Source organism: Galactobacter valiniphilus (genome assembly GCF_003575975.1).
Classification (GTDB): domain Bacteria; phylum Actinomycetota; class Actinomycetes; order Actinomycetales; family Micrococcaceae; genus Galactobacter; species Galactobacter valiniphilus.
In genome coordinates this window covers 1-55271 of the sequence record NZ_QQXK01000025.1, presented here as the reverse complement: position 1 = coordinate 55271, position 55271 = coordinate 1, and the positions used below count along the sequence as shown (strand labels likewise).

Below are 55271 nucleotides of genomic sequence, written 5' to 3'. Positions count from 1 at the left end.
CAAGCGAGACGAGGTGGTCGCCATCCTGACTCGCCGGAACCCGCAGCTCGAAAGCGCCGGGTGCCTGCTCTACGAAGTCGGCACCAACGACGATGAGCCCGATACCGTGTTCGTCGCCGAGCTGTGGACCTCAGCGGAAGCTCATCAAGCATCGTTGTCGCTCGACACCGTGCGCGAGGCCATAGCTGAGGCGATGCCGTTGCTCTCAGGACAGATGGGCGGCGATCGCTTCACGGTCGCCGGATCGCCGCTACGCGGCTGAGACGTCCCGGCGCCCGGACCCCAACTCAACCGGATCGGCCTAGGACCACACCACATTCCAAGCGCCAACGCCCACGGACAGCACCACGGCCAGCGCGGCAACCGCGCCACCCGACGCCACCAGCACAGCATCACCCCACGTGAAACGCACCGGCCGGGCCCACGAGCGCGACCGACCGCCGAAGCCCTTCGCGTCCATCGTCACCGCCAGCCGGGTGCCGCGGCGCAGGGCCTGCACCAGGAAGCCGAACGCCGTCGAGAACACGTGCGCCCCGCCCAGGCCGCGGGCCCGGCGCGCGGCCGACATCACCCGCCATTCCTCCGTCAGCACTCCCCCGAGCCGCAAGGCGCCCAGCGCCCCCAGCACGAACCGCGCCGGCAGCCGCGCGCCCACGGCGAGCGCATCCGCCAGCCGCGTCGCGTCCACCGAGCCGAACAGCACCACGGTCGGCAGCGCCATCGCCAGGCCACGCGTCGCCACCAGCAGGCCCGAGCCCAGCGACCCCGCCGACACCGTGTACGGCCCCACGGAGAAGAGCTGTGCCCCGGAATCCGGCGCGATGATCGCCGTCCCCCACACCGTCAGCAGCCCGCCGAACAGCAGCGCGCCGGCGAACAGCGCCACCCGCTGGGGCGGCACGGACGAGAAGGGCAGCGCCAGGAGCGCGGCTCCCAGCACGACGGCGGAGCTCACCGCATCCAGCGACGCCACGATGGGCACGGCCATCAGGAGCGCGGCGCCCAGCACGGCCAGCGGGTTGCGGCGGGCCAGCCACGCGCGGCGCGGCAGGGCCGGCGCCGCATCGGCCGGCATCGTCAGGGCCACGCGGGGCGCGCTCATGCCGCCACCTCCGCTTCCACAGGGCCCGACGACGCGGCCGCGCCCTCGGCGCGCGCCTCGCCTTCGCCGCTGGGAGCGTCAGCGCCGCGCACCACGGCGCGCCCACCGGCCACGTCCACGATCCGCGCATCCAACGCGCGGACGAAGTCCTCGTCGTGCGTCACGGCCAGCACGGCGGTCCCGCGCTCGAGCTCCTCGCGCAGCAGCTCCACGAGCGCGGCCCACGTCAGCGCGTCCTGCCCGAATGTCGGCTCGTCCAGCACGAGCACCCCCGGCCGCGTGGCCAGGGCCGTGCCCACGGACAGGCGGCGCTTCTGCCCGCCCGAGAGTTGATAGGGGTTGGCGTCCGCCACGTGCTCGAGGCGCAGGCGGGACAGCAGCTCCTCCACGCGTGCGGCGATCTCCTCGGCCCCAAGGCCCACGCGCTTGGGCCCAAACTCCAGCTCGGCGCGCACGGTGCGCGCCACAAATTGGTGCTCTGGATCCTGGAAGACCATGCCGATCCGGCTCACGAGCTCGCGCGCACTCCAGCGCCCGGGTTCCTCACCGCGGGCACCGGCGGCCAGCGCGGGGGACGCGACCGTGGTCCCGCTCAGCGGCGCCTGCAGCCCGGCCAGCGTGAGCGCCAGCGTCGACTTGCCGGCACCGTTGGGACCCATGAGCACGGTCGCCCGGCTGGCCTCGAGATCGAGGCTCGCGCCCGACACCACGGGCGCGATCTTCGCCTTGGCCCGGGCCGAACGCGGCACGCGCACGCGCGTCACCGACGCCGCTCGCGCCCCGAGCAGCGCCTCGCCCGCCGCGGGCGCCGACCAGTCGGCGAGCGGCGGCCGCACCCCGGGCACCCACACACCGGCCGCCGCCAACGCCCCGCGCACGACGGGATCGGCCAGCAGCTCGGCGGGAGGACCCTGCACGACGACGCGTGCCCCCTCGGACGCACGGCTCACCGACGCGGCGGTCGCCCCGGCGACCGCACCGGAGGGCACGGCGTCTACGGAACCGGCACGCGCGCCGTCGTCCTCCGCGTTCGAAGGCGAGGCAGCAACGGAACCCTCGCGCGCGCCGTCGTCCTCCGCGCCGGAAGGCGCAGCGACGGCAGAACCCGGCCGGGCGGCGTCTAGCACCACAAACCGGTCCACCCCGTCAGCCCACAGGCCCAGCCGGTGCTCCACGATGAGCACCGTGGCGCCCGCTTGGCGGGCGGCGGCCAGGACCACGTCGCGGACCTCTGCCGCACCGGCCGGGTCCAGGTTGGCGGTGGGCTCGTCCAGGAGCCAGAGCCCCGGGCGCATGGCGAGCAGCCCGGCCACGGCCAGGCGTTGCTTCTGCCCGCCGGAGAGCGCGGCGGTCGGGTGGTTGAGGGGCAGGGAGGCCAGCCCCACGGCGTCGAGCGCGTGGCGCGCGCGGCCCCAGATCTCCTGGGGATCCACGTCGAGGTTCTCGGCGCCGAAGGCGACGTCGTCGCCCACGCGGCTCATGACCACCTGCGTCTCCGGGTCCTGCTGGACCAGGCCCACGCGGCCGGCCAGGGCGCCGGGCGGGGTGGGGAACACCGCGGTGTCCCCCACCCAGAGCTGGCCCGAGAAGACGGCGCCGCCGGGGGCCGCGTCGGGCTCGGGCTCGGGCTCAGCGGACGGCGCGGCGGCGGACTCGTCCACCGCCTCGTCTCCCAGCAGGCCGGCGAGCGCGTGCAGAAGGGTGGACTTGCCCACGCCGGAGGGGCCGGCGAGCAGCACCACCTCCCCCGGCGCGATCTCCAGCTCCAGCCCTTCGAGCACCGGCCGGGCTGCGCCCCCAAGGCGCAGCCCGAACCCGGTGGCACGCACCGCCAGCGGCTGCATCAGCCCAGCCATCCCTCGCGGTTGGCGCCGCGCGAGCGCAGCGAGGCGAGGACACCCGTGGCGGCGAGGCCGCGGGTCAGGAACCACATCACCACGCCGGTGATCAGGCCGGAGAGCGTCACGAAGCCCACGTAGGCCCACAGCCAGGAGGCCGGGTACTCGGGGTAGAACTGCATGAGGAAGGTGTCGTTGATGCCGCACGCGAAGCCGGTCAGCGCGCCGGCGGCGAGCGCCACGGGCAGGCCGAAGCGGCGGTAGCGTCCCAGCAGAGCCGAGCCGAGCTCGGCGCCCAGACCCTGCAGGGCGCCGGAGACCAGCACGGTCAGGCCGAAGCTGGAGCCGAAGAGCGCGGAGATCACGGCGGCCACGAGCTCGGCGAACAGGCCGGCGCCGGGGCGGCGGATCACGAGGGCCGCGAGGATGCCGGGGAAGAGCCACACGCCGGTCTGCAGGCCGGAGGACGGCGGGAACGCCGCCCACAGCGGATCCAGGACCTTGTAGGTCTGGTTGTACACGGCGAAGATGATGCCGCCGGCCACCGCGATCACGGCGGTGAGAACGATGTCCACGGTGCGCCAACGGGCGGCCGAGGTGGACGGTGCGAGCTGGGTGCTCGACATGAGATGCCTCCTTGAGATGCAAGGAGGGGAGGCGCCGCGCCGGTTCGCTTGGAAAGCGAGGGCACACGCGCCCGAGAACTCGACTCCCTTCGCCGGTACTAACCGGAGCAGGTTCGAGGGTCTGCGGCCTGGTGCCGCACTCTCAGCACCATGGCGTTGCCGCCCGGGTGCTCCCCTGTCGTCGTCTGACAGCCACCAAGCATAGCCCCGAGCGGCCCCGCGTGACGCCGACCACCCTTGTGGTCTGCTCACAGGCGTCCACGGCGGCTAGGCTGGCGCGTGCGGCGGCCCGTTCCGGCCGCCCGCAACAACGGCTCCACCAGCCAGCTCATCTAAGGAGTGCACCGATCGTGAAGCCCCTGGCGAAGATCCTGTCCACCGTCGTTTCCCTCGTGGCCGGCCTGATCGGCTCCAAGGTCGTCTCCCGCGTCTGGACGCAGGTCACGGGCGACGACGCCCCCTCCAAGAAGAACAAGGAGGCGCAGGCCGACCAGTCGGTCGCCCGCGTCGTCACCTTCGCCGCGATCTCCGCCGGCGTCGCGGCGCTCGCGAACGCCGCCGCCCAGCGCGGCGCCCAGCGCATCGTGGCCCGCGCGACGTCGAACCCCGAAGAGGTCTAGGGGCTCTCGCCGACGGCGCCCACCACCCAAAATCGGAGTGCCAAATGTCGTGTTTTCGGGCGAAAACACGACATTTGGCACTCCGATTTTGTAGAGGGGAAGGGCGCTGAGCGCTCGCGCGCTTAACCGCGGTGCTCGACGTCGCTCTCTGCCGGCGCGTCGTCGGACCGCCTGGCATCCTCCAACGCCTGGGCGCCCTTGACCACCTGGGCCAGGTCGTCGGCCACGAGCGTGGCCTCCTTGAGGTGCTTGGAGCGGTAGGCGGCGCGGCCCACCATGTGCGCGCTGACGGGCGCCGTCAGCAGCTGGAACACCCACACGAGCGCCAGCACCGGCACCCACACCCACTGCCCGGCGCTCAGCGCCACGGCGGCGAGCAGGCAGAAGAGGCCAAGCACCTGCGGCTTGGTCGCCGCGTGCATGCGCGAGAGCAGGTCGGGGAAGCGCAGCAGGCCGATGCCCGCGGCGAGCGACATGAGGCAGCCCACGATCAGCAGCACGGCGATCGCGATCTCCCGAATCTGATTCCAATCCACGCCGATCACCCCTGTTCCCTGGCGGCCACGGTCCTGGCCACCGTCACGGAGCCCAGGAATCCGGCGATCGCCATGATCAACACAAACACGATGTTGGAGAGGTCCTTCGTCATCGCTGCGTGCACCAGCAGCGCCGAGCCGACGATCACGAGCAGCACATCCGCAGCCAGCATCCGGTCAAGCAGGGACGGGCCGCGCATGATCCGCCAGATCGCCGCGGCGGCCGCCAGGGACAGCAGCGCGCCGCACACCCACACCACCACGGTCATCATCGCTGTGCCTCCTTGTTTTCCTGCCCGACGGCGCCCGGCTGGGTGGGCGCGGGGGCCTTCAGGTCCCAGCCGTCTGCCTTGCGGCGGGCCGCCACGAGCTCCTTTGCAACGCGCAGCTCCTCGTCGCGCAGCAGGTCGATCTCCTCGCACGTGCCCATGACAAAGATGAGCCGGCGCTCGATCTCGAGGACGTCGGCGCGGAAGCGGTCGGCGTCCTTGGCGTCCTTCACATTGAGCACGTGCAGGTAGAGCGTGCCGTGGCGCCGGTCCACGTCCAGGACCAGCGAGCCGGGGATAAGCGAGGCGACGTGGCCGATGGCCGTGATCATGAGGTCCTCACGAGTGCGCAGCGGCACCTCCACCACGGCGTTGTGGACCTTGGGTCCCTGGCGCACCGCCACCCAGAGGGTGATGAACGAGCCCTTGATGACCTGCCACACGAACCACAGCAGGAAGGACAGGGCCCGCGGGACGTCGAAGCGGCCCGAGAGCCGCACGGGCGGGAGCCTGAACGTCCTCACGATCACCACGGACAGGATGAGCCCGAAGACGAGGTTGGCCGGGGAGAAGTCCTCCCAGAGCGCGCCCCAGACCAGCACGAGCCAGACCATGAGCGGCAGCTCGATCCACGCGCGCCGCAGGGCGCGCCTCCACCGGGTCGTCACTTGGCCTCACCTCCCCGCTCGGGGGCGATCTCGTGGTGCTCGCCGAGCACCGACTCGATGTAGGGCGTGCGCTCGCGCAGGTTCTGCGCCGCGCGGTCGGAGAAGGAGAAGAGCGGCCCGGCGAACACGGTCAGGGCCAGGCCCACCGCCACGAGCGCGCCCGTGCACCACACCATGACGGGCGGGAGCACCTTCACGTCGCCGCGGTCCGAGTAGCGCGACTCCGGGAAGTCGGCCACTGCCTCGTAGGTGCGCACCGTGACGCCCTCGTTGGCGGCGGCCAGCAGCATGGGGTCGGCCTGCTCGGCGTCCTCGGCGCGGCGCCAGAAGCCGCGGTTCCACACGCGGGCCACGGCCAGCAGCGTCAGCAGGCTCGTCACCATGGAGGCGGCGACCAGCACCCAGGCCAGCCACCCGCCGTCGGCCACGCCCGCCTCCAGCAAGCCAAGCTTGCCGAGGAAGCCGGAGAATGGCGGGATGCCGGCCAGGTTCATGGCCGGGATGAAGTAGAGCACCGCCAGGACCGGCGCGAGCTTGGCGAGCGAGCCCAGCGAATCCAGGTTGGAGGAGCCGGCGCGGCGCTCGATCAGGCCCACCACGAGGAAGAGCGAGGTCTGAACCACGATGTGGTGCGCCACGTAGAAGATCGTGGCGGAGAGGCCCAGCTGCGAGTTGAGCGCGAGGCCAAAGACCATGAAGCCGATGTGGCTCGTGAGCGTGAAGGAGAGCATGCGCTTGATGTCGCTCTGCGCCACGGCGCCCAGGATGCCGACGATCATCGTCAGCAGCGCCACCCACATGAGGAGGTTGTCCAGGTCGTTGGCCGGGAAGAGCAGCGTCTCCGTGCGGACCATGGCGTAGACGCCCACCTTGGTCAGCAGGCCCGCGAACACCGCGGTGACGGGCGCCGGCGCCGTGGGGTAGGAATCGGGCAACCAGAAGGAGAGCGGGAAGACCGCGGCCTTGATGCCGAAGGCGGTGAGCAGCATGAGGTGCAGGACCGTCTGCGTGCCCTGCGGCAGCTCGCCGAGCTTGAGCGCGAGGTCGGCCAGGTTCACGGTGCCCGTGGCGCCGTAGATCATGGCGATCGCGATGAGGAAGAGCAGCGAGGAGAGCACCGAGACCACCACGTAGGTGGTGCCGGCGCGGATGCGCTCCGGGGAGCCGCCCAGCGTGAGCAGCACATAGGAGGCGGTCAGCAGGATCTCGAAGCCCACGTAGAGGTTGAAGAGGTCCCCGGCCAGGAAGGCGTTGGAGACACCTGCCACCAGGATCAGGTAGGTCGGGAAGAACACCGAGACCGGGCCGTCGGCGTCGCCGTCCGCCGTGCCCTGCGCCGTGGCGTAGATGAGCACGATGAGCGAGACGACCGAGGAGACCGCGAGCATCAGGGCGCTGAACTCGTCGACCACGAGCGAGATGCCCCACGGCGGGGCCCAGCCGCCCAGCAGTACAGCGGAGGCGCCGTGGTTCCAGACCCAGGCCAGCATGAGGGACTCGAGCGCCAGCACCACGGAGAGCGTGGTGATGGAGATGATGCGTTGCGCGCGGGCGTGCCTGCGCATCACAAACGTCAGGGCCGCCGCGAGGAACGGCAGCATCACGGCCAGGGGGGCCAGCGAGGTCAGATCGGGGATCACTTGGCTCCTCCTTCCGTGCGGTTCTTCTTGATGCCTGGGCGTTCCTCGGCCTCCGGGTCGCCGGTGTCGGCCGCCCGGGCCCGGATCGCCTGGGCGAGCGCGGAGGCGTGGGCGTCGACGGCGCGGCGGCCGGCCGCGCGCTTGGCCGCGGCCTGCGCCGGGGTGGCGCAGTCCGGGTCCACGCCGAGGCCGCCGTCGTCGTCGCTGGCGACCTCGTCCTCCGTGGCGAACTCCGTGGTCTCCTGCGGCAGCTCGGCGTCGTCCTCGGCGTCGTACGCGAGGTTCTCCGCCACGCGGCGGTCCTCGGTGTCGTCCTGGACCAGGTCCTGACGGGAGAGCCACCAGGAGCGGTAGATGATGCCGAGCATGAACGCCGTGACGGCGAAGGTGATGACGATGGCCGTCAGGATGAGGGCCTGCGGGAGCGGATCGGAGTAGTCCTCCGCCGGCGTGCCGCTCGTGACGAGCGGCGGCTTGCCCGGGCGGCCGGCGGTGGCCAGCAGCAACAGGTTGGCGCCGTTGCCGATGAGGACGATCCCGAGCAGCACGCGGGTCAGCGAGCGCTCGGTGAGCTGGTAGATGCCGGCGGCAAAGAGCACGGCCATGACCACGAGGAGCGTGACGTTGACGGTCATCCCATCGCCTCCTTGTTCAGCTCACGGACGGCTCTCGGGGCGGCGTCCCACCGCCGATCCAGTTCCGCGCCGAGGGAGGTGAGCACGTCGAGGACGAGGCCCACCACCACGAGGTACACGCCGATGTCGAAGATCGTGGACGTGACGAACTTGTGCCAGCCGAGGAACCAGAACTCCACCACGGCGGTCTGGAAGACCTGGCCGCCGAAGAAGAGCGGTGCCAGGCCGGAGAGCGCGGCGATCGCGAGGCCGGAGCCGAGCAGCGTACCGGGGCCCAGGCGGATGGACTCGAAGAGTTCAACGCGCCCGCCGGCCAGGTAGCGCAGCGTGAGCGCCATGCCCGCGAGCAGGCCGCCCGCGAAGCCGCCGCCCGGCGTGTTGTGACCGGCCAGCAGGAGGTAGATGGAGAGCAACACAAAGGTGTGGAAGAGCAGGCGCGTGACGACCTCGATGATGATCGAGCGCCGCTCCGGAGCGAGCGTGCGGCCCGCCACGAGCCAGTTGTTCTGCGGGGCTCCCTTGGCCACCTCGGTGAACACCTTTGCCACGCGCTGGCTGGCCCCGCCGGCCACGCCGCGGTCCAGGCTGCCCGCCGCAATCTGCGCCGAGCCGTCCCGCGTGGTCCGGCGCAGGCGGTCGCCGCGGCCCACCACAAAGATGAGCGAGGCGACGCCCGTCGCGGCCGCCGCGAGCACCGTGATCTCGCCGAAGGTGTCCCACGCGCGGATGTCCACGAGCGTCACGTTGACGATGTTCCTGCCGTGGCCGCCCTCGTAGGCCAGCTGCGGGAAGTTCAGGGAGACGGGCTCGGCCGTGCGCGAGGCCATGGCGATCGCTGCAATCGCGGCCATGGCCACGCCGAAGCCGATCGCCACGATGGCGCGGACCAGGCGGCGCTTGCGTCCGGTGGAAGACGGGAGCGAACTGGGCAGCACGCGCAGCGCCAGGACAAAGGCGACGAGCACGATGGTCTCGACGAGCACCTGGGTCAGCGCGAGGTCCGGGGCGCCCTGGAGCGCGAAGATCGCCGCCATACCGTAGCCCGTGATGGAAACCATGAGGATCGCCTGGAAGCGGCGGCCGGCGCGCAGCGCGCCGATCGCGCCCACGATCATGGCCACGCCGATGATCGCCTGCACGGGCGAGTCCGCCCAGACGATCTGCTCCCACGTGGGCCACGGCGTGCTCATGACCACGGCCGCGATGGTGGGCACCGCGAGCGCCGTGATGAGGATGACCATGAGGTAGTAGGAGAGCTGACCGCGCTGGATCAGGCCGGTCAGGCGCACGGCCAGCCAGTCGATCCCGGCCATGGTGTGGCGGTAGCCGCGCTCGGCGTCGAAGACGGGGAAGAGCTTGTCCTGCGCGGCGGAGACCCGCTCGCGGCCCAGGAAGAGCAGCAGGCCCACCGCGATGGTCACGCCCGTGAGCGCGAGCGGCAGGTTGAAGCCGTGCCAGAGCGCGAGGTACTCGAGGTGATCGGCACCGGGAAGCGTCTTGGCGTAGGGCGTGATGACGGCGTCCAGCGGGCCCGGGAACGGGCCGAACACCACGGTCAGCGCGGAGAGCAACACGGGGGCCGCCGCAAACTCCCAGCCCAGCGGGGCCGAGGCAGTGGGGGCCACGCCGGGCTTGGTGGCAAATGCGCCCCACACGAAGCGCGCGGCGTAGGCGAAGGTCAGGATGGAACCCACGACGACGCCGGCGGTCACCCACCCGGCCAGGGTGCCGGGCAGCTCCAGCGTCGAGGCGAGCACGGCCTCCTTGGCCACGAAGCCGAAGACCGGCGGGATGCCGGCCATGGAGGCGGCGGAGATGAGGGCGGCCGCAAAGAGCACCTTGTGGCGGCGCCACAGGCCGGAGAGCTTGTTGAGGTCGCGCGTGCCCGTGCCGTGGTCGATGATGCCCACGATGAGGAAGAGCGCCGACTTGAAGAGGCCGTGGGAGAGCATGAGCGCCAGGCCGGCCAGGGCGGCGTTGGCGGTACCGAGGCCCACCACCATGACGAGCAGGCCCAGCTGCGAGACCGTGCCGTAGGCCAGGATGAGCTTGATGTCGCTCTGGCGCAGGGCGCGCCAGCCACCCACGAGGAGGGTGAGCAGGCCGAGCGTGATGACGGTCCAGCGCCAGACCTCGGCCTCGGCAAAGCCGGGGGCCAGGCGGGCCACGAGGTACACGCCGGCCTTCACCATGGCCGCGGCGTGCAGGTAGGCGGAGACCGGGGTGGGCGCCGCCATGGCGCCGGGGAGCCAGAAGTGCAGGGGCACGAGAGCGGACTTGGAAACGGCGCCGATGAGGATCAGGACGATCGCCGCGTTCACGACCCCGCCCTGCGCCACGACCTCCGGGGCCATCGCCAGGATCGCCGTGAGGGAATACGTGCCGGCCGTGACGCCGAGCGCCACGAGCCCCACGAGCATGGCCAGTCCGCCGGCCGTGGTGACCAGGAGCGCCTGCAAGGCGGAGCGGCGCGCAAACATGCGCGAACGGGAATATCCGATGAGCAGGTACGACAGGATCGTCGTGAGCTCCCAGAAGACGAACAGGACGATGAGGTCATCGCTCGTCACGAGGCCGAACATGGCGCCGGCGAAGGCCGTCAGCTGGGCCGCGAACGGGCCGATGCTCGCGTCCTCCGACTTGAAGTACCGGGCGCAATAGGCCAGGACCAGCGCGCCCACGCCGAGGATCAGCAGGCACAGCGCAGCGGAGAGCGCATCGAGGCGGAAGACCAGTTCCACGCCGAGCGAGGGGATCCAGGAACCGCCCTCCTGCGGGGGTGCGTTCGGCTGGCCCAGGCCGGCGGTCTGCTCCGCGGCCAGCACGGCGGGCAGCTGGAAGAGCAGCCACACGAAGCCGGCGGCGGGAGCCAGGGCGAGCAGATAGAAGGCGGAGCGTCCAAACCAGCGCACGAGCAACGGCGCCAGCAGCGCCATCACGAACAGTCCGGTTAACACCATCAGCACTTCGGGGCACTCCTCACGTCGGTAAACCACGACGCAACGTCCAGGCACTCTGCGCCGTGGAGAGTCCACGCCCCGGCGGGGGAACTCCATTCTATGCGAGGTGGATTACACGTCTGTAGGAGCTGCGTTACCTTTTGCGGGATACCCTGCACCCATGACTAGCCCCGCACCGGCCCGCGCCCGGCTCAAGGTGACCCGTCCCGTCCTCGCGTGGGCCCTGTGGGACTGGGGTTCGGCGGCGGTCAACGCCGTCATGACGACCTTCGTCTTCACGGTCTACCTGACCTCCTCACTCTTCGGGAACAAGGACGCCAACACGGCGGCCCTCGCCACGGGCATGGCCATCACCGGCGTGGTCATCGCGCTCATCGCCCCGGTGCTGGGCCGACGTTCGGACGCCGGCGGCCGCCGCAAGCTCTGGCTCGCCGTGCACACTGGCGTCATCGTCGTGGCCTCCGCCGCGTGCTTCTTCGTCCGCCCGGATCACGCCTACCTCTGGATGGGCATCCTCTTCCTCTGCGTGGCGACGCTGGGCAACGAGCTGGCCAGCGTGAACTACTTCGCGATGCTCCCCCAGATCTCCACGAAGGAGACGATGGGCCGCGTCTCCGGCTTCGGCTGGGCCTTCGGCTACCTCGGCGGCATCGTGGCGCTCGCGATCGTGCTCTTCGGCTTCATCGAGCCCATCGTGGACTGGCCGGGCGCCAGCAGCGAGGACGGCCTCAACCTGCGTCTCGTGGCCCTCTTCTGCGCGGTCTGGACCGTCATCTTCTGCCTGCCCGTCTTCTTCGCCGTCCCCGAAGTCCCCGCCGCGCGTGCCGAGAAGACCTCCTGGCTGGCCTCCTACCGCGAGCTCTTCGCCCACATCGGCCGCCTCTGGCGCACCGACCGCACCACGCTCTTCTTCCTCATCTCCTCGGCCGTGTACCGCGACGGCCTCGCCGCGATCTTCACCTTCGGCGGGGTCATCGCCGGCGCGGTGTTCGGGATGAGCGCGAGCCAGGTCATCATCTTCGCGATCGCCGGCAACGTCATCGCCGCCCTCGGCGCCCTGCTGGGCGGCTGGCTGGATGACCGCGTGGGCCCGCGCACCGTGATCCTCGCGTGCCTCGTTGGCCTGCTGATCATGGGCTTCGGCGCCTTCTTCTCGCAGGGCTCGGCGGGCTTCTGGATCTTCGGCCTGGGCCTGTGCCTGCTCGTGGGCCCGGCCCAGTCCGCCTCGCGCTCGCTGCTCGCGCGCCGCACCACCCCGGAAAACGCCGGCGAGATCTTTGGCCTCTACACCACCACGGGCCGCGCCATCAGCTTCCTAGCGCCCAGCCTCTTCGCGCTCTTCACCTCGATCGCCGCCGGCGTCTCGTCCGCCGGCGAGGACGGCGGCCAGGCCACGCGCTACGGGATCCTCGGCATCATGGTGGTCCTCGCGGCCGGCCTGGTGTTCTTCCTCTTCACGCGGGAACGCACGACGGCGCCCGCCACCGAGCGCGCGTAGCGCGCCTGAGGCGCGCCCCTCCTGGGGCGACGCCGCCCGCGGGTGCCGGCCACCCGCCGTCGGGCACCGGAAACACACAACGGCCCGATCGCTTCCAGACTGCGCGAACCTTGCGGCAGTTCTGAAGCGATCGGGCCGTTCTGGTGAACCGGCTCAGCGCTCGATGATCGTGCGGTGGTAATTCAGGTGGCTGCGCGAGGCCGTGGGGCCGCGCTGGCCCTGGTAGCGGTTCTTGTTGTTGCCGGAGCCGTAAGGGTTCTCGGCCGGCGAGGACACCTGGAAGAAGCAGAGCTGGCCGATCTTGGAACCGGGCCAGAGCAGGATCGGCAGGGTCGCCATGTTGGAGAGCTCCAGCGTGACGTGGCCGGAGAAGCCCGGGTCAACGAAGCCCGCCGTGGAGTGCGTCAGCAGGCCCAGGCGGCCCAGCGAGCTCTTGCCCTCCAGGCGCGCCGCGACGTCGTCTGGCAGCGTGACCTGCTCGTAGGTGGCGCCCAGCACGAACTCGCCGGGGTGCAGCACGAACGGCTCCTCCGGGTCCACCTCCACGAGTCGCGTCAGCTCGGCCTGTTCCGTGGACGGATCGATGTGCGCATACTTGTGGTTGTCGAACAGACGGAAGAAGCGATCGAGACGCACGTCAACGCTCGAGGGCTGAATCATCGCCGGGTCGTACGGCTCCAGGCCGATGCGGCCGGAGTCCAGGTTGGCACGAATGTCGCGGTCGGAGAGAAGCACGCTCGCAACGGTACGCACCCGCCGCGCTTGCTGCCACCTCACCCAGGGGAACCATGTCATATCCGCGCCGAAGCGCCCTCGCCGCCGCCCTCGCCGGGGCGGCCCTCCTGCTGACCTCGCTGCCAGCCTCCCCCGCCGCGGCAGCGCCGCTGCGCCCGGTCGCGTCGGTCGGTGCGGCGGCAGCCGCACCTGCGCCGGTGACGACCAAGCCCGCCGTGCCCAAGCCGCTGCGGGATCCGCGCAACATCGGCGTGCTCGTGAACAAGACGCACCCGCTCAAGCCCAAGAGCTACGTGCCCAAGGGCCACGTGCGGGTGCAGGGCCAGCGCCTGCGGGCCGAGCCCGCCGCCGCGCTGAAGAAGATGATGAGGGACGCCAAGGCCTCCGGCGCTCGGCTCGTCACGGTCTCCGGCTACCGCTCCTACTCCACGCAGAAGAGCCTCTTCGCCCGCTACACCCGGGCCTATGGCGCCACGTACGCCGCGCGGATCTCGGCGCGCCCGGGCTATTCCGAACACCAGACGGGCCTCACCATGGACGTCGGCGCCGCCAGCGGCGCCTGCCGCTTGGGCGCCTGCTTGGGCAACACCAAGGCCGGGCGCTGGGTCGCGAAGAACGCGTGGAAGTACGGCTACATCGTGCGCTACCCCAAGGGCCAGGAGAAGGTCGCCGGCTACACCTACGAGCCCTGGCACCTGCGCTACGTGGGCGTGAAGATCTCCACGGCCATGAAGAAGGGGAAGATCCCCACGCTCGAGCACTACTACGGGCAGGTCAAGCGGCGCTGAGGCCCGGGGCCGTGCGGGGCCGTGTGGAGCCAGCGCGAGCCAACCACGCGGCGTCGAGCGCCCACGCGCCGAGGCTGAATACGAATCACAGCCCGGCCGTTTACACTGACCACTTGCCCCCATCCCCCTGACGAAGGTTCTCACGCCGTGCCTCTGCGGACCCGCCCCCGCCCCGTTTGGGGGCGCACGGAGCTCGGTCGACTCGTCATTGTGGTGTGCATCGTGGCGACGATGCTCTCGGTCGCCCTCGTGGCGCTGAAGTTTGGCATGCGCGATCGGGCCGAGGCGCGCGCCTCCCTGCCCGGCCCCGTGGTCAGCACCCCCGCACCGCTCCCGAACGGCGCGAAGCCCGAGGTCTCGACGACGCCCACGGCCTCCTCGACGCCTCTGCCCGGCCCGGCCCAGCGCCCGGCCCAGCGCCCGGCCAAGGCCCCCACGGCCCCCACCGATCCCGCGTCGTTCGGGGTGTTGGTCAACAAGGATCGGGCGCTGAACCCCACGAGCTACGTGCCCAAGGACCTCACCAAGGTCAACGGCGAGGAGATCCGCTCCGACGCCGGCGCCGCCCTGCGCCAGCTCATCAAGGCCGCCGACAAGGCCGGGCACCAGCTGACCCTGCGCAGCGGCTACCGCTCCGCCGCCTACCAGCAGCAGCTTCACGAACGCTACGCGGCGGAGGACGGCGAGGCCGAGGCCGATCGCAAGTCGGCCCGCCCCGGGCACTCGGAGCATCAGACGGGGCTCGGCGCCGACGTGACCTCCTCCGACCACCCCGAGCTGGATCAGGACTTCGGTTCCACCGCCGCCGGCAAGTGGATGGCGCAGCACGCCACCGAGTACGGCTTCATCGTGCGCTTCCCGCAGGGCAAGGAATCCGTCACGGGCTACATGTGGGAGCCCTGGCACCTGCGCTACCTCGGCAAGGACCTGGCCGCCGACTTCGTGGCCTCCGGGGCCGCGACGCTGGAGGAGTACTACGGGGTCGACTGACCCCGAGCCTGCCACGCTCGCGCCGGCCGGGCACCCGCCCGGAGCCCGGCGCTCCCCGCCCCGCGCCCGACGGGGGGCCGCCCGCCCGGCCCGACCGGGCGCCGTCGTGCTCTGACGCTCGCTGCGCGCGGTAGCGTGGGAGCAAGCACCGGCCCACATCGGGCCGCCCCAGCCACTCCAGAAGGACAGCATGAGCGAGAACCCGAACGCCCAGCCCGAGGACGACGCCCCCACCCCGTTCAACGATGTGGAGCGCGCCATCGTCGACGGTTCCGAGGGCCGCCTGGAGAACCGCGACGTCCTCTCCAAGATCGTGATGTCCTCGCTGTTCTTCCTGACGACGCAGGAGCCCACCGAGACCTCCCAGAACGTGGAGCCGCTCATCCTGCAGGGCCCGGACGAGAGGCCGGTCCTGGCGATCTTCACGCACCCGGCCCGCGTGGCCCAGCAGTTCATCGATTCGGCGCCGTTTGCCGTCTCCATCACGGGCGGCGAGGCCTTCAAGCAGGCCACCGGCCTGGGCGTCGCGATCAACCCCGGCCACCCCATCGGCCTGGTCCTGGACGCTGAGAACGTCGCCACGATCCGCGGGCTGCTCGCCGACTGATCCGGCCGGCCCGCCCGTCATGCTCAGGCGTGGCGGTGGGTCGATTGGACGGGGCGCCCCCCGCACGGGGTAAGGTGTTCAACGTCGGAGCGGCGTGAGCCGGGTCGACAACTGGGGCCGTAGCTCAATGGTAGAGCGCCTGCTTCCCAAGCAGGACACGCGGGTTCGATTCCCGTCGGCCCCTCCAGCTTCAAGCCCTCTCCGGGTTCCTCCGGAGGGGGCTTCGTTTTGCCCTCGGGCTTCGGCCCGGACGCCGCGGCGCCCGGCCACCCGGCGGCACCGCACGCGAGGAGTCACGCATGTTTGGGGTGATCGAGGGCTTCGCCGCGATCTGGGTGGTCATCGGCGTGGGCTACCTCGTGGGGCGCCGCGGAGTTCTGGGCCCCAACGCGCGCCCCGTCCTGAACAAGCTCACGTTCAACGTGGCCTCCCCCGCCCTGCTCTTCGTGACGCTTGCGGGCTCCGATCCCTACGCCGTGCTGGGCCCGCAGCTCTGGGTCGCCGGCATCTCGGCGTTCATCGTGCTGGCCCTGTACTGGCTCCTCACCCGCTGGTGGCTGCGCCGCTCCCCCGCCGAGCGCACCATCGGCGCCATGGCCGCCTCCACCGTGAACTCCGCGAACCTCGGCCTCCCGATCGCCACCTACGTCCTGGGCGATCCGGCCCTCGCCGCGCCCGTCATCCTCTTCCAGCTGGCCGTCTTCACGCCGCTGAACCTCTCGATGATGGACGCCGCCACGGCGCGCACGGGCGGCGGCTTCCTCGGCGTGCTCAAGGGCATCGTCACGAACCCCATGATCATCGGTTCCCTGCTGGGCCTCGCGGTCTCCCTGGCCCGCTGGGAGGTGCCAGCGATCGTCATGACGCCGCTGAACCTGCTGGCCGGGGCCTCGGTCCCCGCGATGCTTCTGGCGTTTGGCATTTCGCTGGTCGGCTCCACGCCGCTGCGCAAGGCCGCCGGCCGCCGCGCCGACGTCTGGTCGGCGACGGCGCTCAAGCTCGTCGTCCACCCGCTCATTGCGTTGGCCCTGGCCGTGTGGGTCTTCCAGCTCGAGGGTGAGCACCTCTTCGCGGCCGTTGTCCTCGCCGCGCTGCCCACGGCGCAGAACATCTTCGTCAACGCCTCGCGCTACGACGCCGGCGTCACGGTCGCAAAGGACACCGTGCTCGTCACCACGGTGCTGGGCATCCCGCTCATGTTCCTCGTCGCGGCGCTCCTGGGCTGAGCTGGCTCCACACGATTCCTGCAGTTCCACGCGGGGATTTCCGTGGAGTTGAAGGATTCGTGTGGAGTCGCCTGGGAGGCGCACGACGACGCGTGGCCGCGTCGCGTGGGCCGCGTCACCTTCTATCCCTAGACTGTGGCGCATGAGTGCCACGAAGAGCGCCGAGGAACGGGTCACCACGATCCGCGACGGCTACGCCATCGATGCCCCCGCCCTGACCATCGGCGCCGCGGTGGTGGACGGCACCACGTACGCCGACGCGCAGGTCAAGCTGCCGCTCGGCATGATGAACCGCCACGGGCTCGTCGCCGGCGCGACCGGCACGGGCAAGACCATCACCCTCCAGCTCATGGCCGAGCAGCTCTGCGCGGCCGGCGTCCCCGTGTTCCTCGCCGACATCAAGGGCGACCTCACGGGCCTCATCACGCCGGGCGAGGGCAGCGAGAAGCTGCTCGCGCGCACCAAGAGCGTCGGCATGGACTGGGCCGCCGCGAACTACCCCGTGGAGTTCCTGGCCCTCGGCGGCGACGGCAAGGGCGCGCCCGTGCGCGCCACCGTGACGTCGTTCGGGCCGCTGCTGCTCTCGCGCGTCATGGACCTCAACGAGACCCAGGAATCCAGCCTCCAGCTGATCTTCCACTACGCCGATCAGCGCGGCCTGCTGCTGGATGACCTGAAGGACCTGCGCGCCGTCATCTCGCACCTGACCTCGGACGAGGGCAAGCCGGAGCTCAAGGAGCTCGGCGGTCTCTCCTCGGCCACGGCCGGCGTGATCCTGCGCGGGCTCGTGAACCTCGAGGCCCAGGGCCTCGACCAGTTCTTTGGCCTGCCCGAGTTCGACTCCGCCGAGCTGCTGCGCCAGGCACCCGACGGCCGCGGCGTCATCACGTGCCTTGAGCTGCCCACGCTCATGCAGAAGCCGCTCCTGACCTCCACCTTCATGATGTGGCTGCTCGCCGACCTCTTCGCCGAGCTCCCCGAGGTGGGCGACGCCGACAAGCCCAAGCTCGTCTTCTTCCTCGACGAGGCGCACCTGCTCTTCAACGGCGCCTCCAAGGCCTTCCTGCAGCAGATCGCCACCACGGTGCGCCTCATCCGCTCCAAGGGCATCGGCCTGTTCTTCGTGACGCAGAACCCCACCGACGTGCCGGGCGAGGTGCTGGGCCAGCTCGCCAACCGCGTGCAGCACGCCCTGCGCGCCTTCACGCCCGAGGATGCCAAGGCCCTCAAGGCCACGGTCTCCACCTACCCGATCTCCGACTACGAGCTCGACGAGGTGCTGACGACCCTGGGCACGGGCGAGGCCGTCGTGACCGTCATGAACGAGAAGGGCGCCCCGAGCCCCGTCGCGTGGACCAAGCTCTGGAGCCCGCGCTCGCGCATGGGAGCGTCGGACGCGGCGGCGGTCGACGCCGCCGTGGCCGCCTCCGCGCTGCTGCAGCAGTACGGCACGGCAACGGACCGCGAGTCCGCCTTTGAGCGGCTCAACGCCGCCACGCCGGCCTCAACGCCCGACGCCGCGGCGCCGGGTGACGTGGTCAGTTCGGCCCCCAGCACGGGCGGCTCCGTGGGCGGCGCGCTGCCCGCGCCGGGCCAGAGCCAGGCCGACATCGACGCCGAGGCCCGCCGGATCGAGGCCGAGATCCTGGGCCTGCCTGTGCCCGCCGCCCCGGCGCCCTCCGCGCCGTCGGCTCCCGCGCCGAAGTCCTCCTCGTCCTCGCGTTCGCGCAAGAAGGCCGACGACTCGCTGAGCCTGCCGCCCACCAAGGCGCCCGCCCCGCGCGGCGGCGGCCTGGGCGAGCAGCTCGGCAAGGCGGCGGTCAACGTGCTGCAGACGCTCGGCAACGAGATCGTGCGCGGCATGTTCGGCACGTCTCGCCGCAAGCGCCGCTGAGGGCCGCGGCGTGGGTGATGTTGGTCTGCTGCTGATCGGCGCCGTCCTGCTCGTCAACGGGCTGGGCCTGCTTGGCCACGGCACCGGGCGATCCGGCGCGCCGCTGAATCTCTTGGTGGGCGGGGCGCAGCTCGTGCTACCCACGCTGGGGCTCGTGCTCGAGCACGGCGACCCCACCGCTCCGGCGCGCTACGCGCCCGTGTACCTCTTCGGCTTCACCTACGTGTGGGTCGGGGTGGACGCGCTGCGCGGTGACTCCGGGAAGGCGTTTGGGCTCTTCAGCGGCTTCGTGGCCGTGATCGCCGTGGTGCAGGGCGTGCTCTCGCTGCGCACCGACCCGGCGTTTGCGCACCGTCCCTCGGACGGTGAGAAGGCGCGACGGCGGTGAGAAGGCGCTGCGGGAGGCTCAGGCGGCGCGAGCCTCGGGCTCGCCGTCCTCGTCGTCGCCCCGGTGCAGGAGCACGCGCTCGCGCAGCTGCGCCCGGTACAGGCGCAGGCGCCCGCCGAGCTCGCCGCGGTGGTGCCTGGACCAGTAGAAGATCGCCCACAACGCCGCGAGCAGCGAGAGCCCGCCGCCCAGCGCCAGGGACGCCCGCGCGCCGAAGGTCTCGGCGACCCAGCCCATGAGGGGCGCGCCGATCGGCGTGCCGCCCTGCAGGACCATCATGTAGAGCGCCATGACGCGGCCGCGGTAGGCGGGCTCCACGTTCATCTGCACCGTGACGTTGGCGGAGTTGAGGAAGGTGATGGAGGCGAGACCCGTGGGGATCAGGAGCAGCGCGAAGAGCCAGAACTGCGGGCTGTACGCCGCGGCGATCGCGAAGACGCCGAAGAGCAGCGCGCCGCCCACGGCGTATTTGATGCGCGAGCCCTGCCGGCGCGCGGCCAGGAGCGCGCCGCCCAGCGTGCCGATCGCCATGATCGTGCCGACGAAGCCGTACGCCTCGGGGCCCTGGTGGAACACCGTGGTGGTCATGACCGCGTTGTAGATCTGGAAGTTCAGGCCAAACGTGCCCACCACAAACGCGACCACGAAGATCATGACGAGCGTGGGGCTGCCGAGCACATAGCGCACGCCCGCGCGCACCTGGCCCTTAGAACGCGGCACCCGCTGCTGCGAGCCGTAGAAGCTCTTCTCCTTCATGGCCGAGAGCGCGATGATCACGGCCACGTAGCTCGCGGCGTTGAGCAGGAAGAGCCAGCCCGTGCCGATGAGCGCAATGAGGATGCCGGCGATGCCGGGGCCCGCGAGGCGCGCTGCGTTGAAGCTCGTGGCGTTGAGGGAGACGGCATTGGGGACGAGGCGGTGCGGGACGAGGTCGTTCACGAGGGCCTGGCGCGGAGGCCCGTCGAAGGCCGCGACCACGCCGAGCAGGCCGGCGATGACGTACACGTGCCAGAGCTCGGCGACGTTCGTGAGGACCAGGATGCCCAGCAGCAGCGCGAGCACGCCCGAGGCGGCCTGCGTGATCTTGAGCATCTTGAGCTTGGACATGCGGTCGGCGACGAGCCCCGCATACGGGGAGAGCAGCAGGATCGGGAGGAACTGCAGGCCGGTGACGATGCCCGTGGCGGTGCCGGAATGATCGGTGAGCTGGGTCAGGACCAGCCAGTCCTGCGCGATGCGCTGCATCCACGTGCCGACGTTGGACACGAGGCCGCCGGCGAACCAGACGCGGTAGTTGCGCTCCGAGAGCGAGGCGAACATGCGGCTCATCGGCGCCCTCCCGTGTGTGCCGCCGTGGCCGCTTCCTCGGTCTCTCGTGGGGTGACCGGGGTGAGCATGGCGATCGCCGTCCTTGTGCAGGAAGTTTGGGAGGTTGCCTCCATACTGCCACCGCACGACGGCGCGCGGAAGGCTTTCGTGGGCAGCCTCACCCCGGGTGCGGGGCCGGGTTGTGGTCCGAAAACCGCGCGGAAACGGGACGACTCCCGCCCCTACTGGTCAGTACGCGGACCAGGGTGGGACGGGAGCCGTCTCGGGATATCGGCGGGCGCTTAGTTCACGCCGCGGAGGTCGAGGTCGAGGCGGTCCTCGCCGCCCTCGACCTGCAGCACCGGGATGCCCCAATCCTGCTGGTACAGGTGGCAGGCCGCGTGATCCGGGATCGGCTGGCCCTTCTCGCCGTCGCAGGAGGCCGCGCGGGCCGTGATGTGCAGGACGCCCTCGGTGATCTCCGGGTTGAGGACCAGCGTGCGGGTGAGGCCCTGCGAGGTGCCGGCGCCCTCGAGCAGCAGCTCCTCCGGGGAGGAGGAGATCTTCAGCTGCGTGGGATCACCCCAGCGCTCGTCGAGCTTCTGGCCGGCGGGGGCGGAGAAGCGCACGGTGATCTCGTGCGCGCCGGGCGCCACGGAGGTGCGGGGACGCTGGGACTGCGAGGCGCCCTCGTCCACCACTGCCACCTCGTGGGGCAGCGGGATGCGCACGAGCTGGTGCCCGTTGGTCTCCACGACCACCAGGACGGGATCGCCCTCGACGGTCGCGTCGACGAGCACCTCGGAGGGCTCGGCCAGGCCGCGGGCCAGCGTGCCAACGGTCTTCGTGGCGGGGTCGTAGCGACGCACGGCGCCGTTGTAGGTGTCGGCGAGGGCGAGCGAACCGTCGGGCAGCACGGCCACGCCGAGCGGATGCTGCAGGCGCGCGTCGACTGCCTCGCCGTCGCGGAAACCGAAGTCGTAGAGTCCCACGCCCACGCCGGTCTCCACGGAGGCAACGGTGCCGTCCTCCGCCAGGCGCAGCACGCGCAGGGAGGAGGTCTCGGAGTCCGCGAGCCAGACGTCGCCGTTGGCGTCCAGCGCCAGGCCGGAGGTCTGGGCGAACATCGACTCGGCGGCGGAGCCGTCCAGCAGGCCCTCGATGCCGCTGCCGGCCTCCAGGGTGACCTCGCCCGTCGCGGGGTCGAAGCCGAAGATCTGGTGCGTGCCGGCCATGGCCACGAACGCGCGACCGGCCTTCTCGGAGTAGACCACGTCCCACGGGCTGGAGAGGCTCGTCTCCAGGGCGGGCGAGCCGAGCGTGCGGGTCCAGGCGCCTGCAACGCGGGCGTTCTCGGCGTCCAGGAGGCGCTGCACACCGTTGCCGGCCACGGTGGTGACCTCGCCGCTGGTGAGGTTCACGCCGCGCAGGCGGTGGTTGACGGTGTCGGCGACGAGCACGTCGTAGCCCACCTTGGCCGCGAGCTCGGCCGGCAGCACGGTGGCGCCCTGCGGCTCGTCGAAGCGGGCCACCTCGGCCGCGCCGTCGGCGAAGCCCTTGGTGCCCTCGCCGATGACCTGTTCCACCGTGGTGAGGTCGTTGCCGAGCACCACGAGGCGGTGGTGGCCCGTGTCCAGGACGAGGAAGCGGCCGTCGGGCAGCGCGATGGCGGAGCCCGGGAAGCGCAGATCGCCCTCGCGGGCCGGCGGGGCCACGTAGGGGCCGTCGCCGCGGTGCAGGGTGCCCTTGGCCTCGTGCTCGGCGACGAGCTCGGCCACGAGCGACTTCAACCCGGCGACGTGTCCCTCGCCGGAGAGGTGGGCCACGATGTAGCCCTCGGGGTCCAGCACCACGAGCGTGGGCCAGGCACGGGCCGTGTAGGCCTGCCAGGTTTCAAGCTCCGGGTCGTCCAGCACGGGGTGGTGGATCTCGTAGCGCTCCACGGCGTGGGCCAGGGCCACGGGATCTGCCTCGTGCTCGAACTTGGGCGAGTGCACGCCGACCGTCACGAGGACGTCCTTGTACTCCTCCTCCAGGGGACGCAGCTCGTCCAGCACGTGGAGGCAGTTGATGCAGCAGAAGGTCCAGAAGTCCAGAAGCACGATCTTGCCGCGCAGCGACTCCAGATCGAGGGACTTGTCCCCGGTGTTCAACCAGCCGCGGCCGGTCAGTTCGGAGGCGCGCACGCGGACGGCGGAGCGCAGGGTGGTGGTGTTCTCGGACACGAAAGGACCTCGTAATCGCTTGTCGGCTGACGTGGATGCAAACCATCGTAGGCGGGAGTCTGTTCCCGCCCCGCCTCCGTGACGCCACGCGGCGCCGCCGGCACCCAAGCCGCCCCCGCGCCGTCGGGCGCTCAATCCCGCACTTTTCGTCGAGTCCCGCACCAATGGGGCGGGACTCGACGAAAAGTGCGGGAGGGAGCGTCAGTTGCGGCCCGTGCGGCGCTTCTGCTCGGCGTCGGCCGCGGCGAGGCGGGCGAACATGTCGTTGTACTCGTTGAGCTCGGCCTCGCCGGAGCGGTCGGCCTCGCGGTCGCGGCGCTTGGTCTCGCGCTCATCCGACCGGGACCAGCCGATGGCCACGCCGAGCGCCAGGAGCAGGGTCGGCACCTCGCCGATGCCCCACATGGCTCCGGCCCCCGCCTTCTGGTCGGCGATCGCGGAGTCGCCCCACGGGCGGCCTAGGTTGCCGAACCAATCGGGCTGGATGAGCACCTCGGTGCCCATGAGGCTCGTGGCGTAGAAGGCGTGGAAGACCATGGTCGCCAGGAGCATCACAAGCCGCATGGGGTACGTGGCGCGCCGCGGCAGCGGATCCAGGCCGATCATGTTGACGGCGAAGATGTAGCCGGTCAGCAGGAAGTGCACGATCATCAGCTCGTGGCCCACGTGGTAGCGCAGCGAGAGCCCGAAGACGTCCGTGTTGTAGAACAGGATGATCGAGCCGGCGAAGTTCACGGCGGCAAAGATCGGGTTCGTCACGAGGGCCGCGTACTTGGAGTGGATGAGCGTGAGCGTCCACTCGCGCGGGCCGCGCGTGCCGTCGTTGCGCGAGCCCATGGCCTTCAGCGCCAGGGCGATCGGCGAGCCGACCACGAGGAAGAACGGCGCCACCATGGTCAGGGCCATGTGGTCCACCATGTGCATCGAGAAGAGCACCATGCCGTAGACCGCCGGGGCGCCGGAGGTGATGTAGAAGAGCGCGATGAGCCCCACGTAGAAGCTCAGGAGGCGCCACACGCTCCAGGAGTCGCCGCGGCGGCGCACGCGCACGAACCAGCGCGTGTAGGCCACGGCGAGGAAGACGATGACGGCGACCCAGAGCCAGTCGAAACGCCACACGGTGATCCACTCGGGCAGGTGCAGCTCGGGCGGCAGCTCGTAGCCCGTGAGTCGGCGGGCCGGGGTCATCTCGGCCGGCTGTTCCTCGGGGACGGGCGGGGCCGTGCGGCCCAGCACCGTGGCCAGGCCCATGACCGCGGACATGATGGCGACCTCGACGCCGATCACCGACCACGCGGCGCGGCGGGCCGAGAGGTCGCCGGCGCGCAGGCGCGGGATGACGCTGCGGCGGTGGGCCAAGCCAAGGAACGCCAGGATCACGGAGAGGAAGAGCTTCAGGAGCAGCAGGATGCCGTACGGCGATCCCAGCTGGTCCAGGTGGTTCACGCGGATGAGCGCGGAGACCACGCCGGAGCCGACCACCAGGAAGAGCGCCGCGGTCGCGAGCGCGGAGAAGCGCGAGAGCACGTCGGCTCCCATGACGTTGCCCGACTTGCCCGTGACCTGCGGCGTGCGGTGGCCCAGCAGCCCGGCCACCACGGCCAGCGCGCCGATGCCGCCGGCCCACATCGCCACGCCGGCCAGGTGCAGGCCGATGCCGTTGACGGCGCCCCAGTGGTCGTCGCCGCCGGAGGCGTGGCCGATCAAGGCCATGGGGATGATGACGCTCATGGCGCAGACCGTGGCGCAGGCCAGGCCCGCCGGTGAGCGCAGCGCAAAAGCAAGGGTGGTGGTCAGCGCGGCCAGGATGGTGGCGGCGGCCCACGCGCGGCCCATGGCGATGTTCACGAGGAAGTCGCCGAAGCCGGAGGTGAAGGCCGAGTCGGTGCTCAGCGGCAGGCCCGCGGCGTCGGAGTAGGAGAGGACGGCCACGGCGGCGGCGGCGAGCGTCCAGACGGCCGCGGCGCCCGCCGCGACGTTCACGGTGCGTAGGAACGCCGGCTGCGGCTCCCCACCGTCGGTGCTCGTCTCCCCGGGGCCGGCGCGGTGCGGCTTGGTGCTGCGCGGCAGGATCGCCGTGGCAAAGATCAGGGTGCCGATGGTGAGCGTCATGGCGCCGTCGTGGATGAGCCGCGCGATCGGCAGGCCCCAGCGCGTGAACGCGCCCGGGTCACCCAGGGCGGAGGCCGCGACCGAGCCGGCCATCCAGAGGCCGAGCACCGTCACGATGAGCGCGATCGGCAGGGCGGGCAGGGCCAGCCACAGCGCAACGCGCGGGCGGTCCTTCTCGGCGATGTTCGCCATGTCTCTCTCCTCCGCGCGCCAGCAACCCGCGGGCACGCGGCTCCAAGTCTACGGCGTGTAGAACTCGCGGGCTGGCCGCGGGTCGGGTGCCTCACACGGCGCCAGGCACAGAAGAGGCCCCTCACACCCGAGGGTGTGAGGGGCCTGAAGCCGGTGCGAGCCCGGCCTCGACTCACTTCTTGGCGACGGCGGCCTTCAGCTTGGAGCCGGCGGTCAGCTTCACAGAGTGGCCGGCCGGGATCTGGATGGTCTCGCCGGTCTGCGGGTTGCGGCCCGTGCGGGCGGCGCGGTCGGTGCGCTCAACGGCGAGCCAGCCGGGGACGGAAACCTTCTCACCCTTGGCGACCTGCTCGGTGAAGGTGGCGAAGAGGGCATCCAGCACGTCGTTCACGACGGTCTTGTTGGCGCCGGACTTGTTGGCAACCTCGGCGACGAGCTCGCTGCGGTTCATAGACACGATCTGTCCTCCTGGACGTGGGTTCCTGCGGCCCTTGCGGGACGCTGGTTTACCCCGATTGGCCGGGGCGTTCCGAATGAAACTAACAGCATCTGCGGCCCTGTCAGGTCCGGATTGGCGTGTTTTCCAGGGATTTTTACGGCTCGAGGCTACTTGCGTCACTCCAGTCACATCAGTCACTCCTCGGGCCGTGTTCCACCCCACACCCCAGTGGAAGAATGGGCCCATGACGAGCGGCCAGGCGGCGCCCGTCAGGGTGCGGAGGACCCGCGCCTGCGCGCGGCGAGATACCGGGACGGGCTGGACGTCGAGGAGCTCGCGGCCCTCGCCGGGCGCACCTTCGACGGCGGTTCATCGCTCCTGCGCGGAGGCACGGAGGACTCCCCCGAGAGCTCCGCGGACGACGCAGCGGCCCACGAGGACCCGCTCCTCCCGCGCCGCCCGGGCTCCGAGGCGGCGCGACTCTCGGCCACGCTGGACGCCGTGGCCCGCACCGCCGTGGACCGGGCCATCGCCGACGGCGCGTTCGAGCACCTCGCCTACGCCGGCAAGCCGCTCCCCGACCTCGTCGCGTCCACCGACCCCGATTGGTGGACCAAGTCACTCATGCGCCGCGAGGAGGTCCACGCGACCGAGGGCCTCGGCCCGGAGGCGCTGCTCCTGCGCGTGGCCGACGCCCGGCTCGAGGAGACCCTGGACGCGCTGCACTCGGAGCAGGCCGTCCGCGCCGAGCTGGAGACGTTCAACCGGCGCATCGTCGAGGCACGGCGCCAGTTGCTCGGCGGGCCGCCGGTCATCACGCCCCTGCGGGACGTGGAGGCGGAGTTGAACGCCTGGCGCGCCCGGCGCGCCGCCCGGGCCGCTGCGTCCCTTCCAGCGCCCGACGACGCCGTCCCCGGCTCCCGCGCGCGGCGTCGCGGCTGGTTCCGCCGCGCCTGAGGCGCGCCCGCGTCGCGAAGGCGAGGACGCGCCGTCGTGCACCCCGCGCCGAACTGCCCCTTCCCCGCCCATCCCGGCCCCGCGCCGCCGGGCAAAGCAAAGAGCCCGCCCCACCGAGGTGGGACGGGCTCTTTGAAGCGTTCAGCTCATCGGCACGAGGCCGACAGGCTCACCAAGAGGACTTGGTGATGCCCGGCAGCTCGCCGTTGTGCGCCATGTTGCGCAGGCGGATGCGGGAGATGCCGAACTTCTGGAAGGTGCCACGCGGGCGGCCGTCGATGGCGTCGCGGTTGCGAACGCGCACCGGGGAGGCGTCGCGGGGCAGCTTCTGCAGGCCCAGACGGGCGGCCTCGCGGGCCTCGTCCGTGGCGTTGGGATCGATGAGCGTCTTCTTCAGCTCGAGGCGACGCTCGGCGTAGCGCTCGACCAGAACCTTGCGCTGCTCGTTCTTGGCGATCTTGGACTTCTTGGCCATCTCAGCGCTCCTCTCGGAATTCGACGTGCTTGCGAACGACCGGGTCGTACTTCTTCAGCACGATGCGGTCGGGGTTGTTGCGACGGTTCTTACGGGTCACGTAGGTGTAGCCCGTGCCAGCGGTCGACTTCAGCTTGATGATGGGACGAACGTCCTGGGACTTTGCCATATCAGAGCTTCACACCCTTCGCCTGCAGCTCGGCAACCACGGCGTCAATGCCGCGGGCGTCGATGGTCTTGATGCCCTTGACCGACAGCGTCAGCGTGACGTTGCGGCCGAGGGACGGCACGAAGTACCGCTTCTTCTGAATGTTCGGGTCGAACCGACGCTTATTGCGACGGTGCGAGTGCGAGATGCTGTGTCCGAATCCGGGCACGGCACCGGTCACCTGGCAACGTGCTGCCATGATCACTCCTCCAGTGTGTGTCTTGTGTGCTGCGGTTCCCGCGGGGGGAGTTTCTAGCGCGCCTCGCGGCACACCGAGCGTCCCCTACGAGTCCCGCTACCCAGTTGGGCGCACCGTGTTTCAGCCACATGGAGGCACCAGGCTGGGTGAGAACCAGCCGAAGCCCTCGAACGCTTCATCAGCGGTGTCCTGACACCGGTTGGGCACTTTTCCCTACCCGGTCGGCGTCATTTCTTCCGTGTATACGGGCCGCGCGATGCCTCCCCGTGATGCCAGGCATCGCAAAAGAGTGCGCGCGGAACGCGGGGTTAACACTACGGCAGAGGGGGGCGTTAACACAAAACGAGCGGGGTGCTTCGCATCACCGTGAACGCGCCGGCGGGGCCGCCGGGCGGGCCTCAGGCCTCGTCTTGGAAGATCCAGTGCGTCGGCTCGGCGTGCGCCACGATCTTGCGCCCAATCCGGGCCAGGTCCGCGGCGTCCTGCTCGTCGAGCCCGTCGAAGAGCTCCTGGCGGACCGACTCGACGTGCTCCGGGGCCACACGTTCCAGGAGCTCGCGCCCCGGCGGGAGCAGCTTCACCACGGTGACGCGCGCGTCCTCGGCGCTCGAGGCGCGCTTGACCCAGCCGCGCTCCTGCAGCTTCTTCACCACGTGGCTCAGGCGCGAGAGCGAGGAGTTGGTGCGCTCTGCCAGGCGCGACATGGGCAGCACCTCGCCCTCGGACTCCGAGAGCATCGCGAGCACGTGGTAGTCGAAGAGCGTGATCTTGGCGGCGCGCTGCAGCACGGAGTCCAGCTGCGCCGGCAGGCGCGTGGTCAGGGCCAGCACTGCGAGCCAGGCGCGGCGTTCCTCGGCGTTCAGCCAGCGCGGTTCAGTCATGCTCCCATCCTCCCACGTGCGCCAGCGGGCCGCCTGAACGCCTGCGGCACCCTGCCCCGCACCCTTCTGCGCGGCCCTCCCCTCCTGCGCGGCCCTCGCCTCACCTTCTGCGCACCCCTCCCCTCCCAAGATCGGAGTGCCACATGTCGTGTTTTGGGCCAAAAACACGACATGTGGCACTCCGATTTCGTGGGTGGGGCGGGCGCGGCCTGCGTGCCGGGCTCGGGGGGCAGTGCTGGGGCGGGGCAGGGCTGGGGCGGGGCGCGCAAGGCGCCCAGACGCGAAGGTGCCCGACGCCGAATGGGAACCACCCGGCGTCGGGCACCTGTCTGCTCCCGCCTTTTTCGTCCGATCCCGCACCAAAGGGGCGGGATGGAACGAAAAGTGCGGGATGGGGGCTAGCCGCGGGCGGCCAGCACCTTCTTGCGGCGGTACGAGACCACCTGTCCGATGATCACGATGAGCAGGGCGATGATGAACATCGCCGAGCCGATCACGTTCGCCTGCGCCGGGATGCCGCGGGCGGCTGCGACGTACACGAACTTGGGGAACGTGGAGAACGTGCCCGAGTTGAAGTTCGTGATGATGAAGTCGTCGAAGCTCATGGCGAAGGAGAGCAACGCCGCCGCCACGATGCCCGGGATCAGCATGGGGAAGGTGATCTTCCAGAAGCGCTGAACGGGCCCGGCGTAGAGGTCGGCGGCCGCCTCCTCGAGCCGGTCGTCGAGGCCGGCCACGCGGGCACGGACCGTGACGATGACGAAGGACATGCAGAACATCACGTGCGCGATGATCACCGTCCAGTAGCCAAGGTCCCAGCCGAGGTTGAGGAACTGCGCCAGGAGCGAGGCGCCCAGCACCACCTCGGGGGTGGCAAGCGGCAGGATGATCAGCAGATCGGCCGTGGAGCGGAAGCGGAACTTGTAGCGCACCAGGCCGATCGCCACCGCGGTGCCGAGGGCCGTCGCGATGAGCGTGGCCACGGCTCCCACGGAGAGCGAGTTGACGAGCGACTCGCAGGCGCCGGGCGCGCCGCAGGGGTTCTTCCAGTTATCAAGCGTGAAAGACTTCCACTGCAGGTTCGACTTGCCGCCGTCGTTGAACGAGAAGACGAAGATGTAGACGATCGGCACCAGGAGGTACACGAAGGCGAGCCCGCCCACGACGGGGATGAACCACTTGCCAAGTTTGGTGTTGTACATGGGTGACTCCTTCCTAGAACAGGTCCTTGGTGCCGAAGCGCCGGATGTAGATGAGCACGAGGATGAGGATGCAGACCATGAGGATGAAGCTCAGGGCCGCGGCGCCCGGGTAGTCGATCACCTTGAAGAAGCGGGAGTCGATGACCTGGCCGATCATGCTCGTGTCGCGGTTGTTGCCGAGGATCGCGGCGTTGACGTAGTCGCCCGCCGCAGGGATGAACGTGAGCAGCGTGCCAGCAAAGACGCCGGGCATGGACTGCGGGAGCGTGACCTTCATGAACGTCTGCGCCGGGGAGGCGTAGAGGTCGCCGGAGGCCTCCAGCAGCCGGGTGTCCAGGCGCTCGAGGCTCGCGTAGATCGGCAGCATCATGAACGGCAGGAAGTTGTAGGTCAGGCCGCAGATGACCGCAAACGGCGTGGCCGTGAGGCTGCCATCCGCCGGCAGGATCGCCACGGCCTTGAGCGTCTGCACAATCCAGCCCTCGTCCGCCAGGATCTGCTTCCACGCCTGCGTGCGCAGGACGAAGGAGGAGAAGAAGGGGGCGATGAGCAGGACCAGGAGGATGCCCTTAAGCAGCGGCTTGCCCCGCAGGCGTACCGCCACGAGGTAGGCCATGGGGAAGGCGATGATGAGCGCCGCGATGGTCGCGATGAGCGCAAACACAAAGGAGCGCAGCAGCACTGGCCAGTAGCGGCTCCACACCTCGGCGTAGGTGCCGAAGTTCCAGCCGGGCACAAACTCGCCGAGGTCGGCACCCTCCGGCTTCACGAAGAGGGACATGCTCAGCAGCACCACCACGGGCGCCGCGAAGAACAGCGCCATGTAGAGCATGCCGGGCAGGATGAGCCAGGCGCCCATCCGCCCCTTCTTCTTCTCGGCCCGGATCTCCTCCGGGCTGCGCAGGTCCGCCCGCTTGGCGGCCCGCTTCAGGTCGGCGGGGGCGCTCATGACGCCTGCACCCCGGCCTCGAGGTCCTCGTTGGCGCCGAGGCCGAAGGTGTACTCCGGCTCCCAGGACATGCGGACCTGGTCACCCGGGCGGGCCGGGTCCTGGCCCAGGTTCTGGGTGAAGGTGCCCACCACGCCCACGCCGGGCACGTCCACGAGGTACTCCGTGCTCACGCCCGTGAAGGAGGCGTCGGTGACGGTGCCGACCAGCTGATTGCCGGCGTGCTGGAAGTCGGTGCGGTCCAGCTCGGCGATGCGCATCTTCTCGGGGCGCACGCCCACCACGATCTTGCCCTCCGTGGTGACGGCGCGCTCCTTGAGCAACTCGAGGCGCTGGCCGGCGACGTCGACCACGATGGCGGGTCCGGCGTCGGCCACCACCGTGCCCTCCATGAGGTTGGACTTGCCAAGGAAGTTGGCAACAAACGCGGTGCGCGGGAGCTCGTAGAGCTCGCGGGGCGAGCCCATCTGCTCGATCCGGCCCTGATTCATGACCGCCACGACGTCGGCCATGGTCATGGCCTCCTCCTGGTCGTGGGTCACGTGGATGAAGGTCAGGCCCACGTCCATCTGGATCTTCTTGAGCTCCACCTGCATCTGCCTGCGCAGCTTCATGTCCAGGGCGCCGAGCGGCTCGTCGAGCAGCAGGACGCGCGGGCGGTTGACGAGGGCGCGGGCCAGGGCCACGCGCTGCTGCTGGCCGCCGGAGAGCTGGGCCGGCTTGCGGTTTGCAAGGTGGGCCAGCTCCACCATCTCCAGGCCCGCCTTGGCCTTGGCCATGGCGTCCTTGTCCTTGCGCTGCTTCAGGCCGAAGGCGACGTTCTCGAGGATGCTCATGTGGGGGAAGAGCGCGTAGGACTGGAACACCGTGTTGACGGGGCGCTTATGGCTCGGCAGGCGGGTCACGTCCTCGCCGCCGATGCTGATGGTGCCCGACGTCGGGGCCTCCAGTCCCGCGATCATGCGCAGGGTGGTCGTCTTGCCGCAGCCGGAGGGGCCGAGCAGGGCGATGAAGGTGCCGGAGGGGATGACGAGGTCAAGTTCCTGGACGGCGGTGAAGTCGGCAAAGTGCTTGGAGATGCCGGTGAGGACGAGGTCGGCGCCGGAACCGGCGTTGACCTTGGGGCTGGACTCATGGGTGGCGGTGGTGCTCATGTCAGCTTCCAATCACTTCCTGGAACAGGTTCTGGAACAGGGTTTCTTCCTCGAGGGTGAGCTGGCGCTCGGTAGTGGTCTGCGCCAGGTACTCCTCCGTGGGGAAGATGAGGGGATCCTCGACGAGCTCCTCGTCGATCTCCTTCATGGCCTCGTCGGCGCCCAGGACGGGGCAGACGTAGTTCACGTACGCGGCGACCTCGGCCGCGACCTCGGGGTCGTAGTAGAAGTCCATGAGCTTCTCGGCGTTGGCCTTATGCGGCGAGCCGACCGGGACCATCATGTTGTCGGGCCAGATCAGGCCCTTGCGCTCGGGGAGCGCGAACTCCCACTGGTCGCCGTTCTCGAAGTTCAGCTGGGTGATGTCCCCGGAGTAGGCCATGGCCGCGACCACGTCGCCGGAGATGAGGTCCTCCTTGTAGGAGTTGCCCTTCACCTGGCGGATCTTGCCGTTGCGGATGTTCTTGTCCAGGACGTCGATGGAGTTCTCGAAGTCCGTCTGGGTCCAGTCGCCGGCGATGTCGATCCCCTGGTCCAGGAGCAGCATGGGCATGGTGTCGCGCATCTCGTCGAGGACCGTGACGCGCCCCTTCAAGCGCGGGTCCCAGAGATCGGAGACGTTGCGCAGGCCCTGCGGGAAGGCCTTCTTGTTCCACACGATCCCCGTGAAGCCGGTCTGCCACGTGACGGAGCGGTAGCGGCCCTGGTCCCAGCGGATGTCCTTGAGCTTGGGAAGCATGTTGGCAACGACGTTCGGCATGTTCGCGTGGTCGAGCTTCTGCACGTAGCCCTGGCGGATCAGGCGCTCGCACATCCAGTCGCTCGGCGTGATGATGTCGGCGCCGATGTCCTGGCCGCGCGAGAGCTGGCCCTGCACCTTGCCGTACCAGGTGTCGTTGGAGTCGATGTCCTCGGTGTAGGTGGCCTTCAGGCCGCTAGCCTTCTGGAAGGCGTCGAGCGTGGGGTGGGTGCGGCCGTCGTCGTCCAGGTCGAGGTAGAGGGTCCAATTGGACCAGCGCACCAGGGCCTCCTCGGCCGAGCGATCGGCGGCCGGGCTGGGCTTGGCGCCGCCCATGCCCTTGGTGCCGCAGGCGGAGAGCAGGCCGAGCATGGCCAGGCTGGCGGCGCCGGAGAGCACTCCGCGCCGGCTCAGCTGGGCCTGTTGCACGGCCTGCGCCATCCTGTGGCGTTGTTCCCTCAGATGGGTGCTGCGGGGGGACATGAAGGATCAGGCTCCGATCGCCGTCTGGAATTTGTCGGTGTAGTCGCTTTCCTCGCCGGGGGTCAGGGCCCGGAAGACGTATGCCTTCTTGAGGTCAGCCTCGGTGGGGAAAATCAGGGGGTTGTTGATGAGCTCGGGGTCAATCTTTTCCATGGCCTGCTGCGCGCCTTGGACGGGGCAGATGTAGTTCACGTAGGCCGCCACCTGGGCCGCGATCTCCGGCTCGTAGTAGAAGTCCATGAGCTTCTGCGCGTTGCCGAGCTGCTGCGAGGCCATCGGCACCAGGAGGTTGTCGCTCCAGAGCGTGCCGCCGGCCTCGGGGATGACGAACTCCCACTGGTCGTCGTGCTCGAAGTTCAGCTGGGTGATGTCGCCCGACCACACGATCCCGGCCAGCGCGTCGCCGGAGATCAGGTCCTCCTTGTAGGCGTTGCCCTGGACCTTGCGGATCTGGCCGCTCTGCACCTGCCTGTTCAGGGTGTCGAGGGCGGTCTCGTATTGCTCGTCTCCCCAATCGGCGGAGGAGATGTCCGTTCCCTGGTCCAGCATGAGCAGGCCCATGGTGTCGCGCATCTCGTCCAGCGCCGTGACCCGGCCCTTGAGTTCCGGGGACCAGAGATCGGAGACCGTGCGCAGGCCCTTGGGGTACTTGGCCTTGTTCCAGCAGATGCCCGCGTAGCCCGTCTGCCACGTGACGGAGTGCTTGCGGCCCGGGTCGAAGTCGACCTTCTTGAGGTTTTCAAGCATGTTCGCGTCCACATGCGGCAGCTGCGCGTGGTCGAGCTCCTGCACCCAGCCCTGGCGGATCAGGCGCCCGGCCATCCAGTCGGTGAGGGTGATGATGTCGCGGCCGATGTTCTGCCCCCGGGAGAGCTGGCCCTGCACCTTGCCGTAGTAGGTGTCGTTGCCGTCCACGTCCTCGGAGTAGTTGACCTTGACCCCGGTGCGCTTCGTGAATTCCTCGAGCGAGGGGTAGGTCTTCCCGTCATCGTCCACGTCGAGGTAGAGCGTCCAGTTGGCCCAGCTGAGCTCCTTGACGGAGGCCGAGAGGTCCTGGGCCGGGGTGAGTTGGACCTTGCTTCCGCTGCCCTTGGTGCCGCAGGCGGCAAGGAAGGCGGAGAGCCCGACGGCGCCCGCTCCGGCAAGCACGGAGCGTCGGGACGGGCGGGCGAGCTGGGCGGAGACGAGGGCCCTGATCAGCGGGTCCTGCGGTGGTGCGGGTCGACGGGAATTCATCTCACGCTCCCTACGGCTGCCGGGGCCGGGGCATGGAGGAATGCGCCGACCGGTGAACAGCGATCATGACAGAGACGTAGATCACATGACAATAGGGACCATCGTTAAATTCTGAATACGCATTCGGGATCAGTGGCGCTGACCCGACTACACAACTGATTCATTTGTGGCTAGAGTCGGTGTCGTCCCCGTCACACCAGACGGGCCTCAGGAGGTCGATAACCGCATGCCCCACCAGACCGCGTCGCACTCCAGCTCCGAGCTCGCCGCCGTGGATGCCACGAACAAGGCGATCATCGAACAGCTGCAGGAAGACGGCCGTCGCTCCTACGCCGCCATCGGCAAAGCCGTTGGTCTGAGCGAGGCCGCCACGCGAGCGCGTGTCCAGCGCCTGATCGAGGCGCGCGTGATGCAAGTTGTGGCCGTCACCGACCCGGTGCAGCTGGGATTCCAGCGCCAGGCGATGATCGGCATCCGCACCCGCGGCGACATGTCCGCCGCGGCCGATCGTTTGTCTGAGCTGCCCGAGGTCGACTACTGCGTCGTCGTCGCCGGCTCGTACGACATCCTCGCGGAGGTGGTCGCCGCTAGCGACGACGACCTGCTCCGCATCGTTAATGCCATCCGCGACGTCGACGGTGTCGAATCCACCGAGACGCTGCTCTACCTCTCCTTGCGCAAGCAGGAATACAACTGGGGAACACGATGACAATTCATTCGGGAGACACCATGACTGAGAGCCTGACCCCCAAGGGGACGCCTCGCCAGCAGGCCGCGCGCGACCACCTGTGGATGCACATGGCCCGCCACTCGCACATCGTCAACGACAACGCGAAGATCCCCACGATCGTTCGCGGCGAGGGCCACCACATCTTCGACGACCAGGGCAAGAAGTACATCGACGGCCTGGCCGGCCTCTTTGTGGTCCAGGTGGGCCACGGCCGCCAGGAGCTCGCCGAGGCCGCCGCCAAGCAGGCGGAGAAGCTTCCCTTCATGCCGCTGTGGTCCTACGCCCACGAGCCGGCCATCGACCTGGCCGAGCGCCTCGCCGACAACGCGCCGGGCGACCTGAACCGCGTCTTCTTCACCACGGGTGGTGGCGAGGCCGTCGAGTCGGCCTTCAAGCTGGCCAAGCAGTTCTGGAAGCTGCAGGGGCAGCCGGGCAAGACCAAGGTCATTTCCCGCGCGCTGGCCTACCACGGCACGCCGCAGGGCGCCCTGGCGATCACCTCCCTGCCGGGCATGAAGACCCCGTTCGAGCCGCTGGTGCCGGGCACCTTCCGCGTCCCGAACACCAACTTCTACCGCGCCCCCGAGGCCCACGCGGCCTCCGAGGAGGAGTTCGGCTACTGGGCTGCTGAGCGCATCCGCGAGCAGATCGAGTTCGAGGGCGCCGAGTCCGTCGCCGCCGTCTTCCTCGAGCCCGTGCAGAACTCCGGCGGTTGCTTCCCGCCGCCGCCCGGCTACTTCCAGCGCGTGCGCGAGATCTGCGACGAGTACAACGTCCTCCTGGTCTCCGACGAGGTCATCTGCGCCTTCGGCCGCATCGGCTCCATGTTCGCGTGCACCGACTTCGGCTACACGCCGGACATCATCACGTGCGCCAAGGGCATGACCTCGGGCTACGCCCCGATCGGCGCCATGATCGCCTCGGATCGCCTCTTCGAGCCCTTCACCAAGGGCGACACGACCTTCTACCACGGCTACACCTTCGGCGGTCACCCCGTCGCCGCCGCCGTGGCGATGGCCAACCTCGACATCTTCGAGCGCGAGAACCTGAACCAGCGCGTCAAGGACAACGCCAGCGCGTTCAAGTCCACGCTCTCGAAGCTGCTCGACCTGCCGATCGTGGGCGACGTCCGCGGCGCCGGCTACTTCTACGGCATCGAGCTGGTCAAGGACAAGACCACCAAGGAGACGTTCAACGACGAGGAGTCGGAGCGCCTGCTGCGCGGCTTCCTGTCGACCGCGCTCTACGACGCCGGCCTGTACTGCCGCGCCGACGACCGCGGCGATCCGGTCATCCAGCTGGCTCCGCCGCTGACCATCGGTCAGCCGGAGTTCGATGAGATCGAGTCGATCCTCCGCGGCGTCCTCACGGAGGCCTCGAACCACATCTGATCGCCGCTCGCCGGCCGATTCAGGCACCGCTTTGGCCGCCCAGCGCGGCCCCAGCACCCAAGGGTGGCTGGCCCCGGGACGCCCCGGGGCCAGCCACCCTTGGCATACCGACCAACTGGTAGGTAGGCTGGGTGGTGACGCACGGCACGACGCCGCTCGAGCGCCGTCGTGCCTCACGCCGGGTTCCGCCCGCCGCCCCTCGGGCGGCGCCGCGGTACCGACCCCGGCACGCCCCACCGGGCCAAGACCCGGAGCATCGCTAAGGACGCGATTCATATGTCCAACCCCCAGCTCACCATCTACGAGCGCATCGAGCAGGAGACCCCCGAGGCCACCGTCAGCGCGGCGCTCGAGGGCGCCAAGCACCTCGCCTACTGGCTCGACGACGAGCACCGCCCCGACGCCCTGCCGGCGCTCGAGGGCGAGGCGAGCGCCGACCTCGCCGTGGTCGGCGGCGGCTACAGCGGCCTGTGGACCGCCCTCATCGCCAAGGAGCGCGAGCCGCAGCGCAGCGTGATCCTGCTGGAGGGCCAGCGCATCGGCTGGGCCGCCTCCGGGCGCAACGGTGGCTTCTGCGACGCCTCGCTCGTCCACGGCGAGAGCAACGGCGAGAAGCACCTCCCCGACGAAAACGCGCGCCTCACCGAGCTCGGCATCAAGAACCTCGCCGAGATCGCCGCGACCATCGAGCGCTACGGCATGGACTGCGACTACCAGCAGGTCGGCACGCTCAGCGTGGCCCTCGAACCCCACGAGGACGAGTGGCTCCGGGAGATGGCCTCCGGGCCGAACGACCCGGACCTGCTGGACGCCGCGCAGGTGCGCGCGCAGATCGACTCCCCGCTCTTCACGGGCGGCTACTGGGACCGCGCCGAGACCGCGATCGTCAACCCGGCCAAGCTGGCCTGGGAGCTGCGCCGCGTCTGCCTCGAGCTCGGCGTGATCATCCACGAGCACACCCAGATCACCGACATCTCGGACGAGGGCGACACCGTGGTGCTCTCCGCCGCGACGGGCCGCGTGCACGCGCGCCGCGTGGCCCTCGGCACCAACGTCTTCCCCTCGCTCCTGAAGCGCAACCGCCTCTTCACCGTGCCGGTCTACGACCACGCGCTTATGACCGAGCCGCTCACGCCCGAGCAGGAAAAGACGATCGGCTGGGAGAACTTCCAGGGCCTGGCCGACATGACCAACCGCTTCCACTACGCGCGACCCACGCGCGACGCCGAGGGGCGCCTGCGCATCCTCTGGGGCGGCTGGGACGCCGTCTACCACTTCGGGCGCAGCATGAAGCCCGAGTACGAGGTCGGTGAATCCACCTATCGCAAGCTCGCCGCCCACTTCCTCGGTACCTTCCCGCACCTCGAGGGCATCAAGTTCTCTCACGCGTGGGGCGGCGCGATCGACACGTGCAGCCGCTTCTTCGCCTTCTTCGACCTCGCGATGGGCGGCAAGGTCGCCTCCGCCGCCGGCTTCACGGGCCTGGGCGTGGGCGCCACGCGCTTCGGCGCCGAGGTCATGCTCGACCTGCTCTCCGGGCAGAAGACCGAGCTGACCGAGCTGAAGATGGTCAAGAAGAAGCCGCTGCCGTTCCCGCCCGAGCCCGTGGCGTGGGTTGGCGTGCAGCTCATGACGCGCGCGCTCGTGAAGGCCGACCGCAACGAGGGCAAGCGCGGGCCCTTCCTGAAGATCATGGATGCCGTAGGAATGGGGTTCGACTCGTGAGTGCTGACCAGACGCAGGATTTTGGGCCCGGGGGCGTCGTCTCCGTGCCGGGGCTGGCGCTGGAACTGGAGGACCTGCCGGCCGAGGAGGTCGTGGCCGGCGCGCCGCAGGCCGCGGCGGCCGAGCTCGGCTCCCTGGGCGGCGTTGACTACGGCGTGTGGGAGATGACCGCGGGCACCGCCACCGACGTGGAGGCCGACGAGGTGTTCGTGGTGCTCTCCGGCTCCGCGACCGTCACGATCGCCGAGGCCGGCGGCCACGCGGGCCGCGTGCTGGAGCTCGGCCCCGGGTCTTTGGTGCACCTGTGGGCCGGCGAGGAGTCGGTCTGGGAGGTCCACTCCCCGCTGCGGAAGGTCTACTTCACGCCGGCCGGCTGAGCCTCCGCGGCGTCATGGCCGCGGCCGCCGCCCGCACTTCGGTTCTGCACCCTCTTTGGAGAGGTGCAGAACCGAAGTGTGGGCAGTTTCTTGCGTGGGTGGATGCACGACGGCGCGTGGCCGGGTTCGGCGGGCGGCGTCACGGCGGGCGGGCCTGCGGCGTCAAGGCGGGCGGCCCGCGCCGGCCGGGCGTGCGGCAGCTGGAGCCGCTCGGCCTGCGCGGGGCCTACCGCTTTCTCAACCGCTGCGCGTTTCTGCACCCTCGTGGTTGTCTGCACAGTCGGAGTTCGCTCCCGCCGAGGCGGACGCGGAGGCGCAGGCGCCCACCCCAATGCCTGGCGGTTCCTGCTTGCATCCCGTCACAGCGACGAGCAGCGTCACGGCAACGACCGTCACGAGCAGGCGCGTTCGTCCCTTCATGATCCCCTCCGAACGTCGGTCCATCCGTTGCAGCGAGTGTCGCGGGTTTCTCAGCTCAGGTCCACGGGGAGTTGCGCCGACGGCGCGACGGCCGGGCGTGCGGCAGGTGGAACCGCTCGGCCTTCGCGGGACCTCCCGCATTTTCACCGCCCGCGCGTTTCTGCACCCTCGTGGCGTCCGTGCACCGTCCCCGGGACGGTGCACGGACGCCACGAGGGTGAAAAGTCGCGGACGCGGTGAGAATCCGTGCGCGGCTCAGGCGAGGAGCAACGGCAGGGGCTCGACGGTGGGCGAAGGGTCGGTGACGAGGCGCGCGTGCGTCTCCACGTCGAAGCGCTCGGCGCCGTAGCGCAGCTTGGCGCGCTCGATGCCTTCGGCGGCAAACCCCGCGGCGCGGGCGACGGCGCAGGAGGCGGGGTTGTTCACGCGATGGCCCAGCTCAAGCCTGAACAGCCCGTCGTCGAAGGCCCAGGCGGCCAGGGCGGCCAGGCCCCGCGCCGCGAGCCCCCTCCCCCGCGCCGCCGGTGCCAGCCAGTAGTAGGCCCAGGCGGTGTCGTGGGTGCGCTCGATGGCGCTCAGGCCCACGTTGCCCACGGCCACACCGTCCACTTCCACCGCCCAGTTCTTGGCGCGCTCATGGAAGAGCAGCGAACGTTCGATGTGCGCGGCCGCCTCGTCCGGCGTGGCCGGGAGCGCGCCGCCGAACTGCGGGGCCAGGTCCGGGGCTCCGGAGACGGCGTCCAGCAGCGCCGGTGCGTCGCTCGGCAGCCACGGCCGCAGGTGGGGCACCGCCTCAGCGCTCGCTGCGCTGGCGCAGGAGCCAGTTCACGATGAGCACGCCGGCCACGATCACGACGCCAACCACGACGACGGCCGTCGCGAGGCGGAAGAGCCACTTGAGCAGGAAGAGGACGAAGAGCACGCCGACGATCACGGCCACGACGGTCAGGGCGTTGTTGCGCATGCCACCAGACTACGTGTTCACCGGCGGCGCACAGCGGGTTCCTTCCCGCGCCCAGCCCGCCGGGATAGCGTGGGGAACACCACCCCGGCCAGCGTGAAGGAGCCCCCAGCAGTGGACCTCATCGACTACGACGTCATCTCCCTGACCTCCGACGGCGAGACCGTGCCGACCCGCCGCTGGAAGCAGCTGCACGTGCCCGCCTCCCCCGCCGCCGGTTCCCTCGTGGTGCCGAGCAGCGTGTGCAACAACCCGCGCGTGGTGATCCTCTCCGTGGACGGCGACGTCTGGGAGACCGAGGACAACGGCATCCGCACCATGGAGTTCTGCGTGGACGAGGCCGACCGCAACGTCACCGACCTTGCGATGAACGTCCTGGCCGGCCGCGTGCACTTCGACCGCCAGGAGGACGACGAGGCCATCCTGCGCAACCGCGGCTACGAACTGCGCCTGCGCCCCTCAGCCCCCGCCACCGAGGAGCTCTAGCCCCAGCTACGCCCCCGCGGTCTCGGCCCAGCAACGACGCTCCCCCGCGGAGTCTCGTTCGCATCACGTTCCCTCAGATCCCTTCCGCCGTTCACCGGCCAGGGGCACGATGGGGATCAGCGGGCCTCAGAACCCGCTGTCACTTCGGGAGGGACAACACCGACGCGTTCGGCGCCGAGGTGCCCAACGGCGGACGCCCGCCGCTGGCCCTTCCAGAGTGACGGAGCCGCCGCCTGATCTTGGCGGTCCAGGCTGGACGCGCGAACGCCTCCCACCGAAGAACAGGTGGGAGGCGTTATCGCGTCCAGGGCCGCAAGCCTCGGGGGTGCCTCAGCACTCCACCACGTTGACGGCGAGGCCGCCGCGCGCCGTCTCCTTGTACTTATCCAGCATGTCCTTGCCCGTCTCGCGCATCGTGATGATGACCTCGTCGAGGGAGACGCGGTGGTCGCCGTCGCCCATCATGGCCATGCGGGAGGCGTTGACGGCCTTCGCCGAGGCGATCGCGTTGCGCTCGATGCACGGGATCTGCACGAGCCCGCCGATCGGATCGCACGTGAGCCCCAGGTTGTGCTCCATGGTGATCTCGGCGGCGTTGGAGACCTGCTCGGGCGTGCCGCCCAGCACCTCGGCCAGGCCGGCCGCCGCCATCGAGGAGGCGGAGCCGACCTCACCCTGGCAGCCGACCTCGGCGCCGGAGATCGAGGCCTGCTTCTTATAGAGATTGCCGATCGCCGCGGCCGTGAGCAGGTAGCGGCGCACCTGCTCACGCTTGACGTCCTCGCCGAGCCCGCGGCAGGCCTTGGCGTAGTGCGTCGCGTAGAAACCCACGGCCGGGATGATGCCGGCCGCGCCGTTCGTAGGAGCCGTGACGATGCGCCCGCCCGTGGCGTTCTCCTCGTTGACGGCCAGCGCCACGAGGTTCACCCACTCCTGCCAGTACTCGAAGTCACGCTTGGTGTCCTCGGCGAGCAGGCGGGCGTGCCATTCGGGGGCACGCCGGCGCACATTGAGTCCGCCGGGCAGCGTGCCGGAACGGCGCAGGGCCGAGTTCTTGCACTCCTCCATGACGTCCCAGAGGTGGTCGATGCCCGCGAGCACCTCGGCCTCGGGCCGGGCGGCGCACTCGTTGGCCAGGGCCACCTCGGAGATGGACAGGCCTGACTCGTGGCAGCGCTGCAGCAGCTCGGCCCCCGTGTCGAAAGGGTAGGGCTCGGAGGACTCGAGGTGGCCCACCGCCGCCTCCTCGCCCTCGCCCTGGCGCTCGATGAAGCCTCCGCCGATGGAGAAGTACGTCTCGTCGGCGAGCACCTCGCCCGCGGCGTCGAAGGCCTGCAGGCGCAGGCCGTTCGTGTGCCGCGGCAGCACCGTCAGCGGGTGCTGGATCATGTCCTTGACGTGATAGTCCAGCGGCACCGCCACGGCCCCGTCCAGCTGCGCTCCCAGCTCCAGCGGCGCCTCGGCGTCCCACGCCGCGTACCGCGCCTCGGCCTGCTCCGGGAGGATCTCCTCGACCCGGAAGCCCTCCAGGCCCAACAGGATGGCAGGGAACGTCCCGTGCCCGTGCCCCGTGGCGGCCAGCGAACCGTACACGTCCACGCGGAGGCCGCCCACGGAGGCCAGCCGACCGCCGTCGTGCAAGCGGCGGACAAAGTCCGCGCCGGCCCGCAGCGGGCCGACGGTGTGGGAGGAGGAGGGGCCGAGGCCCACGGAGAAGAGGTCAAAGATGCTCAGGTACACGGGGTGCACTCCTTGCTTGGCGGGACCGGCGTGAGGGTTGCGCCGGGACAAACGCCCCGGGGTGGATGTACCCCGGGGCGCCTGGTTCAGGCGGCATCAGGCGCCGCCGGAAGGTGATCAGTCGACGACGTCGCCGCCGTTGGCGGAGGCGTACTCTGACGCGGCGAGCAGCTCGCCCTCCTCGGTGACCTCGACGGTGAAGAGCCAGCCCTCGCCGTAGGGATCGGAGTTCAGCAGGCTCGGGTCATCGATCGCGGCCTGGTTGACCTCGACGATGGTGCCGGTGACGGGCGAGTAGAGGTCGGAGACCGACTTGGTGGACTCCACCTCGCCGCAGGTCTGGCCGGCGGTGACGGCGGTACCGGCCTCCGGGACGTCGACGTAGACCACGTCGCCCAGGGCGTCGGCGGCGACCTGGGAGATGCCGATCTTGGCCGGGGAGGAGGCGTCGATCCACTCGTGCTCGGCGGAGTAGCGAAGGGAGGACTTAACGGCGCTCACTGTGGGGCTCCTGACTGTTGAATGCTTTAGAGAGGATGAAAGGAAGACTACTTCTGGCGGGAGTAGAACGGCAGGGCAACGACCTCGAAGGGCTCGGCCTTGCCGCGCAGATCCGCGTCAAGCGCGGTCCCCAGCTCGGAATGCTCGACGTCGACCATCGCCAGGGCGACCGGGTAACCGAGCGTGGGCGAGGGCTGACCGGAAGTCACCTCGCCGATGACCACGCCGTCCTTCAGGACGGGGTAACCACCGCGGGCCGCGCGGCGGCCCAGGCCCTTCAGTCCCACGAGGCGGCGACCGCTCGTGGCGCCGCGGCCCTCGACCTTGGCGGCCTCGAACGCGGCGCGCCCCACGAAGTCCTCCTCCTTCTTGAGGGAGACGACGGGGCCGAGGCCGGCCTCGAGCGGGGTGATGTCCAGGCTCAGCTCGTTGCCGTAGAGCGGCATGCCGGCCTCGAGACGCAGCGAGTCGCGCGAGGCGAGGCCCGCCGGGATGAGGCCGTGGTCCTCGCCGGCGGCCAGCAGCGCGTCCCACAGGGCGGGGGCCTGCTCATTGCTCACGTAGAGCTCGAAGCCGTCCTCGCCCGTGTAGCCGGTGCGGGCCAGCAGGATGTCGATGCCGGCGATGGTCACCGGGGCCGCCGCGTAGTACGGCATCTCGGTGATCGTGGCGTGCTGCTCGGCCGGGGCCTGGCTCAACAGGATGGCCTCGGAGACCGGGCCCTGCACGGCCACGAGGCTCGTGGTGTCGGACTCGTTGACGACCGTAACGTCGAAGCCGGCGGCGCGCTCCTGCAGCGCGGCAAACACCGTGGGGGCGTTGCCGGCGTTGGGAACCACGAGGTACTCGTCCTCGGCCAGGCGGTAGCTGATGAGGTCGTCGATGATCCCGGCGTTCTCGTCCAGGATCAGCGAGTACTTGGCCTTGCCGACCTTGACGATGCCGAGGTTGCCGGCCAGCGCCGTGTTGAGGAAGCGCGCGGCGTCGGGGCCGGAGACGCGGACCTCGCCCATGTGCGAGAGGTCGAACAGGCCGGCGGCGGAGCGGACGGCCTTGTGCTCGGCCAGCTCGGAGCCGTAGCGCAGGGGCATGTCCCAGCCGCCGAAGTCCGTGAAGGACGCGCCGAGGGCCTCGTGCGCGGCGTGCAGCGCCGTGTGGCGGGAGATGGTGCTCATGATCTTCTCCTAGTCAGTGGTGTGCAGGGCCGGGCTCAGGACTCGAAGGCCTCGGGCGGCGGGCAGGCGCAGATCAGGTTGCGGTCGCCCGCGGCCTGGTCGATGCGGCCAACGGCCGGGAAGTACTTGTCCACGCGCTTGGTGTGGCCCGGGAAGGCCGCCTGCTCGCGGGTGTAGGAGCGCTCCCAGCCCTCGGAGATCACGGCGTCGGCCGTGTGCGGGGCGTTGCGCAGCGGCGAACCCTCGAGGGTGTGCACGCCGTCGGCCACCTCGTCGATCTCGGCGCGGATGGCAAGCATCGCGTCGATGAAGCGATCCAGCTCGCCCTTGTCCTCGGACTCGGTGGGCTCAACCATGAGGGTGCCGGCCACCGGGAAGGCCAGGGTCGGGGCGTGGAAGCCGAAGTCCACGAGGCGCTTGCAGACGTCCTCGGCGGTGACGCCGGTCTTGGCGGTCAGCTCGCGCAGATCCAGGATGCACTCGTGCGCCACGAGGCCAGAGGTGCCCGTGTACAGCACCGGGAAGGCCTCGTTGAGGCGGCGGGCCACGTAGTTGGCACCCAGGAGGGCGTTCTTGGTGGCCTCGGTCAGGCCCTCGTTGCCCATCATGGCCACGTAGGCCCAGGAGATGGGGAGCACGCCGGCGGAGCCGAAGGTCGCCGCGGCGACCGGGGCGCCCGTGCGGGAGTCCATGTCCTCGGAGGAACGGCCAATGGAGGAACCGGGCAGGAACGGGAGCAGGTGCTCCGCGACCGCCACCGGGCCCACGCCCGGGCCGCCGCCGCCGTGAGGGATGCAGAAGGTCTTGTGCAGGTTCAGGTGCGAGACGTCGCCGCCGAACTTGCCGGGCTGGGCGAGGCCGACCAGGGCGTTCATGTTGGCGCCGTCGATGTAGACCTGGCCGCCGGCCGCGTGCACCTTGGCGCACACGTCGGTGACCTCCTCCTCGTACACACCGTGCGTGGAGGGGTAGGTGATCATGATGGCGGCGACGCGGCCCTCGTGGGCGGCGATCTTCGCGTCGAGATCGGCGGCGTCGATGGTGCCGTCGTCGGCCGTGGCGACCACGACGACGCGCAGGCCGGCCAGGACGGCGGAGGCGGCGTTGGTGCCGTGGGCCGAGGCCGGGATGAGGCAGACGTCGCGGTCGGTGTCGCCGTTGGCCAGGTGGAACTGGCGGATGGCGAGCATGCCCGCGTACTCACCCTGCGATCCGGCGTTGGGCTGCAGGGAGACGCCGGCGTAGCCGGTGATCTCGGTCAGCGAGCCCTCGAGATCCGCGATGAGCGCGCGCCAGCCCTCGGTCTGCTCCGTGGGGGCAAACGGGTGGATGCCCGCGAACTCGGGCCAGGTGATGGCCTCCATCTCGGCGGCGGCGTTGAGCTTCATGGTGCAGGAGCCCAGCGGGATCATGGTGCGATCCAGCGCGAGGTCGCGGTCCGAGAGGCGGCGCAGGTAACGCATCATCTGGGTCTCGGAGCGCACCGTGTGGAAGATCGGGTGCGTCAGGTACTCGGAGGTGCGCACCACGCCGGCGGCCTCGCCGGTCGGGGTGACGGTGGCCGAGGCGGCCGCGGCAGCGGCGTCGTCGGCCGAGGAACCGAGCACGCCGGCGATGGCGCGCACGAGGGCCTCGACGATGGCCGGGGTGGTGGCCTCGTCCGCGGAGAAGGACACCGTGTCGGCATCGATCAGGCGGATGTTGATGCCGGCGGCGTCGGCGGCGGCCACGACGGCCTCGCCCTTGCCGGCGACCTCGAGGGAGACAGTGTCGAAGAAGGAGTCGGTCAGCGCCACGGCGCCGGCGGCGACGGCACCGGCCGTGATGGCGGCGGCGCGGGCGTGGACGCGCTGGGCGATCGCCTTGAGGCCGGCCGGGCCGTGGTAGACGGCGTACATCGAGGCGACGACGGCCAGGAGGGCCTGCGCCGTGCAGATGTTGGACGTGGCCTTCTCGCGGCGGATGTGCTGCTCGCGGGTCTGCAGGGCCAGGCGGTAGGCCGGGCGGCCGGCGGAGTCCTTGGAGACGCCCACGAGGCGGCCGGGCAGGTTGCGCTCGAGGCCCTGGCGGACGGCCATGTACGCGGCGTGCGGGCCGCCGAAGAACAGCGGCACGCCGAAGCGCTGGGAGTTGCCCACGGCGACGTCGGCGCCCTGCTCACCGGGAGGCGTGATGAGCGTGAGGGAGAGGATGTCGGCGGCCACGGTGACCATGGCGCCGCGCTCGTGCGCCTGGGAGATGAGCTCGGCGTGGTTGGCGATGCGGCCGGAGTCGCCCGGCTGCTGCAGCACGATGCCGCTGATCTCGCCCTCGGGCAGGCCCTGGGAGAGATCGGCGACGACCACGGTGAAGCCGAGCGCCTTGGCGCGGCCCTCGACCACGGCGATGGACTGGGCGAAGAGCTCGGAGTCGAGGACCGTGATGGCCTCGGGCTTGGCCTTCGTGGCGCGGCGCATGAGCAGCACGGCCTCGGCCACGGCGGAGGCTTCGTCCAGGAGGGAGGCGTTGGCGATGGGGAGGGCAGTCAGGTCCTCGATCATCGTCTGGAAGTTCAGGAGGGCCTCGAGGCGGCCCTGGGAGATCTCGGGCTGGTACGGCGTGTAGGCCGTGTACCAGGCGGGGTTCTCCACGACGTTGCGGCGGATCACGGCCGGCGTCAGGGTGTCGTAGAAGCCCTGGCCAATCATCTGGGCGCGGGTGACGTTGCGGCCCGCGTATTCGCGGAGGGCGGCGAGCGCCTCCTCCTCGCTGAGCGGGGCGTCCAGGTCCAGGCCGCCGGAGAGGCGGATGGAGGCCGGCACCGCGGTGTCGACGAGCGCGTCGAGGGAGTCGTAGCCGAGCACGCTCAGCATCTCCTCGCGATCGCTGCCCTGGGGGCCGATGTGCCGGTCGGCGAAGCCGCCGGGGCCGGTGAGATTGCCGAGATTGGCGAGGTCGGACGGTTGGACGCTCATCTATTGCTCTCCCGAAGACGCGGTGGGGCCGTGCGCGCACCCCGTTCAGGGGCGCGTCGTCCTCCCCACCCTGTATCGGGACCTGAGAGATTCCGCGTGTCCTTGGCCGCGAGGGCCACGGGGCGCTTGCACCGTCGGTGGGCCGTTCCGGTTGCCCGGGTGGCCGCTTTCCAGGGTTGCCTCGTCGCGGCGGTGCGGGGGCCTGAGAGTTTCCCGGGGAGGGATTGCTCCTACGGCGCCCACCCCATGCGGGGAGGGACTCTCCCGCCGCGGGTCGACAGCCGTGCCCACCGCCACGCCAGCAGCGCCGGGCACAGGGTTCAGTCTACGTGGCGACGTGTCTCTTACGCCACATCGGGCGAGCGTTACTTGAAGATTGAACTAAACGCTGCCTATGATTGAAGCATCAAGTAAACGATGACGGTGAGGAACCGACGTGAACCGCCTCTTCGCCCGCCTCTTCAAGCAGAAGGTCCCCATGACTGACATCAGCATCCTCGGCACCGGTAACATGGCCAAGGCCCTCGCGACCCGCGCCCTCGCCGCCGGCCGCAGCCTGCAAATCCTGGCCCGCGACGAGGCCAAGGCCGCCGCCCTGGCCGCCGAGCTCGGCGCCGGCGTCACCTCCGCCACCCTGACCGAGGCCCCCGCAGGCCGCCTGGTCATCGCCGCGCTGCCCTTCGACGCCATCGTCGAGTACGCAACGACCCAGGGCGCCGCCCTGTCTGGCAAGGTGCTCGTCGACCTCTCCAACCCGGTCGACTTCTCCACCTTCGACGCCCTGACCGTCCCGGCCGATTCCTCCGTCGCCCAGCTCATCGCCGCCGCCTCCGCCGCCCCCGTCGTGAAGGCCTTCAACACCACCTTCGCCGGACCGCTGACCGCGGGCGAGGGCTACGGCGCCCCGCTCGACGTGTTTGTCGCCGCCGACGACGCCGAGGCCGCCGCCCTCGTCTCCGCCTTCATCGCCGACGCCGGCCTGCGCCCCCTCCCCGTGGGCGGCCTGCACCACGCCCGCGAGCTCGAGGGCATGCAGCTGCTCGTCATGGCCATGCAGGTCAACGAGGCGCTCCCGGCCTTCCAGTGGGGCACCTCCCTCAAGGTCCTGGGCTGAGCACGCCCCCGATCCCCCGCTGACGCGAGGGGAAGCACACAAACGCCCGACGGCGTGTGGTGACCCCACGCCGTCAGGCGTTTGTTGCGTGCCTGGTTCCGGCAGGCGCGCCTAGCGCGTGACCGTGCCGTCCGCCGCGAGCGAGACCCACTCGGGGAAGCGCGCGGAGAGATGGTCTCCGGAGGAGGTGCCCTTGAGGCGGCGCTGGACCCACGGGCCCACGTACTCCACGGCCCAGCGGCCGTTGTCCTTGGCGGTCTCCCAGCGGCTGAGGTTCGGTAGCTCGCGCGGGGCCGGGTCCTCCCCCGGCACCTCGCGGGCCAGAACGCCCAGGACCTTGCGGCTCATGAGCTCGTGGCCGCGCTCGTTCATGTGGAGGCGGTCGGTGGCCCAGTAGCCCATGTGGTTGAAGTCGCGCCAGCGCCAGTAGTCGGCGATGCGGGCGCCCGTGACGTCGGCGACCTCGCGGATGCGCTCGTTGTAGAGGGCCGTGCGCCCCACGAGCTTGCCGAAAACCGGCGAGGAGGAGCCGTCGAAGCCCGTGAAGATGACGACCTCGGCGCCGGTGTCCTGCAGGCGCTTCACTGCCGCGCCGTAGCCGCGGACCAGCTCGTCGATGTTGACCTTGGGCCGCATGATGTCGTTGCCGCCCGCGTAGAGCGTGACGAGCGTGGGCTTGAGCGCCACCGCCGCGTCGATCTGCTCCGTGAGCACCTGCGGGATCTTCTTGCCGCGGATGGCGAGGTTGGCGTAGCCCCAGCCCTCGGCGCACAGGGTCTCGGCGACGCGGTCGGCCCAGCCGCGCACCTGGTTGGGGCGGTTCACATCGACGTCGCCCATGCCCTCGGTGAAGGAGTCGCCCAGGGCCAAGAATCGTTGCTCAAATTCCACGGCCTCACCCTACGCCCGTGGGGGCGCCGGGTGAGGCCGGTGGCGTTCGGTGACGCGTGCGCCTAAGCCACGCTCGTGCCGAGCCAGGCGCCGATCCCCCACGTCACGGCGAGCGCGAGGGCCCCGCCGATGATGGTGCGGATCGCGGCCCGCGTGCCCTTGGCGCCGCCCAGGTAGGCCCCCACGGCACCGGTCAGGGCCAGTGCCACGAGCACCGCCACGAAGGTCGCCGGGATGCGAATGGACGGCGGGAGCAGGATCGCCATGAGGAAGGGCAGCGCGGCGCCGACCAGGAAGGAGACCGCCGAGGCGATCGCGGCGGACCACGGCGAGGGGATGTCGTCCTCGTCGATGTGCAGCTCGGTCTCGAGGTGGGCGCGCAGCGCGTCCTTCTCCGTGAGCTCCTGGGCCACCCGCTCCGCCGTGGGGCGGCTGAGCCCCTTGGCCTCGTAGAGCTGGGTGAGCTCCTCGAGCTCCTCCTCCGGCATGGTGGCGAGTTCCTCGCGCTCCTTCGCGACGAGGGCGCGCTGGGCGTCGCGCTGGCTGGAGACGGAGACGTACTCGCCGAGGGCCATGGAGATGGCGCCGCCCACCACTGCTGCGGCGCCGGCCACCACGATGGGGCCCACCTCCTGGGTGGCGCCCGCGACGCCAACCACCACGGCGGCCACGGACACGATGCCGTCGTTGGCGCCGAGCACGCCGGCGCGCAGCCAATTCAGCTTGCTGGCCAGGCCCTCGGCGCTGTGTTCCTCGGCGTGGGGTGCCTCCGGCAGGGTGGTCTCGGGGGAATCGTTGCGACTCATGGCGTCATCCTCCCCCTCGCCACGCCCGGGCGCCAGGCAGGAAAGGCTTTCCTTACCCGCCCGCGGATCCGCGCCGTTGCTGGGATGCGTTGCCTTCCCCAGGATGTTCATCGGCCCCCGTCAGAGCACACCCAGGAAGCGCACAGACAGGCTGGGAAGGGTGAGGGCATGAACTTCACCCAGCGCGTCCTGACCGGTGTCGCCTCCGTCTCCCTCGCCGCGGCCGGCGTTCTCGGCCTCGGCGCCGGGTGGGGGCTCTCCAACGGCCACGGGCCGCAAGGCGGGGCCAGCGAGGCGCGCTCCGGCTCGGCGGTGCCGGGCGGCTCCGGCCTGGCCACCGTGTCCACGGGTTCTGCTGCGGCCTGGCGCACCGTCAGCGCCGAGGCCCTGCTCGGATCCGCCCCGGCGGACGTCACGACCCGCGGCCACCACCGGGCGGTGGCGGCATGACCGCCCTGCCGAACGAGACGCCCCTCCCCCACCTCGAGGCCTTCGACGCCCACGGCGTCCGCATGACCCTGACCGTGCCGGCCGAGCCGGACGAGGCGGAGGCAGCCACCGAGGTCATCAAGCGCCTGGCGCTGGAGACGGCGCCGCGCTGGGAACGCGTGCCGGGCACCGTGGGCGGCACGGCGCTGCGCGCCCGGCTCCTCGACGAGGCCGGGTTGGCCCTCGATGGGCTCGGCTTCATGCACTGGGCGCTCTCCGCCGACGGCGATGTGCTCGCCTCCGGCTCACCGCGCCCGCGGCGCGCGCCGGAGGACGGGGCGGACCCCTTCTTCGGGGATCCGTGGCGCGCCAGCATCGCCGACGAGAACGGTCTGGCCGTGGCCGACGTCGCCCTCGCCGGGACGCCCGGCTGGCACGCCGCCCTGGCGGTGCGCCGCCGCGGCGACGGCGACCGGGCCCGCACCGTGGCCGTGCTGGCCGACGCAGCCCGCGCGGCCGACCGCCTGGCCAACGAGCTCGTGTCCGCCCGGCCCGGGGAGATCGAACGCCTCGAGGCCTCCCTCGCCGGCGACGGCGCCGCGGCCCTGGTCCTGGCCGCCGGCCAGGAGCCACTCGTGACGGAGGGCTGGCCGCTGGCCGGTGCCGCCTGGCTCGCCTCGGAGGCCCCGGCGAGCGCTCGTCTCATCCCGCCTTTTTCGTCGAATCCCGCACCATCTGTGCGGGATTCGACGAAATGTGCCGGAAGGGAACTCGAGGAGTGAACAGCACGACGGCGCGTGGCTGGCTGGGAGCCGGCCACGCGCCGTCGGGCGTTGGGACCAAGAAGCGCGGGCTCAGCCCGCGAGCTGCGCCAGGATCGCCTCGCGGACCGCGACCGTGAGGCGCTGGGCCAGGCAGCCGTTGGTGCCGCCGGCCTGCGGCGTGAACGGCAGGTACGCAAAGGTGAGGCCCCAGCCCGGGTCGGCGAAGCTCACGGTGCCGTTGGCGCCGTCGTGCCCAAAGGCCGCGGCGGAACCCCAGTCGTTGTTGGGGTTCGGGCGCATGAAGCCCACGCCGAAGGCCTTCATGTTCCCGGAGATCCGGTCGTGCCCGAACGCCCGGTCGCGGGACACCTCCGCGATCGTCGCCGCGCTCAGCAGCGGCGCGGTGAGCGAGCCGTCGGCGCGGCGCAGCCCAGTGGTCGCGTAGGCGTAGGCGCGGGCCAGGCCGCGCGCGCTCGCGACGCCGCCCACTGCCGCCGGCCCGACCTCGCGCACGCGGCGCAGGTTCGGGACCTGCATGAGGTCGTAGGAGCGCTGGCCGTTCGCATCGAGGAAGCCGGCGATCGAGTTCATCGCCAGCCCCGAGAGCCCGAACGGGTCGACGAAGCCCATCCCGCCCACGGACGGCACCGGCACGTAACGCGCCTCCTGCTCCTCGGGCAGGCCGAGCCAGGCGTCGGCCTCCGCGGGGACACGGATCCACTCCTCGTAGAGCTCCTGCACGCGGCGGCCAGTGATCCGCAAGACCAGCTCCTCGATGAAGGTGCCGAAGGTCAGCGCGTGGTAGCCAAAGGCCACGCCGGGGGTCCACTGCGGGGCCAGGGCAGCGAGGATCGCGGCGGCCGGGCGGGAGTCGAGGAAGTCGTCCATGTCCAGGCCGTTGACGGGCCCGGGCAGGCCGGCCTGGTGCGAGAGCAGCTGCTCGACCGTGACGGCGCCCTTGCCCGCCACGGCAAACTCGGGCCAGTACTGGGCCACCGGGCCGGCCGGGTCCACGAGCCCGTCCTGGATCAGCTTCGCGAAGACGAGCGAGGAGAGGCCCTTGGAGACCGAGAAGACGCCGTGCAGGCGGCCCGTGTCCAGGCCCTCGCCCACCGCGAGATCCAGCACGGGCTCGCCGCGCAGGTAGACGGCGAGCTGGGCACGGTGAGTCGGGTCCTGCTCCGTGGCCTCGGCGAGAAGGCGCGCGACGCCCTCGAAGCGCGGGGCGATGATGGGCTGCTGCATGGTGCTCCCTGGTGTTCCGGGTGAGATGTGGTCTGGGGCGCGGGCTCAGCCGCGCGCGGTTTCCTGGCGGAAGAAGCAGCGCCAGCGCCCGGATTCGCGCCGCCACCACGAGGTGATGACGGAGGAGGCGGGGCCGCGGAAGACGAGGTAGGCCAGCTGCACGACCTCGCCGTGCAGCTCCTCGGCGAGGCGCTCCACGCCGTCCACCGTGGAGCGCGCTGCCTCGGAGGCGGCGAGCGAGGCGGCGTCCAGCAGCTCGCCGGCGGCGCCCACGCCGCGGAAGGAGGGCGAGAGCAGGAAGCGCAGGGTCTCGGGGTCCTGACGCTCGACGGCGTCCATCACCTCGGCCTCGAGCGTCAGGGCCACGCCCACGGGCGTGGCGAGGCCGGCCGCCTCGTCTAGGCCGGGCAGGCTGTCGCCGCTCGGCTCGGCGTCGGTGCCCGACGACGCGGTGTCGCCACCGCGGCCCGGCTCGCCACCGCGCGCGGCCGCGCTCGAGGAAGCCGGGGTGCCCGTCCCGGCCCCGCGCTGGCCCGCGGCCGCGCCGGAACCGGACGCCGCGCCGTCGTGCGTTGAACCGGCGGCACCCGGGTAGCTCGGCCCCGCGTCCGGCTCCTTGCCGCCCTGGTAGGCGGTGGCGGCGCCGCGGGCGCGGTCGTCGGCTGCCTCGTTGAGCGGGTGGCCGGCGTGGCCCTTGACCCACTCGAAGCTCACGTCGCGGCCCTCGAGCGCTGCGTCGATGTCCTTCAGGAGGTCCTGGTTGAGGACGGGCTTGCCGTCTGCCTTCTTCCAGCCCTTCTTCTTCCAGCCCTTCATCCACTTCGTGACGGAGTTGATGACGTACTGGGAGTCGCAGAGGATCCGCAGCGGCTCGCCCGTGTGGGCCGTGGACCGCAGGAGGTCCAGGACGGCCATGAGCTCGCCCTGGTTGTTGGTGCCACGCTTCCAGCCGCCGGCGTGCCAGGTGTTGTCGTCGATGTACCAAGCCCAACCGGCCGGCCCGGGGTTGCCCAGGGCGCTGCCGTCCGCCGCCGCGATGATCGTCATGGTGCTATCTCATCACAGGGGGCGGACGCCGCTTCCACCGTCGGGGACGCGTTCTACGCTTGGACGGTCAGCGCAGCTTGGCCGAGAGGGCAGCCCATGAGCACCTTGCAGGATCGAGACAGCACCGCCCTCGTGGTGGTGGACGTGCAGAACGACGTGGTCGCCGAGGCGCCGCACCGCGACGAGGTGGTGGCGCGGATCGCGGACCTGGTGTAACGGGCGCGGGCCGAGGGCGCGCCGGTGGTGTGGGTGCAGCACTCCGAGGACGAGGAGCTGGTGCGCGGGACGCCCGGCTGGGAGATCGTGCCCGAGCTGGTGCCGGCGGACGGCGAGGCCCGCGTGCACAAGCGCTACGGCGACTCCTTCGAGGGGACCGACCTGGAGGACGTGCTTGCGGCGGCCCGCGTGGGGCGGCTCGTGGTCACCGGCGCGGAGACGGACGCGTGCGTGCGCTCCACCATCCACGGCGGCTTCACGCGCGGCTACGACGTCACCCTCGTGGGCGACGCGCACACCGCCGGCGACAAGAGCGCCTGGGGCGCGCCGCCCGTGGACGACGTCATCGCGCACACCAATCTGTACTGGCAGTTCCAGGCCGCGCCGGGGCGCACCGCCGCCGTGGTGGACGCCGCGGACGTCGTCTTTTCCTGACAGCGCCCGACGGCGCGGCGGGGCTGGGTGCCCCACCGCGCCGTCGCGCCGTGTGAAGGTGAGCCGGCTCAGGCCGGGTAGAGCGGGTTGTGGCCGGCCGCCACGCGCTCGGAGGCGCGGACGGGCTCCGGCGCCGTGCCGTCGCCGAAGGGCGCGCCGCCGAGCTTGGCGCGGTCGTGATCGTCGAGCCAATTGGAGAGGTCCGGGCCCACGGGGACGATGCGCGTGGGGTTAATGTCCTCGTGCACCTTGTAGTAGTGGTCCTTGATCTGGACGAAGTCGATCGTGTCGCCGAAGCCGGGGGTCTGGAAGAGGTCGCGCGCGTAGCCCCAGAGGTTGTCCATCTCGGCGAGCTTGTTGCGGTTCGTCTTGAAGTGCCCGTGGTACACCGCGTCGAAGCGCGCGAGCGTCGTGAAGAGGCGCACATCGGCCTCGGTGATCGTGGGGCCCATGAGGTAGCGGCGCGTCGCCAAACGCTCCTCCAGCCAATCCATCGCGTCCCACAGACGCGCGTACGCGGCGTCGTACGCCTCCTGGGAGCCGGCAAAGCCAGCGCGGTAGACGCCGTTGTTAACCTCTGTGAAGACGCGGGTCATGACGGGCCACATCTCATCGAGCTCGCCCTCGGGGAGGAGGTTGGGAGCGCCCTCGCGGTGGAACTCCTTCCACTGCGTGGAGAAGTCGAGGGTGATCTGCGGGTAGTTGTTGGTGACCACACCGCCGCTCGGGATGTCGACGATGGCCGGGACCGTGATGCCTCGCGGGTAGTCGGGGAAGCGCTTGAAGTAGTTCTCCTGGAGACGCTCGGTGCCGAGCACCGGATCCTTGCCGCCCTCGTCGAGGTCGAAGGTCCAGGAGCGGACGTCGTGCACGGGGCCGGGCTGCCCCAGGGAGATCGCATCCTCGAGGCCCAGGAGGCGGCGGACGATCACGGTGCGGTTGGCCCAGGGACACGCGCGGGCGGCGACGAGGCGGTAGCGGCCGGCCTCGACGGGCCAAGCCTGCGCGCCGGGGGTGAGTCCAAAGCCGAGGGAGCCGACCTTGGACGCCGGCGGGGCCGGAAGGGTGCGCACCGCCGCAGGGTCGGCGACGATGCGGTCCTCGATGTAGTTGGTGTCGCGGTTGAACTCCTCGCCGCCGTGCACGTACGCGCCCTTGGTGGAGTACTCGCTTGCCTCGTGCTGGCCCATGATTGCCTGCCCTCCGTGCCGTCTGCTGCCGCCGTTTCGCGCCATGAAAGGATGGTGACGCTCCCCGCGTTGTGATCCCCAGTCTTCCGTGAGATGATTGACACGTCAACTTGTAGGAGGAAACAGTGACGGATCCAACCCCCCAGGACACCCGCTGGCTCAACGCTGAGGAGCAGGAGACGTGGCTCGCGATCCGCGAGTTCATGTGGGGCTACCCCGCCGCCCTCGACCGCCAGAACGCCCGCGATTCCGGGCTGTCAACGGGCGAGTACTCGGTGCTCGCGACCCTGTCCGAGGCCGAGGGTCACCGCCTGCGCGCCGGCGACGCCGCCGCCGACCTCGGCTGGGAACGCAGCCGCCTCTCGCACCTGCTGCGCCGCATGGAGGGCAAGGGCCTCATCGAGCGCGTGACCTCCAGCTGCGATGGCCGCGGCCAGGACGTGCTCCTCACCGAGGCCGGCTGGGACGCCATCCGCGCCGCCGCGCCCGATCACGTGACGTTTGTCCGCGAGACGATCTTCGATCCGCTGACGGCCGAGGAGCAGGCCGTACTGGCCGGGGCCCTGCGCAAGATCCGCGAGGCCACGCAGGAGCACGGGCTCTGGTGAGCCCGGCTTCCCCCCGCTTTGAGGCGCTTTCCGCGCTTTGAGGCGGGATTTTCGCGCCTCACAGCGCAGATCCGGCCTCAAAGCGCGTGAGGGTGGGTGCCCGACGGCGTATGGCGGGCATGGGTGCCCTCCGCCGGACGGCGGGCGGCCGGGTGGGTGCCCGACGGCGGGCGGGCGGCCCGGGCGGGTGGCCCGGGCGGGCGACCTAGGTGTTCTTCCCACTGACGTTGTGGACGCGATCGATGGGTGAGAGGCCTCCGATGCCGGTGTGGGGTCGGTGATGATTG

Annotated in this window: 54 protein-coding genes, 1 tRNA gene, 1 pseudogene and 2 riboswitches (1 of these 58 running past the window's edge); of the genes and pseudogenes, 21 read left to right on the top strand and 35 right to left on the bottom strand. The window is 70.6% G+C overall.

All coding sequences use genetic code 11. The features are described 5' to 3' along the window. Nucleotides 1-262, top strand: the 3' portion of a protein-coding gene (locus tag DWB68_RS12120; RefSeq protein WP_119425378.1) for a putative quinol monooxygenase. It extends 41 nt beyond the left edge of the window; 262 of the gene's 303 nt are visible here — the last part of the coding sequence; its start codon lies beyond the left edge, outside the window; it ends in the stop codon at nt 260-262. 39 nt (nt 263-301) lie between these two features. Here the strand turns inward: DWB68_RS12120 and DWB68_RS12115 are convergent, their stop codons facing one another. The 3 genes from DWB68_RS12115 to DWB68_RS12100 are packed head-to-tail and all read right to left on the bottom strand — an operon-like array spanning nt 302 to nt 3566. Beyond that, on the bottom strand, nt 302-1102 hold the full coding sequence (locus DWB68_RS12115) for an energy-coupling factor transporter transmembrane component T family protein (protein ID WP_119425377.1): 801 nt from the start codon (nt 1100-1102) through the stop codon (nt 302-304). Continuing rightward, nucleotides 1099-2946 (bottom strand): ABC transporter ATP-binding protein, encoded by a 1848-nt coding sequence (locus DWB68_RS16810; RefSeq protein WP_233548790.1) that lies wholly within the window; start codon nt 2944-2946, stop codon nt 1099-1101. The genes DWB68_RS12115 and DWB68_RS16810 overlap by 4 nt, the downstream gene beginning before the upstream one ends. After that, a complete protein-coding gene (locus DWB68_RS12100; RefSeq protein ID WP_119425376.1) occupies nt 2946-3566 on the bottom strand; it encodes an ECF transporter S component in 621 nt (206 codons plus the stop codon). The genes DWB68_RS16810 and DWB68_RS12100 overlap by 1 nt, the downstream gene beginning before the upstream one ends. Nucleotides 3567-3633: 67 nt before the next feature. Then, a riboswitch (TPP riboswitch) is annotated at nt 3634-3753 on the bottom strand. A gap of 163 nt (nt 3754-3916) precedes the next feature. Here DWB68_RS12100 and DWB68_RS12095 point away from each other — a divergent pair. After that, a complete protein-coding gene (locus DWB68_RS12095; RefSeq protein WP_119425375.1) occupies nt 3917-4186 on the top strand; it encodes a DUF4235 domain-containing protein in 270 nt (89 codons plus the stop codon). Nucleotides 4187-4308: 122 nt separating this feature from the next. Here DWB68_RS12095 and mnhG read toward each other — a convergent pair whose 3' ends face one another. The 6 genes from mnhG to DWB68_RS12065 are packed head-to-tail and all read right to left on the bottom strand — an operon-like array spanning nt 4309 to nt 10900. Beyond that, complete coding sequence (gene mnhG, locus DWB68_RS12090) at nt 4309-4722, bottom strand: monovalent cation/H(+) antiporter subunit G (RefSeq protein WP_119425391.1); 414 nt, start codon at nt 4720-4722, stop codon at nt 4309-4311. A gap of 5 nt (nt 4723-4727) precedes the next feature. Then, complete coding sequence (locus DWB68_RS12085; RefSeq protein WP_119425374.1) at nt 4728-4994, bottom strand: monovalent cation/H+ antiporter complex subunit F; 267 nt, start codon at nt 4992-4994, stop codon at nt 4728-4730. Further along, entirely contained in the window at nt 4991-5659 is a 669-nt protein-coding gene (locus DWB68_RS12080) for a Na+/H+ antiporter subunit E (protein WP_325048565.1), read from the bottom strand. Before DWB68_RS12080 ends, DWB68_RS12085 begins: the two co-directional genes overlap by 4 nt. Then, nucleotides 5656-7260, bottom strand: a complete 1605-nt coding sequence (locus DWB68_RS12075; protein WP_199700445.1) for a Na+/H+ antiporter subunit D — start codon at nt 7258-7260, stop codon at nt 5656-5658. The genes DWB68_RS12080 and DWB68_RS12075 overlap by 4 nt, the downstream gene beginning before the upstream one ends. A gap of 35 nt (nt 7261-7295) precedes the next feature. Next, a complete protein-coding gene (locus DWB68_RS16435; RefSeq protein WP_199700443.1) occupies nt 7296-7934 on the bottom strand; it encodes a Na(+)/H(+) antiporter subunit C in 639 nt (212 codons plus the stop codon). Beyond that, nucleotides 7931-10900 (bottom strand): Na+/H+ antiporter subunit A, encoded by a 2970-nt coding sequence (locus DWB68_RS12065; RefSeq protein WP_119425373.1) that lies wholly within the window; start codon nt 10898-10900, stop codon nt 7931-7933. The genes DWB68_RS16435 and DWB68_RS12065 overlap by 4 nt, the downstream gene beginning before the upstream one ends. Before the next feature lie 154 nt (nt 10901-11054). Between DWB68_RS12065 and DWB68_RS12060 the strand changes: the two genes are divergently transcribed. Further along, nucleotides 11055-12392: an MFS transporter gene (locus tag DWB68_RS12060; protein ID WP_119425372.1), complete on the top strand. Its 1338-nt coding sequence runs from the start codon at nt 11055-11057 to the stop codon at nt 12390-12392. 153 nt (nt 12393-12545) lie between these two features. Here DWB68_RS12060 and dcd read toward each other — a convergent pair whose 3' ends face one another. After that, nucleotides 12546-13127 carry a dCTP deaminase gene (gene dcd / locus DWB68_RS12055; protein WP_119425371.1) on the bottom strand — a complete coding sequence of 194 codons (582 nt, stop codon included), beginning with the start codon at nt 13125-13127 and terminating at the stop codon, nt 12546-12548. Nucleotides 13128-13180: 53 nt separating this feature from the next. On the opposite strand from dcd, the gene DWB68_RS12050 reads away from it, so the two are divergent. The 7 genes from DWB68_RS12050 to DWB68_RS12020 all read left to right on the top strand — a co-directional run bounded on the left by DWB68_RS12050 (nt 13181) and on the right by DWB68_RS12020 (nt 19020). Further along, nucleotides 13181-13915 (top strand): M15 family metallopeptidase, encoded by a 735-nt coding sequence (locus DWB68_RS12050; protein ID WP_119425370.1) that lies wholly within the window; start codon nt 13181-13183, stop codon nt 13913-13915. A 147-nt stretch (nt 13916-14062) separates the two neighbouring features. Then, nucleotides 14063-14905 carry a M15 family metallopeptidase gene (locus tag DWB68_RS12045; protein WP_147391672.1) on the top strand — a complete coding sequence of 281 codons (843 nt, stop codon included), beginning with the start codon at nt 14063-14065 and terminating at the stop codon, nt 14903-14905. Between the two features lie 190 nt (nt 14906-15095). After that, the gene (locus DWB68_RS12040) at nt 15096-15512 is read left to right on the top strand and encodes an SseB family protein (RefSeq protein ID WP_119425368.1); all 417 of its coding nucleotides are present in this window, start codon (nt 15096-15098) and stop codon (nt 15510-15512) included. A 113-nt stretch (nt 15513-15625) separates the two neighbouring features. After that, nucleotides 15626-15699 (top strand) — tRNA-Gly (locus tag DWB68_RS12035). 112 nt (nt 15700-15811) lie between these two features. Then, on the top strand, nt 15812-16738 hold the full coding sequence (locus DWB68_RS12030; RefSeq protein ID WP_119425367.1) for an AEC family transporter: 927 nt from the start codon (nt 15812-15814) through the stop codon (nt 16736-16738). Nucleotides 16739-16880: 142 nt separating this feature from the next. Beyond that, nucleotides 16881-18632, top strand: coding sequence for a helicase HerA-like domain-containing protein (locus tag DWB68_RS12025; RefSeq protein WP_119425366.1), 1752 nt, complete (start codon nt 16881-16883; stop codon nt 18630-18632). Nucleotides 18633-18642: 10 nt separating this feature from the next. Further along, nucleotides 18643-19020, top strand: a complete 378-nt coding sequence (locus DWB68_RS12020) for an AmiS/UreI family transporter (RefSeq protein WP_119425365.1) — start codon at nt 18643-18645, stop codon at nt 19018-19020. 18 nt (nt 19021-19038) lie between these two features. Here the strand turns inward: DWB68_RS12020 and DWB68_RS12015 are convergent, their stop codons facing one another. From DWB68_RS12015 to DWB68_RS12000, 4 genes are all read right to left on the bottom strand, one after another. Further along, complete coding sequence (locus DWB68_RS12015; protein WP_233548789.1) at nt 19039-20349, bottom strand: MFS transporter; 1311 nt, start codon at nt 20347-20349, stop codon at nt 19039-19041. Nucleotides 20350-20630: 281 nt separating this feature from the next. Continuing rightward, nucleotides 20631-22553, bottom strand: a complete 1923-nt coding sequence (locus tag DWB68_RS12010; RefSeq protein ID WP_119425364.1) for an NHL domain-containing thioredoxin family protein — start codon at nt 22551-22553, stop codon at nt 20631-20633. 201 nt (nt 22554-22754) lie between these two features. After that, on the bottom strand, nt 22755-24857 hold the full coding sequence (locus DWB68_RS12005; RefSeq protein ID WP_119425363.1) for a cytochrome c oxidase assembly protein: 2103 nt from the start codon (nt 24855-24857) through the stop codon (nt 22755-22757). A 172-nt stretch (nt 24858-25029) separates the two neighbouring features. Beyond that, nucleotides 25030-25314: an HU family DNA-binding protein gene (locus DWB68_RS12000; protein WP_119425362.1), complete on the bottom strand. Its 285-nt coding sequence runs from the start codon at nt 25312-25314 to the stop codon at nt 25030-25032. Between the two features lie 210 nt (nt 25315-25524). On the opposite strand from DWB68_RS12000, the gene DWB68_RS11995 reads away from it, so the two are divergent. After that, complete coding sequence (locus tag DWB68_RS11995; RefSeq protein ID WP_233548788.1) at nt 25525-26253, top strand: DnaJ family domain-containing protein; 729 nt, start codon at nt 25525-25527, stop codon at nt 26251-26253. A 169-nt stretch (nt 26254-26422) separates the two neighbouring features. Here DWB68_RS11995 and rpsN read toward each other — a convergent pair whose 3' ends face one another. The 9 genes from rpsN to DWB68_RS11950 form a co-directional block, all read right to left on the bottom strand. Continuing rightward, a complete protein-coding gene (rpsN, locus tag DWB68_RS11990; RefSeq protein ID WP_119425361.1) occupies nt 26423-26728 on the bottom strand; it encodes a 30S ribosomal protein S14 in 306 nt (101 codons plus the stop codon). A gap of 1 nt (nt 26729) precedes the next feature. Then, nucleotides 26730-26897: a 50S ribosomal protein L33 gene (rpmG, locus tag DWB68_RS11985; RefSeq protein WP_119425360.1), complete on the bottom strand. Its 168-nt coding sequence runs from the start codon at nt 26895-26897 to the stop codon at nt 26730-26732. A 1-nt stretch (nt 26898) separates the two neighbouring features. Continuing rightward, nucleotides 26899-27135, bottom strand: a complete 237-nt coding sequence (gene rpmB, locus DWB68_RS11980) for a 50S ribosomal protein L28 (protein WP_119425386.1) — start codon at nt 27133-27135, stop codon at nt 26899-26901. Between the two features lie 398 nt (nt 27136-27533). Further along, nucleotides 27534-28016: a MarR family winged helix-turn-helix transcriptional regulator gene (locus DWB68_RS11975; RefSeq protein ID WP_119425359.1), complete on the bottom strand. Its 483-nt coding sequence runs from the start codon at nt 28014-28016 to the stop codon at nt 27534-27536. Between the two features lie 398 nt (nt 28017-28414). Then, nucleotides 28415-29218 (bottom strand): ABC transporter permease, encoded by an 804-nt coding sequence (locus tag DWB68_RS11970; protein WP_119425358.1) that lies wholly within the window; start codon nt 29216-29218, stop codon nt 28415-28417. A gap of 13 nt (nt 29219-29231) precedes the next feature. Next, nucleotides 29232-30167, bottom strand: coding sequence for an ABC transporter permease (locus DWB68_RS11965; RefSeq protein ID WP_119425357.1), 936 nt, complete (start codon nt 30165-30167; stop codon nt 29232-29234). Continuing rightward, nucleotides 30164-31321 (bottom strand): ABC transporter ATP-binding protein, encoded by a 1158-nt coding sequence (locus tag DWB68_RS11960; RefSeq protein WP_119425356.1) that lies wholly within the window; start codon nt 31319-31321, stop codon nt 30164-30166. Before DWB68_RS11960 ends, DWB68_RS11965 begins: the two co-directional genes overlap by 4 nt. A gap of 1 nt (nt 31322) precedes the next feature. Then, on the bottom strand, nt 31323-32489 hold the full coding sequence (locus DWB68_RS11955) for an ABC transporter substrate-binding protein (protein ID WP_233548787.1): 1167 nt from the start codon (nt 32487-32489) through the stop codon (nt 31323-31325). A 60-nt stretch (nt 32490-32549) separates the two neighbouring features. Then, nucleotides 32550-33779, bottom strand: coding sequence for an ABC transporter substrate-binding protein (locus DWB68_RS11950; RefSeq protein WP_119425354.1), 1230 nt, complete (start codon nt 33777-33779; stop codon nt 32550-32552). A gap of 226 nt (nt 33780-34005) precedes the next feature. Between DWB68_RS11950 and DWB68_RS11945 the strand changes: the two genes are divergently transcribed. The 4 genes from DWB68_RS11945 to DWB68_RS11930 all read left to right on the top strand — a co-directional run bounded on the left by DWB68_RS11945 (nt 34006) and on the right by DWB68_RS11930 (nt 38002). After that, nucleotides 34006-34488: an Lrp/AsnC family transcriptional regulator gene (locus tag DWB68_RS11945; protein ID WP_119425353.1), complete on the top strand. Its 483-nt coding sequence runs from the start codon at nt 34006-34008 to the stop codon at nt 34486-34488. Nucleotides 34489-34508: 20 nt separating this feature from the next. Then, nucleotides 34509-35900 (top strand): aspartate aminotransferase family protein, encoded by a 1392-nt coding sequence (locus DWB68_RS11940; protein ID WP_119425352.1) that lies wholly within the window; start codon nt 34509-34511, stop codon nt 35898-35900. A 276-nt stretch (nt 35901-36176) separates the two neighbouring features. Next, entirely contained in the window at nt 36177-37625 is a 1449-nt protein-coding gene (locus DWB68_RS11935) for an NAD(P)/FAD-dependent oxidoreductase (protein ID WP_119425351.1), read from the top strand. Further along, on the top strand, nt 37622-38002 hold the full coding sequence (locus tag DWB68_RS11930) for a cupin domain-containing protein (RefSeq protein ID WP_233548786.1): 381 nt from the start codon (nt 37622-37624) through the stop codon (nt 38000-38002). The genes DWB68_RS11935 and DWB68_RS11930 overlap by 4 nt, the downstream gene beginning before the upstream one ends. A gap of 237 nt (nt 38003-38239) precedes the next feature. On the opposite strand, the gene DWB68_RS16020 is transcribed toward DWB68_RS11930, so the two are convergent. From DWB68_RS16020 to DWB68_RS16285, 3 genes are all read right to left on the bottom strand, one after another. Continuing rightward, the gene (locus DWB68_RS16020) at nt 38240-38422 is read right to left on the bottom strand and encodes a hypothetical protein (protein WP_147391671.1); all 183 of its coding nucleotides are present in this window, start codon (nt 38420-38422) and stop codon (nt 38240-38242) included. 255 nt (nt 38423-38677) lie between these two features. Then, nucleotides 38678-39211, bottom strand: coding sequence for a GNAT family N-acetyltransferase (locus DWB68_RS11925; protein WP_119425350.1), 534 nt, complete (start codon nt 39209-39211; stop codon nt 38678-38680). Between the two features lie 4 nt (nt 39212-39215). After that, nucleotides 39216-39386, bottom strand: coding sequence for a hypothetical protein (locus DWB68_RS16285; protein WP_158588303.1), 171 nt, complete (start codon nt 39384-39386; stop codon nt 39216-39218). Nucleotides 39387-39479: 93 nt separating this feature from the next. On the opposite strand from DWB68_RS16285, the gene DWB68_RS11920 reads away from it, so the two are divergent. Beyond that, a complete protein-coding gene (locus DWB68_RS11920) occupies nt 39480-39869 on the top strand; it encodes a hypothetical protein (RefSeq protein ID WP_147391670.1) in 390 nt (129 codons plus the stop codon). A 330-nt stretch (nt 39870-40199) separates the two neighbouring features. Here DWB68_RS11920 and DWB68_RS11915 read toward each other — a convergent pair whose 3' ends face one another. From DWB68_RS11915 to gcvP, 4 genes are all read right to left on the bottom strand, one after another. Next, entirely contained in the window at nt 40200-41609 is a 1410-nt protein-coding gene (locus DWB68_RS11915) for an L-serine ammonia-lyase (RefSeq protein ID WP_119425348.1), read from the bottom strand. A gap of 117 nt (nt 41610-41726) precedes the next feature. Beyond that, on the bottom strand, nt 41727-42110 hold the full coding sequence (gene gcvH / locus DWB68_RS11910) for a glycine cleavage system protein GcvH (protein WP_119425347.1): 384 nt from the start codon (nt 42108-42110) through the stop codon (nt 41727-41729). A 47-nt stretch (nt 42111-42157) separates the two neighbouring features. Further along, a complete protein-coding gene (gene gcvT, locus DWB68_RS11905; RefSeq protein ID WP_119425346.1) occupies nt 42158-43285 on the bottom strand; it encodes a glycine cleavage system aminomethyltransferase GcvT in 1128 nt (375 codons plus the stop codon). Between the two features lie 35 nt (nt 43286-43320). Further along, nucleotides 43321-46239, bottom strand: a complete 2919-nt coding sequence (gene gcvP / locus DWB68_RS11900; protein WP_119425345.1) for an aminomethyl-transferring glycine dehydrogenase — start codon at nt 46237-46239, stop codon at nt 43321-43323. Nucleotides 46240-46419: 180 nt separating this feature from the next. Next, nucleotides 46420-46516: riboswitch (glycine riboswitch) on the bottom strand. Between the two features lie 159 nt (nt 46517-46675). On the opposite strand from gcvP, the gene DWB68_RS11895 reads away from it, so the two are divergent. Beyond that, nucleotides 46676-47353, top strand: coding sequence for an NADPH-dependent F420 reductase (locus DWB68_RS11895; RefSeq protein WP_233548784.1), 678 nt, complete (start codon nt 46676-46678; stop codon nt 47351-47353). Between the two features lie 111 nt (nt 47354-47464). On the opposite strand, the gene DWB68_RS11890 is transcribed toward DWB68_RS11895, so the two are convergent. Then, nucleotides 47465-48244 (bottom strand): SGNH/GDSL hydrolase family protein, encoded by a 780-nt coding sequence (locus DWB68_RS11890; RefSeq protein WP_119425344.1) that lies wholly within the window; start codon nt 48242-48244, stop codon nt 47465-47467. Between the two features lie 62 nt (nt 48245-48306). Further along, a complete protein-coding gene (locus DWB68_RS11885; RefSeq protein ID WP_119425343.1) occupies nt 48307-49050 on the bottom strand; it encodes a VIT1/CCC1 transporter family protein in 744 nt (247 codons plus the stop codon). 168 nt (nt 49051-49218) lie between these two features. Here DWB68_RS11885 and DWB68_RS11880 point away from each other — a divergent pair, with 168 nt between their 5' ends. Both DWB68_RS11880 and DWB68_RS11875 read left to right on the top strand, forming a co-directional pair. Further along, nucleotides 49219-49500 (top strand): hypothetical protein, encoded by a 282-nt coding sequence (locus tag DWB68_RS11880; protein WP_119425342.1) that lies wholly within the window; start codon nt 49219-49221, stop codon nt 49498-49500. Next, nucleotides 49497-50261: a hypothetical protein gene (locus tag DWB68_RS11875; RefSeq protein WP_119425341.1), complete on the top strand. Its 765-nt coding sequence runs from the start codon at nt 49497-49499 to the stop codon at nt 50259-50261. Before DWB68_RS11880 ends, DWB68_RS11875 begins: the two co-directional genes overlap by 4 nt. Nucleotides 50262-50333: 72 nt before the next feature. Here DWB68_RS11875 and DWB68_RS11870 read toward each other — a convergent pair whose 3' ends face one another. Both DWB68_RS11870 and DWB68_RS11865 read right to left on the bottom strand, forming a co-directional pair. After that, a complete protein-coding gene (locus tag DWB68_RS11870; RefSeq protein WP_119425340.1) occupies nt 50334-51488 on the bottom strand; it encodes a serine hydrolase domain-containing protein in 1155 nt (384 codons plus the stop codon). Between the two features lie 45 nt (nt 51489-51533). Next, entirely contained in the window at nt 51534-52535 is a 1002-nt protein-coding gene (locus DWB68_RS11865; RefSeq protein ID WP_119425339.1) for an RNase H family protein, read from the bottom strand. 231 nt (nt 52536-52766) lie between these two features. On the opposite strand from DWB68_RS11865, the pseudogene DWB68_RS11860 reads away from it, so the two are divergent. Next, nucleotides 52767-53186: pseudogene (locus tag DWB68_RS11860) on the top strand (isochorismatase family protein); the annotation flags it as partial. A 68-nt stretch (nt 53187-53254) separates the two neighbouring features. Here the strand turns inward: DWB68_RS11860 and DWB68_RS11855 are convergent. Continuing rightward, nucleotides 53255-54376 carry a glutathione S-transferase C-terminal domain-containing protein gene (locus tag DWB68_RS11855; RefSeq protein ID WP_119425338.1) on the bottom strand — a complete coding sequence of 374 codons (1122 nt, stop codon included), beginning with the start codon at nt 54374-54376 and terminating at the stop codon, nt 53255-53257. Nucleotides 54377-54501: 125 nt separating this feature from the next. Between DWB68_RS11855 and DWB68_RS11850 the strand changes: the two genes are divergently transcribed. Beyond that, complete coding sequence (locus tag DWB68_RS11850) at nt 54502-54984, top strand: MarR family winged helix-turn-helix transcriptional regulator (RefSeq protein WP_233548782.1); 483 nt, start codon at nt 54502-54504, stop codon at nt 54982-54984. The last annotated feature ends 287 nt before the right edge of the window (nt 54985-55271 follow it).

What these genes read in the sequence shown, in the direction of transcription:
- DWB68_RS11965 (WP_119425357.1), bottom strand. Translation starts at nt 30,167, where the DNA reads ATGAGCGCCCCCGCCGACCTGAAGCGGGCCGCCAAGCGGGCGGACCTG.
- DWB68_RS11880 (WP_119425342.1), top strand. Translation starts at nt 49,219, where the DNA reads ATGAACTTCACCCAGCGCGTCCTGACCGGTGTCGCCTCCGTCTCCCTC.
- DWB68_RS16810 (WP_233548790.1), bottom strand. Translation starts at nt 2,946, where the DNA reads ATGCAGCCGCTGGCGGTGCGTGCCACCGGGTTCGGGCTGCGCCTTGGG.
- DWB68_RS11865 (WP_119425339.1), bottom strand. Translation starts at nt 52,535, where the DNA reads ATGACGATCATCGCGGCGGCGGACGGCAGCGCCCTGGGCAACCCCGGG.
- DWB68_RS12005 (WP_119425363.1), bottom strand. Translation starts at nt 24,857, where the DNA reads ATGGCGAACATCGCCGAGAAGGACCGCCCGCGCGTTGCGCTGTGGCTG.
- DWB68_RS12030 (WP_119425367.1), top strand. Translation starts at nt 15,812, where the DNA reads ATGTTTGGGGTGATCGAGGGCTTCGCCGCGATCTGGGTGGTCATCGGC.
- rpsN (WP_119425361.1), bottom strand. Translation starts at nt 26,728, where the DNA reads ATGGCCAAGAAGTCCAAGATCGCCAAGAACGAGCAGCGCAAGGTTCTG.
- DWB68_RS12040 (WP_119425368.1), top strand. Translation starts at nt 15,096, where the DNA reads ATGAGCGAGAACCCGAACGCCCAGCCCGAGGACGACGCCCCCACCCCG.
- DWB68_RS12085 (WP_119425374.1), bottom strand. Translation starts at nt 4,994, where the DNA reads ATGATGACCGTGGTGGTGTGGGTGTGCGGCGCGCTGCTGTCCCTGGCG.
- DWB68_RS11945 (WP_119425353.1), top strand. Translation starts at nt 34,006, where the DNA reads ATGCCCCACCAGACCGCGTCGCACTCCAGCTCCGAGCTCGCCGCCGTG.
- DWB68_RS16020 (WP_147391671.1), bottom strand. Translation starts at nt 38,422, where the DNA reads ATGAAGGGACGAACGCGCCTGCTCGTGACGGTCGTTGCCGTGACGCTG.
- DWB68_RS16285 (WP_158588303.1), bottom strand. Translation starts at nt 39,386, where the DNA reads ATGCGCAACAACGCCCTGACCGTCGTGGCCGTGATCGTCGGCGTGCTC.
- DWB68_RS11885 (WP_119425343.1), bottom strand. Translation starts at nt 49,050, where the DNA reads ATGAGTCGCAACGATTCCCCCGAGACCACCCTGCCGGAGGCACCCCAC.
- DWB68_RS12050 (WP_119425370.1), top strand. Translation starts at nt 13,181, where the DNA reads ATGTCATATCCGCGCCGAAGCGCCCTCGCCGCCGCCCTCGCCGGGGCG.
- DWB68_RS11960 (WP_119425356.1), bottom strand. Translation starts at nt 31,321, where the DNA reads ATGAGCACCACCGCCACCCATGAGTCCAGCCCCAAGGTCAACGCCGGT.
- DWB68_RS11855 (WP_119425338.1), bottom strand. Translation starts at nt 54,376, where the DNA reads ATGGGCCAGCACGAGGCAAGCGAGTACTCCACCAAGGGCGCGTACGTG.
- DWB68_RS12100 (WP_119425376.1), bottom strand. Translation starts at nt 3,566, where the DNA reads ATGTCGAGCACCCAGCTCGCACCGTCCACCTCGGCCGCCCGTTGGCGC.
- rpmB (WP_119425386.1), bottom strand. Translation starts at nt 27,135, where the DNA reads ATGGCAGCACGTTGCCAGGTGACCGGTGCCGTGCCCGGATTCGGACAC.
- DWB68_RS11970 (WP_119425358.1), bottom strand. Translation starts at nt 29,218, where the DNA reads ATGTACAACACCAAACTTGGCAAGTGGTTCATCCCCGTCGTGGGCGGG.
- DWB68_RS12075 (WP_199700445.1), bottom strand. Translation starts at nt 7,260, where the DNA reads ATGCTGCCGTTCCTCGCGGCGGCCCTGACGTTTGTGATGCGCAGGCAC.
- DWB68_RS11950 (WP_119425354.1), bottom strand. Translation starts at nt 33,779, where the DNA reads ATGAATTCCCGTCGACCCGCACCACCGCAGGACCCGCTGATCAGGGCC.
- DWB68_RS16435 (WP_199700443.1), bottom strand. Translation starts at nt 7,934, where the DNA reads ATGACCGTCAACGTCACGCTCCTCGTGGTCATGGCCGTGCTCTTTGCC.
- DWB68_RS11875 (WP_119425341.1), top strand. Translation starts at nt 49,497, where the DNA reads ATGACCGCCCTGCCGAACGAGACGCCCCTCCCCCACCTCGAGGCCTTC.
- gcvP (WP_119425345.1), bottom strand. Translation starts at nt 46,239, where the DNA reads ATGAGCGTCCAACCGTCCGACCTCGCCAATCTCGGCAATCTCACCGGC.
- gcvT (WP_119425346.1), bottom strand. Translation starts at nt 43,285, where the DNA reads ATGAGCACCATCTCCCGCCACACGGCGCTGCACGCCGCGCACGAGGCC.
- DWB68_RS12115 (WP_119425377.1), bottom strand. Translation starts at nt 1,102, where the DNA reads ATGAGCGCGCCCCGCGTGGCCCTGACGATGCCGGCCGATGCGGCGCCG.
- DWB68_RS11935 (WP_119425351.1), top strand. Translation starts at nt 36,177, where the DNA reads ATGTCCAACCCCCAGCTCACCATCTACGAGCGCATCGAGCAGGAGACC.
- DWB68_RS11975 (WP_119425359.1), bottom strand. Translation starts at nt 28,016, where the DNA reads ATGACTGAACCGCGCTGGCTGAACGCCGAGGAACGCCGCGCCTGGCTC.
- DWB68_RS12025 (WP_119425366.1), top strand. Translation starts at nt 16,881, where the DNA reads ATGAGTGCCACGAAGAGCGCCGAGGAACGGGTCACCACGATCCGCGAC.
- DWB68_RS11870 (WP_119425340.1), bottom strand. Translation starts at nt 51,488, where the DNA reads ATGCAGCAGCCCATCATCGCCCCGCGCTTCGAGGGCGTCGCGCGCCTT.
- DWB68_RS12015 (WP_233548789.1), bottom strand. Translation starts at nt 20,349, where the DNA reads ATGAGCCGCATGTTCGCCTCGCTCTCGGAGCGCAACTACCGCGTCTGG.
- rpmG (WP_119425360.1), bottom strand. Translation starts at nt 26,897, where the DNA reads ATGGCAAAGTCCCAGGACGTTCGTCCCATCATCAAGCTGAAGTCGACC.
- DWB68_RS11940 (WP_119425352.1), top strand. Translation starts at nt 34,509, where the DNA reads ATGACTGAGAGCCTGACCCCCAAGGGGACGCCTCGCCAGCAGGCCGCG.
- DWB68_RS12060 (WP_119425372.1), top strand. Translation starts at nt 11,055, where the DNA reads ATGACTAGCCCCGCACCGGCCCGCGCCCGGCTCAAGGTGACCCGTCCC.